The organism is Arthrobacter sp. Y3223151 (genome assembly GCF_059091125.1).
On record NZ_JBNHGI010000005.1, the window covers coordinates 113,523 to 169,738 of the forward strand.

Sequence of the window (56,216 nt, forward strand, 5' to 3'; positions counted from 1 at the left end):
CGACGGCAAACCCGGTCAGGGCGATCGACTTTTCCCGGACCGCCGCCAGCCCGACCTCGTCGATGAGGGCGACCATGTCCTGGAGCGCGGTCATGCCGATGATCGGCGGAGTCCCGGACGTGAACCGGCGGATCCCGCCGGCCGGCTGGTACCCCTGACCCATCTCGAAGGGTTTGGCGCTGCCCAGCCAGCCTTGGATCGGCTGGCTCAGGTGCTGGTGCTCGGTCCGCACGTAGGCCCAGGCCGGGGCGCCCGGCCCGCCGTTGAGGTACTTGTAGCTGCAGCCGGCGGCCAGGTCGACGCCCCAGGCGTCCAGTTCGACGGGCAGCACCCCGGCGGAATGGCACAGGTCCCACAAAACCAGGGCACCGGCGTCGTGCGCGGCGGCGGTGATGGCCGGAATGTCCGCAACATAGCCGGAGCGGTAGGCCACGTGGCTGAGCAGCACGAGCGCGGTGTCGGGGCCCACGGCGGCCCGGACCGCTTCTGCCGTCACTCCCCCGGCGTGCGGGGGCTCGAGCCAGTCCAGCTCCAGGCCGCACTCGGCGGCGATGCCTTCCACGATGAAGCGGTCGGACGGAAAATTGTCGCGGTCCACCAGGATGCGCCGGCGCCCCGGGCGCGCGTCGATTGCGGCGCGGGCCAGCTTGTACAGCAGCACCGTGGTGGAGTCGGCCACCACGCATTGGCCCGGCGCGGCTCCCAGCACGACCCGGCCCAGCTCGTCGCCGATCCGCTCCGGCAGCTGGAGCCAGACCTCGTCCCAGGCCCGGATCAGCCGGCCGCCCCACTGCTGCGCCATGACGTCCCGGACGCGCTCGATGCTGGCGGCCAGCGGCCGGCCCAGCGAATTGCCGTCGAGGTAGGCCACGACGGCGTCGTCGTCGTGGCCCGCGAACCGGGTCCGGTATCCGGCCAGCGGGTCTGCGGCGTCAAGCATCCGGGCGCGGTCACGCAACTGATCGTCGTTGGTCATACGGCAAGCATAGAGGCGGCCGCCACGGGGCCGCCGAACCGCGGCGCGAAGATTCCGAAAAAAATATCCCGGGGCTGTCGATATCCACGGCCCCCGTTCGACGGCATAGTAGAAGGCGCATGCCCGCGTCCTCGTTCCGAGAAGGAGAGAGCCATGAAGTACATGTTCATCATGCGGTCCACGGATGAAGCCCTTGAGGCGTCCAAATCCATGCCGTTCGAAGAAATGATCAACAAGATGGGCGCCTACAACGAGGCGATGATCAACGCCGGCGTGATGCTGGCGGGAGAAGGCCTGGCGGATCTTTCCGACGGCAGCGGATTCGTCGTGGACTTCTCGGAGGAACCGCCGATGGTGACCGACGGCCCGTACGGCGAAACGCACGAACTGTTCAACGGTTTCTGGATCGTCCAGGTGGCGTCCAAGGAGGAAGCCGCGGAGTGGGCCAGCCGCTGCCCGCTGGGACCGGGCTCCAAGCTGGAGGTCCGCCGCGTGACCGAGGCCGCCGACTTCGCGGACTTTGCGGACAACGAGTACATCCGGAAGGAAGAAGGATGGCGCGAGGAAGAGGCGAGGCTCCGCTCGGAGAACGCCTGACCACCGGAACCGGGCCCCGGGAGCCCGGGGCGGCGCAGGCCGAGGCCCCGGCGGCGATCCGGCGCCGGATCGATGCGTTGTGGCGGATCGAGGGCGCCCGGATTGTCGCCGCCCTGGCCCGTGCCACCGGGGATGTCGGTTTCGCCGAGGACGTCGCGCAGGAAGCCGTGGCCGATGCGCTGGTCCAGTGGCCGCACACCGGGATCCCCCGCAACCCGGCGGCGTGGCTGACCACCGTGGCCAGGCGCCGGGCCATTGACGCCTGGCGGCGGGCCGAACGCCTGGAGGATCGTTACCAGGTGCTGGCCCGCGGGCTGCGCGACGAGGAAGACCTGGCCTGGGACCCCGTACCCGACGACGTGCTCCGGCTCGTCTTCACCGCCTGCCACCCGGTGCTCTCGCGGGAAGCGCAGGTATGCCTGACGCTGCGGGTGGTCGCCGGCCTGTCCGCCGAGGAGATCGGCCGGCTCTTCGTGATTCCGGTCGCCACCGTGCAGCAGCGCATCGTCCGGGCCAAGAAGACCCTGGCCGCGGCGAAGGTGCCCTTCGAAGTCCCCGAACCGAACGACTGGGGCCCGCGGCTGGGCGCCGTCCTGCGCGTGGTCTACCTCCTGTTCACGGAAGGGTACGCGGCGACCTCGGGGAACCGTTGGATCCGGTCCGACCTGGCCGGCGAAGCCCTGCGGATCGGACGCGTCCTGGTGTCACTGGTGCCCCGGGAGCCCGAAGCGCACGCACTGGTGGCCCTGATGGAGTTCCAGGCGTCGCGTTTCGGCGCCCGCACCCGGCCCGACGGCAGCCCGGTCCTGCTCGCCGACCAGGACCGGATGCGTTGGGACCGGGCCCAGATCGAGCGCGGCCGCGCGGCCCTGGCCAGGGCCGACGCGCTGGGCCGCGGCCGGGGCAGCTATGCCCTGCAGGCAGCCATCGCCGAATGCCATGCGGCCGCCCCCAGCGTCGCCGGCACCGACTGGGCGCAGATCGTGCTGCTCTACGAGGCGCTTGGCCGGGTGGCGCCGAGCCCGGTGGTGGAGCTGAACCGCGCCGTGGCAGTGTCCATGGCCACCGGCCCCGCCACCGCCCTGGCCATCGTGGACCGGCTGGCCTCGGAGGGCGCACTGAGCGGCTCCCACCTGCTCCCCAGCGTCCGCGGCGAGCTGCTGGCCCGGCTCGGCCGGGCGGAGGAGGCCCGCTCCGAGTTCGCCGCCGCCGCCGCCCTGGCGAAGAATGAGCGCGAACGGGAGGTCCTCGAACGCCGGGCCGCTTCCGGCTGACCCGGTCCGGCCACGCCGCTCAGGGCTGAGGCGGTGCCCGCCGGTGACCCGGTCCGGCCGGCCGCCGGTCAGCCGGCGAGCGTGTGGACGCTGCCGGTGAAGTGCAGCCGGTGGCTGCGCTCCCCCCAGCCGGTGAATTCGGAAGCTTCCCAGGACCCGTCGCGTTCCGTGTCATGGATCCTGACGGCCACCGTGGCGGGCAGGAAGACCGGAGCGGCGAAGTCGATGCGCCAGCTGAAGGGTTCGCTGGCCGTGGCTTCCACACTGGTCAGGACCCGGGAGGCCAGGTACATCCCGTGGGCGATGGACCTCTTGAGCCCCAGCATCTTCGCGGACACCGCGCTCAGGTGGATCGGGTTAAAGTCGCCGGAGACCCCGGCGTACTCGCGGCCGGCCTCCGGCCCGAGCCGCCAGCGGGCCGTCGGCTGCGGCGGCGTGAAATCGGCGCGGTCCGGGCGGACTGCCTTGTCCAGGCCGGGCAGGTAGACCGCCTTGGCCAGGTAGTCCGAGACACCTTCCCACACGGCCTCGCCGCCGGCGTCGATCCGGGTGTGCAGTTCGACCTGCGTGCCCGCGTGGTGGCCGCGGAGGCCCTCGGCCCAGGCCGTCACGGTCAGGGGCTCGGCGAAGTGGACCGGCCGCAAGTGCCGCACCCGGTTGGCCAGGTGGACCATGCCGAGCAGCGGCAGCGGAAAGTCCGGCCGCGTCATCACGCTCATCGCCACGGGGAACGCGACCGAGTGCAGGAACACGGAGGGCAGGGTGTCCCGCACGGTGCCGTGGACCAGCTGCTGGAACCCGCTGATCCGCTCGGGGGTGATCTGCACCCCGTCCAGGGTGTGCCGCACCGCCGGGACCTGCTCGCTGTGCTGGCCCACGCCCAGCTTGTGCCGCGCGGCAGTCGACGCCGCCGTCAGGTAGAGGCGCGAGAGCGTGGGCATCTCCCCCAGGATGACCTCGTTCATGCGCCGACCATGCTTTGCCCGCAGACCCGCAGGGTTTGCCCGTTGATGCCGCCCGCAGCATCGCTGGCCAGGAAGGAGACGGCCTCGGCGACGTCGCGCGGCTGTCCGCCCTGTTGCAGCGAGGAGAGCCGGCGTGCCACTTCCCGGGTCAGGAACGGCATCCGGGCTGTCATGTCCGTCTCGATGAAGCCCGGTGCCACGGCGTTGATGCTGCCGCCGGCCTCGGCTAGCCCGGCAGCCGAGGCCCGGACCATCCCGATGATTCCAGCCTTGGATGCGGCGTAATTGGTCTGCCCGCGGTTGCCCGCAATGCCGCTGGTCGAGGCCAGCGAAACCACGCGCGGCCGCCCGCGGAACGCGCCCGAGGCCAGCAGCTGCCCATTCATCCTCAGCTGCGACGTCAGGTTAACGGCGATCACGGAGTCCCATTTGGCCTGGTCCATGTTGGCCAGCAGTTTGTCGCGGGTGATGCCGGCGTTGTGGATCACGATGTCCAGCCCGTGGTGCCGCTCCATGGCATGAGCGGCGATCTTCGCGCCGGCATCGGCCGCGGTGATGTCCAGCTGCAGGGCGGTGCCGCCCACCCGGTTCGCGACCTGCGCCAGCTGTTCCCCAGCCGCGGGGACATCGACGACGACGAGCTGCGCGCCGTCGCGGTGCAGGGTCTCCGCGATGGCAGCGCCAATGCCGCGCGCGGCCCCGGTGACGACGGCGACCTTGCCGGCCAACGGACGGTCCGGGTCCGCGGGGAGCGAGCCCTCGTCGGAGCCGACCAGCAGGAACTGGCCGTTGACGTAGGCGCTCCGGGCCGAGAGCAGGAAGCGCAGGGGGCCCAGGACGGCCGGCGCGCCGGCTTCCACGCCCTCGCCGAGCAGGATGCCGTTGGCGGTGGCACCGCCGCGCAACTCGTGCGCCAGTGACCGCAGCGACCCGTCCACTGCCTGGCGCGCGGCGGCCTGCGCGGGCCGGGCGGCGCCGTCGGCGGGCCGGGATACGGTGATGACGCGGCCGCCGGGGGCCAGGTCCCGGAGGCTGGCGCCGGCGCTGAGCATGGGCTCCGACAGGTCCTCGGGCGCTTCCAGCTCGTCGAGCACCAGCACGATGCCGCCGAGGCGTTCCTTTGGTGCCGCATGCCGGCGAACGTCGAGGTCCCACCCGAGCATTTCCTTGGCCACCGTGTCGGCGCCGGCGCCCGCGCCGAGCACCAGGACAGGTCCGGGCAGCAGCGGTGCGCCGGGCCGGTAGCGCCGCAGCACGGCGGGCTGCGGCAGCCCCAGCTTCTTGGCCAGGCTCTTCACCGGTCCGGCGTTGACCAATTCCACGTACCGGTCGGTCATCAGTTCGCCTCCAGGATGGCGACGACGCCCATGCCGCCCGCGGCGCAGACGGAAATCAGGCCACGTGTGGTGCGGGACTCGGCGTCGGCCTTCTCGCGCAGCATCTTGGCCAGGCTGGCCACCAGGCGTCCGCCGGTCGCCGCGAAGGGATGGCCGGTGGCCAGCGAGGAGCCGTTGATGTTGAGGCGGGTACGGTCGATGGCGCCCAGGGGCTTCTCGAGGCCCAGCTTGTTGCGGCAGAACTCCTCGCTTTCCCACGCCGCCAGGTGGCACAGCACGGTCCCGGCGAAGGCCTCGTGGATCTCGAAGAAGTCGAAGTCGGCGAAGGTCAGGGCCTGCCGGGCCAGCAGCCGGGGTACGGCATAGGCCGGCGCCATCAGCAGTCCTTCCTTGCCGTGCACAAAGTCAACGGCGGCGGCTTCGGAGTCCACGACCTCTGCCAGCACCGGCAGGTCATTGCTCCGGGCGTACTCTTCCGAACTCAGCAGCACGGTGGAGGCCCCGTCGGTCAGCGGCGTGGAGTTGCCGGCCGTCATGGTTGCCTCGGCGCCGAGGTTCTTGCCGAACACCGGCTGCAACTTGCCCAGCTTCTCCAGGGTGGTGTCGGCGCGCAGGTTGGAGTCCTTGGCCAGGCCGCGGTAGGGCGTCATGAGGTCATCGAAGAACCCGCGCTCGTAAGCTGCCGCGAGGTTGTGGTGGCTGGCCAGGGCGAGTTCGTCCTGCGCGTCGCGGCTGATGTTCCAGGCCGCGGTGGTCAGCGCCTGGTGCTCGCCCATCGACAGCCCGGTCCGCGGCTCGGCCGTGCCCGGCGCGTTGGGGGCCAGGTCCTTGGGGCGCAACTTGGCGATGGCAGTCAGCTTCTGCTGCATGCTCTTGGCGCGGTTCAGTTCCAGGAGCACGGCCCGGAGTCCCTCACTGACGGCGATCGGTGCGTCGGAGGCAGAGTCCACGCCGCCGGCGATGGCGGTGTCAATCTGCCCCAGCTTGATCTTGTTCGCCAGGCCCATCACGGTTTCCAACCCGGTGGCGCACGCCTGCTGCAGGTCGTACGCAGGCGTCTGAGGCGAAAGCGCCGAGCCGAGCACCGCCTCGCGGGTGAGGTTGAAGTCGCGCGAGTGCTTGAGGACAGCGCCGGCGGCCACCTCGCCGATGCGTTCGTCCTGCAGCCCGAACCGTGCCACCAGCCCGTCCAGGGCCGCGGTGAGCATGTCCTGGTTGCTCGCCTGGGTGTAGGCCCCGTTCGCGCGGGCAAAGGGGATGCGGTTGCCGCCGACGACTACTGCCCTGCGCAGTCCGTTGGCGGAGCGGGTGCCGGTGGCGTCAGGTGAAGTGGCCATGTGGGCTCTCCTCGGGAGTGGGTATGGAGCGGAACAAACGACAGTTACCGTAACCAAGCGTACCTGATACGCTGAGTTACGTGAACACCGCCACAGGCCGCCAGGCCGCCTCGAATCCGGCGACGCCCGCGGACGGCCGCTCGGCCCGCTGGGACCGTCACCGGACGGAACGCCGCCGGGAGCTGATCCGCGCGGCGCGGCACGCGGTGCACAGGCTTGGCCCCGACGCGTCCATGGAGGAGATCGCGGCCGCGGCAGGGACGTCCAAGCCCGTCTTCTACCGCTACTTCGGCGACAAAGCCGGCCTGCAGCGGGCCATGGGCGAGGTGGTGATCGGCCGGATGCAGGCCCGGCTCCAGGAGGCCGCCGCCACCGCGACTACGGCCCGGGAGGGCCTGCACGCCATGGTGTCGGTGTACCTGCAGATGGCCGAATCCTCGCCGCATGTGTACGCGTTCGTCACCCGCAACGCGCCGTCCGAGCCGCCGGCCGTTCCGCAACCCGGTGCGGACGATGCGCGGCCGGCAGCTGCCCCCGGGGACGGCAGTTCCGCCGTCCTGCACGACTTTTTCGCGAACGTCACCGCCATGATCGAGGCCCCGCTGCGCGGCCATCTGGCCGCGGCAGCGGGAAGTGCCGCGGAACTGGCGGCCGCTTCCTACTGGCCCCGGGCCGCCATCGGCATGGTGCGTGCGGCCGGGGAATGCTGGCTGGCGGCTCCCGACGATGGAACCAAGCCGAGCCGGGAAGTCATGACGGGCCTGCTCACCCAATGGCTGCTGGGCGGCGTCGCACCGGACGACGGCGCTCCCGCAGCGGGCTCCGGGCCACCCGGCCGGTCCCGCAACACCCCCGGCCAGGACTGAACCGGCCGCCCCGGCCGCCTGCCCCGGCCGCCTTCCCCGGCCCCACCCGACACACACCTGACGACCGAAGGAACATCCGATGACGAATACGCCCGCCCTGGAAACCCCGGAACCGGTTGAAGACAACGGCGCCGCCGTGGATGTGGCCGAACTCGGTCGGCTCCTGCTGGGCCGCTGGGCCGACATCCGCCAGACGGCACGCGACCTGGCCGGCCGACCGGAACTCCACCGTATCGACGGGCTGACGATGGAGGAGCACCGGCAGCGGGTCTCCGGACAGCTGAAGTACCTGGTGGACACAGGCGCCGTACACCGTGCCTTCCCCGCACGGCTCGGCGGCGAGGACAGTCACGGCGGCAACGTCGCCGGCTTCGAGGAACTCGTCACCGCCGACCCCTCGCTGCAGATCAAGGCCGGTGTGCAGTGGGGCCTGTTCGGCGCGGCGGTGCTGCACCTGGGCACCCGGGAACACCATGACCGGTGGCTGCCGGACATCATGAGCCTGAAGACGCCCGGCGCCTTCGCCATGACCGAAACCGGCCACGGATCCGACGTGGCCAGCATCGCCACCACCGCCACCTACGAGCCGGCCACGCAGGAATTCGTCATCCACACGCCCTTCCGGGCCGCGTGGAAGGACTACCTGGGAAACGCCGCCAACGACGGCCTGGCCGCGCTGGTGTTCGCGCATCTCATCACCCGGGGCGTCGACCACGGCGTTCACGCCTTCTACGTGCCCATCCGGGACGAACAGCGAAACTTCCTGCCCGGCATCGGCGGCGAAGACGACGGTTACAAGGGCGGACTCAACGGCATCGACAACGGCCGGCTGCACTTCGACCATGTCCGCATCCCGCGCACCAACCTGCTGAACCGGTACGGCGACGTGGCCGAGGACGGCACCTACACCTCCCCCATCGCCAGCCCGGGCCGCCGCTTCTTCACCATGCTGGGAACCCTGGTGCAGGGCCGCGTCTCGCTGGACGGCGCCGCCGTTGCCGCCAGCAAGGTGGCCCTGGCCATCGCGGTGCGTTACGGCACCGAGCGCCGGCAGTTCAACGCGTCCTCGGACACCTCCGAAGAGGTCTTGCTGGACTACCAGCGCCACCAGCGGCGCCTGTTGCCCCGGCTGGCCACCACCTACGCGGCGTCGTTCGCGCACGAACAACTGCTGGAGAAGTTCGACGACGTCTTCTCCGGCGCCCATGACACCGACGAGGACCGGCAGGATCTGGAAACCCTGGCCGCCGCCCTGAAGTCGCTCAGCACGTGGCACGCGCTGGACACGCTGCAGGAATGCCGGGAGGCCACCGGCGGGGCCGGATTCCTGGCCGAAAACCGCTTCGCGGCCTTGCGCGCCGACCTGGACATCTACGCCACCTTCGAAGGCGACAACACCGTGCTGCTCCAGCTGGTCGCCAAGCGGCTGCTGGCGGATTACGCCAAGGAGTTCCGCCACGCGGACTTCGGCGTGATGGCCCGCTGGGTTGCCCACCAGGCGGCCGACGCGACCTTCCACCGCACCGGCCTGCGCCAGGTGGCGCAGACGTTCGCGGACAGCGGTTCGGAGCGCAAGAGCGCCAACTACCTCAAGGATCCGGAGTCGCAGCGCCAGCTGCTCACCGACCGGGTCTCCACCATGGTCGCCGGCATCGGCGGTGCGCTCCGCAATGCCACCAGGCTGCCGCAGGCGGAGGCCGCGGCGCTGTTCAACGAACACCAGCATGAGCTGATCGAGGCCGCCCGCGCGCACGCGGAACTGCTGCAGTGGGAGGCCTTTACCGCAGCACTCGGGCAGGTCGACGACGACGGTACCCGCCAGGTGCTGACCTGGTTGCGGGACCTGTTCGGCCTGTCGCTGGTGGAGAAGAACCTGGGCTGGTACCTCATGTACGGGCGGCTCTCCGCCCAGCGCGCCCGCATCCTCGGGGGGTACATCAACCGCCTGCTGTCCCGGCTGCGTCCGCATGCCCGCGACCTGGTGGAAGCCTTCGGCTATGGGCCCGAGCATCTGCGCGCGAAGATTGCCACCGGCGCCGAGCAGGAACGCCAGGACGAGGCCATCGCCTATGCCCGCTCGCGGCGGGCCAGCGGCGATGCCCCGGTGGACGAGAAGGTGCTCGTCGCCCGCCGGAAGGCCGCCGAAAAGCTCGCCGCGAGACGTCAGAAGCTGCCGGCAAGCAGCTAGGCGAACGACGGCGGGGCCGGTGCCGGGGGCCGTGCGGTTCCCGGTGGCGGGCGCCGCCGTTGTCAGCAGGCATACCCCCGGGCGACACGGTCCACCCGTGGCGGGCCACCGCCGTCGTCAGCGCAGTTGGAGCGGCTAAGATTTTCTGGGCCCGCTTTTCCCTTCCGCGGGCGGAAAGCACAGCATGTCCTTCACCCAGAATGCCCTTGCCCGCTGGCAGGAGCTGCAGGCCTTGTCCGCGACGCCGGGCCTCAAGCTCGCCGCCGCCAGCCCCTGGGTGCCTGCGCTGTTCCGGACCGCTTTCACGCGCTCCCGGCCGCAGCTGCCGCTGGAGGAGTTCCACCGCAACACCGACGCGTTCCTGGCCGGGCTGCGGCGCGCCGGGGTGCCGCTGCGCGAGGATTGGTCCGCCCGTCAGTACGCCGACGATTGGGTGGCCCGCAGGTTCCTCTCCCGCCTGCGCGAGGGCGGGCGGTTCGTTTACGAGCCCACCGAAGCAACGGTGCGCTTCCTGGAGTATCTGGACGGCCTGACCGGGGCTTCCTCCTCCCTGAACAGCTCCCGCCTGGCCACGCTGCTCACCCGGGTCGAGGCCCTGGCCCATGAGACCGATCCCGATCCCGAGGCGCGCATCGCCGTGCTCCGTGCCGAAATCGCCGAGCGGCAGGAAAAGATCCGCGCGCTGGAAGCAGGCGACACGCCGGCGGCGGTGCCCGCAGCCGCGGCGGCGGAGGCGGCACGCGACATCCTGGCCTTGGCGGCCGGGTTGCCGGCCGACTTCAAGCGGATGCGCGACGGCTTGGAGCGCATGCTGCACACGCTGCGCGCCGAGATCGTCGAGTCGAATGCCACCAAGGGCATCACCATGGGCGAAGTGCTCGACGCCGACAAACGGCTGCGCGGCACCAGCGAAGGCCGGACGTACGAGAGCTTCACGGCGTTCCTGAACGACGAGGACCAGCAGCAGCGGTTCCGGCAGGCGATCGCCGACGTGCTCGAGCGGGACTTCGCCGACGGCCTGGAGCCGGAGGACCGGAGGGCCCTGCAGCAGCTCATGCCGCAGTTGCGGGCGCAGGCGGCCGAGATCCACCGCATCTACGGGCGGCTCTCCGAGAGCATGCACACCTTCGTGCAGTCGGACGACTACCGCGAATCGGTTCAGCTGCGCCAGGCGATCCGGGCGGCCGAGGCCGCCATCTTCAAGTCCCGGCACAGCCTGCCGGGCCGGCGCGCGGTGGTGCCGGCGCCGCAGCTGTACGGCTCCGGCTTCGAATCGGTGAGCATGATCCGGCTCTACGATCCGCAGGATCACCAGGCGCCGGCCAAGTTGCCGCCGCCGCCGGAGTTCACCGAAGCGGACATCCGCCGCGCGGTCCGCACGCCGCAGGCTGACGCCGCGGTGCTCTCCCGGGCGGTGCGCAGCGCCGTCGAGTCTCGGGGACCGGCGCCGTTGTCGGCGGTCTTCGACCGGCTGGAACCGGAACACCGGCACCTGAACAGCCTGCGCTGGCTGCTGCACCGGGCCTTGAATTCCGGCGGCGTGCTCGATCCGGACGCGACCGACAGCGTGACCCTGATCCAAATCGACGGCAGCGAACGCACAGCGGTGCTGCCCGCCGTTACCTTCACGAAAGCTGCAGATTCATGAACGAGTTAACCGAGGACGCGTTGGCCGAGGAGCACCCCGAACCGCCCGCAGGGCCCGACGAGGCTGCCGCGCCGGAGGCAGCGGGTCCCGCAGAGGCTGAGGACGTGACCTCACGCGACGAGATCGTGGACGGGCCCGAACTCTTCGACGGCGATACCGGCAAGCTGCCGCTGAAGCTGCGCCAGGCCCTGATCCGGCTGCTGCGCGGCCCCTACCTGCACGCCGGCTCCACGGACCGGGTCTACGACACCGTGGTGGAACACCGCCGCGTCCTCGCCTCCCGGCTCAGCGAGCTGTTCCTGCAACTGGTCATCGACGAAGACCGCAAGGTCGCCATGCTGCGGCCGGTTTCCATGGCCGAACCGCACACCAACGCCCTGCAGCGGCAGCGGGAGATGACGCGTGAAGAGACGCTGCTCCTGCTGCGGATGCGGCTCATCCAGGATCGCCACGCCGGCACCGGGACGGAGCCGCTGATCAGTCGGGCCGACGTGATCGACGTGCTGCAGGACTACGTGGACCCCGAACAGCACGACGCCAAACACGTCGAGGACCTGGCCGATGCCTCCATCCGCAAGCTGTCCAACGAGCGCCGGCTGCTGGAAGCCACCGAACTTCCGGACGTGTGGGTCATTTCCCCGGCCCTGCCGCTGGCCTTGCCCTTCGAGAACATCGGCGACATTCCGGCGGTGATCGGCTCGCTGGCCGGCACCAACCCGCCGGCCGGCGAGGCGCCGGAGGCGGACCAATTGGCTGTCGACGGCGAGGAGGCCTGACATGAGCATCGAGACGATCCTGCCCCTGGACGGGCTGCTCAATCCCGGCCAGCACCGCCTCAGCCGCGTGCAGCTGGTCAACTGGGGCACCTTCGACGGCTCCCACACCATCCGCGTGGACCGTGCCGGAACGTTGCTGACCGGCGGCTCCGGGGTGGGCAAGTCCACGATTTTCGACGGCATGCTCCAGGTGCTGGATGCCCGCCCGAAGATGAACGAGGCGGCCCAGACCAGCGCCGGCAGCGCCGCCGAGGAACGTCGCACCGCGTTCAGCTACATGCGCGGACGGTTGGGCGCCACGCCGGCGGACGGCGACGGTTCCCGGACCGCCACGTTCTACCAGCGTCCCGGTGCCACCTGGTCGGCGGTCTGCCTGACCTTCGACAACGCCCTGGGCCAGATCACCAGCCTGTCCGTGCTGCTGGACCTGCCGGCCAACGGGACCGAACACAATGTGGGCCGTTTCTATGTGCTGCACAACAAGGCTCTGGACATTCCCGCCCTCGAGGCCGGCATGCTCGGCCGGTTCAGCAAGACCTCGCTGGAGGCCCTGCTGCCGGGCAGCCAGGTCTTCGATTCGCACAAGGCGTTTGCGGAGCGTTTCCGGCAAGCGCTGGGCATCGACCAGGAAAAGGCCTTCGGCCTGCTGCGGACGCTGCAGACGGGCAGGGGCCTGGGCGGCACCGTGAACGACTTTTTCCGCAACCATGTGCTGGACACGCCCCGGACGCTGGCCGCCGCGGAGGAGGCGGTGGAAGACTTCAGCCATCTGAGCAGCATCAGGCGGCAGCTGGAACGCGCCCGGCAGCAGCGGGACCTGCTGGCCCCCGTTCCCGGACTGCACCGGGAGCTGCAGCAGGCGCAGGCCGGGCTGGAACGCAACCGCGTGTTGGCGGACGAAGCCCTGCCGCTCTACCGGCGACGCCTGGCCCTGGACTGCCACGGCCGGCAGATCGACCGGCTGGAAGGGGAAGCAACGGCGGCGACGGCCGCGCTGGCGGCGGCCGAAGCGGCACGCGACGGGCTCCGGGAGAAGGCGGCGTCGCTCAGGGCGCGCTACGGCAGCGAAGGAGGCTCCGCCGTCGCCACCCTGGAACGGGAGCTGGCCGCGGCCCAGGCCGAGCTGCGGGCCCGCCGGGCCGTCGAAGATGCCGTGCGGGGCGAGCTGGCGGCCGCGGGGATCGAGGCAGACTTCAGTCCCGCCGGCCTCGCCGCCGCGCGCAGCCGTGCCGGCGTGCTGGCCAAGGACCTGGCCAAGGAGGCCGAGTCGGCCCGCGAACGGAGCAACGACGCCCAGGGCGAGGCCTGGACCCTCAAGGGCCGGATCCGCGCGCTGGAGGAAGAAATCGAGTCCTTCCGCCGCCGCACCAGCAACATCCGTCCCGACAGCCTGGAGCGCCGCCGGCAGATCTGTGCAGCCACGGGCATCGCGGAAGAGGAACTCCCGTTTGCCGGCGAGCTGATCGACATGGCCGCCGCCGAGGCCCGCTGGCGCCCCGCCGCCGAACGCGCACTGCGGTCGCTGGCCGCCGCGATGCTGGTCCCGGGCGATCGGATGAAAGCCGTCACCCGGTACCTGAACGAGCACAACATCCGTGGCTTCCTGCGGATCATCGACGTCAGCGCCCCGCTGGACGGAAAGGCCGAAGCCGGCGACGATGACCTGGTCACCAAGCTGGTCACCAGGGACACCGCCATGGGGCACTGGGTCCGGCGCAAGATCACGGCGCATTACGACTACGTCTGCGTCGACGACCCGGACCAGCTGGCACAGGTCGCCCGCGGTGTCGCCCTGGGCGGCGCGGTAAAGCGCAACAGCAGCACCACGGAGAAGGACGACCGGCACACCGGGGCATCCGACTATCTGCTCGGCTTCGACAACCAGGACAAGATCTCCGCCCTCGCCGCCCGGTTGCTGGAACTGCGCGAGACGTACGGCACAGCTGACGCCGAGTCCGCCGAGCGCGCCCGCGAGCAGCAGGATCTGGGCCGCCGACTGGCCGCCGCCAAGGCCGTGGCGGCGGACACCCGCGACTGGGCGGAGGTGTCCGCGGAAGCACACGCCGCCGCCGTTGCCGCGGCGGCGGAACGGCTGGAGCAGGCCCGGGACGCCAACGCGGACTTGGAGCAGTTGCGGTTCGAGCTGGAGACGGCGGAACTGGACCTCACGGCCGCCACGGAGAAGATCGGTGTGCTCAAGGGCGACGCCGCCCGGCTGTCCGCCGAGCTCGACGCCGCGCGCGGGCGCCGGGACGCCCTGGCCGCCACCGGCGAGACCTCCGGGCAGCTGACCGACGAACTGGCCGCCGAGCTGGACGACCTCTTTGCCCCGTACGGGGAGATCACCGACTTGGCCTTCCTGGGGGACGTCTGCACCCGGGTGGAGCGCGCGCTGCTGGACTCCCGCGGCCTGCTGGAGCGGACCAGGCTGGAGGCCGGCAACCAGCTGGTGAAGATCTTCGAGTCCTACGGCAGGCAGTGGGGCTCAGACCACGGCACGTCGCTGGAGGCCGCCGCCGACTACGAGGCGCGCTACCACGACATCGTGGGCGAAGGGCTGCCGCAGCGGGAGGCTGAGTTCCGCGAGTACTTCAACAACCGCACCTACGAACGCTTCAGCGACCTGCTCCAGTTGCTGGACGAAGAACGCCGCAGCATCGCGTCCCGCCTGCAGCCGCTGAACCAGATCCTGCGGCGGGTGAAGTACCACGAGGACAGCCACCTGCAGATAGAGATCGCCAACGCGGTGCCCGACGCTTCGCACAAGTTCCGCACCGACCTGAAGAACGCGCTGCCGGTCATGGGCAGGCGGCAGACCGCCGAGGACATGGACGCCCGCTACCTCGCCCTGGAGCGGATTGTGGAGAGGCTGGCCTCCGAGGACGAGCGCCGCTGGCGCGCCGAGGTCCTGGACGTGCGGTCGCACGTGGACATCACCTGCACCAATCTGCTGGCGGACGGCCGCGCCTACACCAACCTGCAGGCCAGCCTGATGTCCGGCGGCGAGGGCCAGCGCTTCACCGCTTTCATCATGGCGTCGGCGCTGGCCTACCAACTGGGCATCGCCGCGCAGGGCTTCAGCACCTTCGGCACGGTGATGATGGACGAGGCCTTCGTGAAATCATCGCTGGCGTTCGCCGAGGCCAGCATCAACGCGCTGCACGAATTCGGTTTCCAGCTGCTGTTGGCCGCCCCCGAGGACAAGGTGGACTTGGCCCGCTTCCTCGGTTCGGTCACCGAAGTCCTGCGCGATGAATCCGCCAACCGGTCGGGCATCCTGGAACGCGGCCACTCCCTGGCGCGGCCGGTGGACATCGTGTTGCGCTGATTGCCCGTCCCCGGCTCACCTCGATGAACGCCTCCCGCCTGGCCTCCATCAACGCACTCCCCCGGGCGGACGGGCGTCGCGCCGCCGTATACTTTTGAGCATGCCGATCACGCACCTCAACCGTGGCCTCTACGTCCAGCAGTCCGCCGTCGAGCAACGCGGAGGCGATCTGTGAGCGGCGGTCTCGTCGCCCTGCTCGACGACGTCGCGGCCCTGGCCCGCATCGCGGCCGCCTCCGTGGACGACGTCGCGGCGGGCGCCGCCAAGGCCGGGGCCAAGGCCGCCGGCGTGGTGATCGACGATGCCGCCGTCACCCCGCAGTACGTGTCCGGGGCGGACCCTTCCCGCGAACTGCCGATGATCAAGCGCATCTTCTGGGGCTCGCTCCGGAACAAGCTGCTGATCATCCTGCCGGCGCTGCTGCTGGTCAGCGCCTTCATCCCGGGGGCGATCCCGTTCATCCTCATGCTGGGCGGCACCTACCTCTGCTACGAGGGTGCCGAGAAGGTCTGGCACAAGCTGCGCGGCCACCACGACGCCGACAAGGCGCCGGCGGTCGAGCGGGGTCCCGAGGCGGAGTCCAAGGTCGTCAAGGGCGCCATCACCACCGACTTCATCCTGTCCTGCGAGATCATGGTGATCTCGATGAACGAGGTGGGTGACGCCTCCCTGTGGGTCCGGGCGCTCATCCTGGTCGTCGTGGCGATTGCAATCACGGTGCTTGTGTACGGCGCCGTCGGGCTCATCGTCAAAATGGACGACATCGGCCTGCACCTGACCACCAAGGACTCGGCGGGCTCGCAGCGCTTCGGCGCGCTGCTCGTCAAGGGTATGCCCGCGGTGCTGGCAGCTATCACCTTCATCGGCACGATCGCCATGCTCTGGGTCGGCGGCCACATCATGCTCCAGGGGGCATACGACCTCGGCTGGCATGCTCCCTACGACCTGGTCCACGTCCTTGAGGGCCCGTTCGCCGGGATCCCGGCGGCCGGCGGCTTCCTGGCCTGGCTCGTGAACACCCTGTGCTCGGCCGTCCTCGGACTCGCCTGGGGCCTGGTCGTCATGGCTATCCTGCACCCGCTGCTCAAAGTGCTGCCCTTCGGCAAGAACAAGGGCGGGCATGAAGAGGGCGACGTCCGGGCCGCCACAGCCGGCCATCACCCGCCGGGACGCGACGCCGATCCGGCCCCCTAGTCTCCGCCCCCTCGGGTTCCTCGCCGAATCCGGCCTTGGCCCCGCTCAGTGGCTCTCCCAGAAGCGGTCCCTCGGGCGCTATGCCCCGGAGGGCCAAGTTCCACAGGATTTACTCGGGAGGGCCTCCCACGACTGGACGGTCATCGGGATCTCGTGGAGGAATCTAGCGGCCGGGGCCAAGATCACCTGATCCGACTCGTTCCCCCAGAAGATCGGTCAGGAGGCTCAAGTCGCGGGCGCCCTGCCCATAGTCGAGGACGGTGGTTCGCAGCCGCGGCCGGCAAGATGCGTAAACTCTGGTGCCTGCGCTTGTCTCATAGTTCTTGATTTCGATGACCTCGCCCCAGCTCCAAAAGTTGATCCGTGTATGGATGATCATTCCGCCGGGGACCGCCTTGATCCGTGAAAATCTCTTCTCGCTGCGCACTATGGAACGAAGTTCTTCGTGCAACGCCTGAAGCCCGATGGGCACCGTGAACTCTTTCGATGCCCTCACGCCTTCTACGTGGATTTCCTGGGACGCAGCAGTCGCCCTGGAACTCCGGCCGCGGACTGCAGCTGCCACGATCAGTACGACAGAAACGAGCAGCCACCCCGGAAGCAACCAGTCCGGAAGGCCAGAGCCTCCACTCAAAAAGGCCTCCACTACCGTGCAGTTATGCTGCTCCCGGCCTGGATTCTCTTAGCCGCGAACCGCGATGGGTTAGGTAGGGCAAAGCGTACTGTTTTCACGGCTGTGCGGGTAGCTTCGAAGTCCAGCCGGAAGGCCCATTCTCCATCTCTCCCACGGCCCCTATCATGAGCCCATGCAGACGGCTTTGATACTCATAAGCACTGGGGTCTGCTTGGCGTGCCCACGGCTGCATATATGCCTACAGAAATCCGGGGCGGAAAGGTGACCCCCTAGGCCCACAGCGGACAGGACTTCTCGGCGGCCGGAGGGAGGGCGGCACCATCTGGATCAGTTCCCGGTCTGGTGACCGCGGACGCAGTACTCGTTGCCTAGGCGGCGGAGGGTGCCTGTGCTAAAGCTAAGGCGCGTAGCGTGTCGAGGACAGCGAACCGACGTCGGCCGACCGGCCGCTCCTGCTAGTTTCAGTTCATGAGCGGGCTTCGAGAGATTGACGTCGACTACAACTTCTTCGATGACACTCCGGCGGGTAAGGACCCCGACAGTCACAGCCCCACACTTCGGCGATACCACCAACTCCTATGGAGCAAGCGGCTCCCTAACGGGCGGCCGTTCGAGCTTCGTGCTGGGCGCGCTCGGTCACCTTATCTTGTGTATGAAACAGACGGCACGAGAATTGTTCTCGGAAGCGACACGATTGCGACGCGGCATCGAAGGAAACTGAGCCACCTCTATGCGCAGCTTCCAGACGAGGTCAATGACGCGTTCCTGCGACGCTCGTACACGATCTGCGGTTTCGTGATCTTCCCAGTCTCGCAGGGCAGTCTCAACCAGATTCGAGGCACTCATCCGCGGATTCAAGACCGATGGGACTTGACCCTCGAGGCGATCCGGCGTTTTTACGAGGGTGGCACGAGTCCCTTGGCCACGACCATGGATCGCTATGCCAGCTTCTTCGCGCTATTCGGTTCCTTCAACGGGTACATCGATCATTTCCATCTCGGTGACTTCGTAGATGCAGTGGTGCAGTGTGCTTCTTGCTCCCCTTCGACAACTTCGAGTCGCCGGTGCTGCCCTCCGACCTGCCAACCTACGCGCGTTACCGCCTAAACAGTCTGGAATTATTTGAGGCACGCCGCCTGCGCATCCTGAACGCCATCAGGTAGCACAAGACTCCCCCATTCCAGATCGGTTCGCACGTCCGCCAGGGGCTATTCTCTCTGCCATGGGATCAGCGTGGGATCCTGGCCTGCCCGGTGTGCTGCGGCTGCCGTCGGGGAGACTGCTGCGCGGCCGGGCGCTGCGTGTTCCGTTGCCGCCGGGTCCCGCGCCGGAATTCGCCCTGTACCTGACTCACCGGGCGCCGGCTTCCACCCTGTGGGAGCAGCGGTGGGTGCGCTGGCGCGACCTCCGGCTGCCGGAGGACCTGTCGGAGGCCGAGGAGGCCTTCCGCGAAGCCTGGCTGCGCGCCGGCGACGAGCGGGTGGAGGTCGCCTGCCACGGAGGCCGGGGGCGGACCGGCACGGCGCTGGCCTGCATCGCGATTCTAGACGGCGTTCCCGCCGCCGAAGCCACCGGCTGGGTCCGGAAGCACTACCGCCCCGGAGCCGTCGAAACCCCGTGGCAGCGACGGTTTGTGCGCCGGTTCCCCCAACGCCCGTAGCAGTCCCCGCGTGCTGCGCCTCTTACGTCAACACGCTGCGGTAGACGCCCAGGGTCTTCTCGGCGATGGAGTCCCAGGAGAAGTGCTCCTCGGCGCGCCGGCGGCCCGCCTCGCCCTGGCGGCGGGCGGCGGCGGGGTCATCGAGCGTCTTGTTGAGCGCGGCGGCGAAGTCGCGGACGAACTGTTCCTCGTCCAGCGGGGTTCCCGTCCCGTCGCTCGCCTGTTCCAAGGGCACCAGGGTGCCGGTGACGCCGTCGTCGACGACCTCCGGAATGCCCCCGGTGGCGCTGGCCACCACCGGGGCGCCGCAGGCCATAGCCTCAAGGTTTACGATGCCCAGCGGTTCGTAGATCGACGGGCACGCGAAGACGGTGGCATGGCTGAGCACCTGGATCAGTTCCGGCCGCGGGAGCATCCGCTCGATCACCACGACGCCGTCGCGGGTCCCGCGCAGCCCGGCCACCAGGGCATTCACCGCGGACGCCAGTTCAGGGGTGTCGGCGGCGCCGGCACACAGCACCAGTTGTACTTCCGGCGGCAGCAACGCCGCGGCGCGCAGCAGGTACGGCACGCCCTTCTGCCGGGTAATCCGCCCCACGAAGACCACGCTGGGCCGGCCCGGATCGATCCCCAAGGCGCGCACCGCGTCGTCGTTGTGATCCGGTTTCCATTCCTGCACGTCCACGCCGTTGTGGACCACGTGGACCCGGTCCGGATCCACGTCGGGGTAGCTGCGCAGAATGTCCCTGCGCATCCCGGCGGACACGGCAACGACGGCGGCGGCCGCCTCGTAGGCGGTGCGCTCTGCCCAGGACGAGAGCCGGTAGCCCCCGCCCAGCTGCTCGGCCTTCCACGGCCGCAACGGCTCCAGCGAATGCGCGCTGAGCACGTGCGGCACATCGTGCAGCAGCGATCCCAAATGCCCGGCCATATTGGCATACCAGGTGTGGGAGTGAATGAGGTCCGCACCGGCGAAGCCGTCCAGCATCTCAAGGTCGACGCCGAGGGTCTGCACCGCGGCATTGGCTTCCCGCAATCCGGCGGGGACCCCGTAGCTGCGCACCGTTGCGCCATGGAAGTCAGATGGCCGGTCGGCCCCGAAGGCATGCACGTGCAGGTCCAGCCGTCCGGCCAGCACACGGCTGAGTTCGGCAACATGCACACCGGCCCCGCCGTAGATCTCCGGTGGGAATTCTTTTGTCACAATATCTACGCGCACGAAACCTAACGTAGTGCACGCCGGGGGCTTCCTCTACTGTGTGTTGACAAGGGGGACGTGTGTCGGTCCGGCACTGGACCGCGAATGCGATGGGATGGACGATGCCACAGAAGAAGGTTTTGGCCGTTGTGCTTGCCGGCGGCGAGGGAAAGCGCCTGATGCCGCTCACAGCCGACCGGGCCAAACCGGCCGTGCCGTTTGCGGGCAGCTACCGGCTGATCGATTTCGCGTTGTCCAACCTGGTCAATTCCGGGTACCGGGAGATCGTGGTGTTGACGCAGTACAAATCGCACAGCCTGGACCGGCACATTTCCGAAACCTGGCGTATGGCCGCGCAGCTGGGCAACTACGTTGCCTCGGTACCGGCGCAGCAACGGCGGGGCAAGAGCTGGTTCCTGGGCAGCGCCAATGCCATTTACCAGTCCCTGAACCTGATCCATGACGCCCGTCCGGACATCGTGGTGGTGGTCGGCGCCGACCACGTCTACCGGATGGACTTCTCCCAGATGGTGGAGGAGCACATAGCGTCCGGCGCCGCCGCCAGTGTGGCCGCGGTGCGCCAGCCGCTCTCGCTGGCCAATCAGTTCGGCGTGATCGAGTCCGAGCCCGACGCCCCCACCAAGATCCGCGCCTTCGTGGAGAAGCCCGCGACCACTCCCGGCCTGGCGGATGACCCGGACAGTTTCCTGGCGTCCATGGGAAACTACGTCTTCAACACGGACGCGCTGCTGCAGGCCCTGGAAGCGGACGCCGAGCGGTTGGACACCAACCACGACATGGGCGGGGACATCATCCCCTACTTCGTGGAACGCGGCGAGGCGGCCGTCTACGATTTCACCGCGAACGACATTCCCGGCTCCACCGGGGCCGACCAACAGTACTGGCGCGACGTCGGCACGCTGGATTCCTACTACGAGGCCCACATGGACCTGATCAGCCCGCTGCCCGCCTTCAACCTCTACAACCTGCGCTGGCCGATCTACACGCGCCAGTCGGTGTCTCCCCCGGCCAAGCTGGTGCGCGGAGTCAGCGGCACCGCGGGCACCGCGCACGACTCCCTGCTGTCCCAGGGCGTGGTGGTTTCGGGAGCAGAAGTCACCGAGTCGGTGCTCTCCACCGACGTCTTCGTCGCCGAGGGCGCCCAAATCCACGGGAGCGTGCTGTTGGACAAGGTGACGGTGGGCGAGGGAGCCGTGGTCCGGAGGGCCATCGTGGACAAGAATGTCCACATCCCTGCCGGCGCCACCATCGGCGTCGATCCCGAATTGGACCGCGCGCGGGGCTTCACGGTCACGGAATCCGGGCTGACCGTCCTGAGCAAGGACCAGAAGGTCATCCTCGGCCCCACGGCGAGCGCTCAGCACAAGGCCGCTTCATTGTAGCAGCGGGCACAAGGTGTTGGCTTTGTCCCCCGGCCCACCCTTTCTGCTGAAGCGAGGGTGCCGATTGCGCCCGGACCGCGCGCTGCAGGCGGTACGGTAGCGAAGTGCCTCAACCTCAGTCACCGGAGCCCCGCCCCACCCGGAACGGACAGCCCGCGGGGCCGCAGGGTCCGGGGCCGGGCGCCATGCCCTGGCTGCGCCGCGTCGGACCGGGGCTGCTCTTTGCAGCGGCCGCCGTAGTTGCCGCCCACGGCCTGCACTGGCTCGCGCCGGCCGTCCCGGTGATGAGCTTCGCCGTGGTCCTGGGCATCCTCGCGGCGAATCTGCCGCCTGCTGCTTCGTGGACGGGCGGAGCGGCGCTTCCCGGGCTGGCCTTCTGCGGACGGACGCTGATGCGGGCCGGGATTGTGCTGTTGGGCGCCCGGCTGGCGCTCTCGGACCTGGCCGAGCTGGGCTGGTTCGCCCTGGTGCTGGTGGTTCTGGTGCTGCTGCTGGCGTTCGCCGGAACCTACCTGTTGGCGCGTTGGCACCGTTTGCCCGGCGACCAGCCCGTGCTGCTGGCCGCCGGATTCTCCATCTGCGGGGCCTCGGCCATCGGCGCCGTCGCCGCTGCCCGGGGCAGCCGGAGTCAGGACACCCTGATGCCCGTCGCCTTGGTGACGCTGTGCGGCACGCTGGCCATCGGCGTCCTGCCGGCCGTGATGGCGGCCACCGGCATGACCCCGGAAGTGTTCGGCTTCTGGACCGGAGCTTCGGTACACGACGTCGGACAGGTCGTCGCCACCGCGCAGAGCGCCGGCACGGCGGCCCTGACCATCGCCGTCGTCGTCAAGCTCGCCCGCGTGCTGATGCTGGCTCCCGTGACGGCCGCCGCGGCCCTGCACAGCCGTCGGAAGGCAAATTCGGGAGCCGCACGCGGACACGCAACCGGAAGGCCCGGCAAGCAGCCGCCGCTGGTGCCGCTCTTCGTGCTCGGTTTCCTCGCCCTGATGATGCTGCGCAGCACGGGATGGTTGCCGCAGCCGGTTCTGGACGGCACGGCGTTCGTGCAGGAACTCCTGCTGGCCGCGGCACTGTTCGGGCTGGGCTCGGCCGTCCGCCTGCGGGAACTGCTCCGGTCCTCGCTGCCGGCTATCTCCACGGCCCTGCTTTCCTGGCTGCTGATCGCCGGACTGGGGATCGTCGCAGCCTGGCTGGCGATGGGCGGACGCTGAGGGGCCGCAACCGGACCCGCTCATGGTTAAATGGGCCGGATGACGAACCAGAACCTCAGCCGCGACGAAGCGGCCGCACGGTCAAGCATCCTGCAGGTGGAGAGCTATGAGGTCTCGCTGGACCTGCGCAACGCCGAGGACCCCGACGCGCCGGGTTTCGTCTCCAGCACCGTCATCACGTTCAGCTGCAGCGAACCGGGCGCCACGGTGTTTGCCGACTTCATCCACGGCGGTGTCCACTCCGTCACGCTCAACGGCCGGCCCCTGGACCTCGACGACGTCGTGGACGGTTCCCGGATCACGCTGCCCGGCCTCGAGGCCGAGAACCAGGCCACGATCACGGGCACCGCGCTGTACAGCAGCAGCGGCGAAGGGCTCCACCGGTTCGTCGATCCGGTGGACGCGCGAACGTACCTCTACACGCAGTACGAACCGGCCGACGCGCGCCGCGTCTTCGCCAACTTCGAGCAGCCGGACCTGAAGGCCAGCTTCAGCTTCCACGTTGCCGCCCCCGACCACTGGCTGGTGGCCTCGAACGCCGCGGTGGCCGTGACCGAGCCAATGGGCTCCACGCCCGGCTACTCCGTCCGCCGCTTCGAGCCGACGCCGCGCATCTCCACCTACATCACCACCGTCCTGGCCGGGCCCTACCACGCGGTAAGGGACAACTGGCAGGGCACCCTGCCCGACGGAGGACAACTCAGTGTGCCGCTTGGCGCCTACTGCCGCGCCTCGCTGGCCGATTCCTTCGATCCGGAGCAGATCTTCGCCGTCACCAAGGCCGGCCTGGACTTCTTCCACGAACTCTTCGACTACCCCTACCCGTTCGGCAAGTACGAGCAGGCGTTCGTGCCCGAATACAACCTGGGCGCCATGGAGAACCCAGGACTGGTCACCTTCACCGAGGCCTACGTGTTCTCTTCCCGGGCCACCGACGCCCAGTACCAGGCCCGCGCCAACACCATCCTGCACGAAATGGCGCACATGTGGTTCGGCGACCTGGTCACCATGAAATGGTGGGACGACCTCTGGCTGAAGGAATCGTTCGCCGACTACATGGGGTCCTTGGCGTCCGCCGAGGCCACGCAATGGACCAACGCCTGGATCACCTTCGCCAACCGGCGCAAGGGGTGGGCGTACGTGCAGGACCAACTGCCCACCACCCACCCCATCGTCGCCGACATCCCGGACCTGGAAGCGGCCAAGCAGAACTTCGACGGCATCACGTATGCCAAGGGCGCCTCGGTGCTCAAACAGCTGGTGGCCTATGCCGGTTTCGACTCCTTCATCGGTGCCTCGCGCCGGTATTTCCGCGAACATGCCTACGCCAACACATCGCTGGCCGATTTCCTCACCGCCCTCAGCGCGGCTTCCGGCCGGGACATGGAGCAGTGGGCGCGGCAGTGGCTGCAGACCGCCGGCATCTCCACGCTGGGCGTGGACCTCGAGTACGACGGCGGTGCGATCGCCTCCGCGGCCATCGTCCAGGAGGCGGTGGATCCGGTCACGCACGAAGCGTCCTTCCGGACGCACCGGTTGCGGCTGGGGCTGTACAACCCGGATGCCACCGGCCGGCTGGTCCGCACGGACCAGCTGGAGCTGGACGTGGCGGGCCCGCGGACCGAGGTTCCGGAACTGGCGGGCCGGGACCTTCCCGCCCTGCTGCTGCTCAACGATGAGGACTTGAGCTACGCCAAGGTCGTCTTCGACGCCCGCTCCCTGCGGACGGTGCTTTCCGCCCTGGACAAGGTCACCGACCCGCTGGCCCGCGCCCTGTGCTGGTCCACCCTCTGGGACATGGCCCGCGACGGGCGCCTCCCCGCCGCCGACTACGTGGAGGCGGTGCAGCGCTTCGCCCCGGCGGAAACCGAGAACAGCGTGCTGCAGGTGGTCCTGGACTGCGCCAAGGCCGCGATGGACCGCTACGCACCGTCGGCCCTCCGGACGGGCCTGCGGGAAGCCTTCCTGGCCGCCGCGCGCCGGGAGATGGAAGCGGCGGAACCGGGCAGCGACCGGCAGCTGACCTGGGCGCGGTCACTGGCGGCGGTCGGCCGCGCCGATGACGGCCAGGCGCGGTACCTGCGCGGCCTGCTGGACAAGACCACCCTGCTTGAGGGGCTGAAGCTGGACACGGACCTGCGCTGGCGTTTCTGGCAGGCGCTGGCGGCCACCGGCCACGCTTCGGCGGCGGAGCTGGATGCGGCACTGGAAGCCGACCGCAACGCGGCGGCGCGTGCCGGCCATCTGGCCGCCATGACGGCGCGGCCCGCTCCGGAGGTGAAGGCCGAGGCCTGGCACACCGCAGTGCATACCGATTCGCTGTCCAACGAGCTGCTGGACGCCACCATCGATGGTTTCTGCCAGGGCCCGCCTGAGCTTCACGCCGGGTATGTGGAACCGTACTTTGAGGAACTCGATCGGATCTGGTCGGTGAAGAGCATCGAGATAGCGGGCAGGCTGGTTCGGGGGCTCTACCCCATCGCCCAGGACCTGGTCTCCGGACAGGCACCCGCGGAACACCCCGTCGTCGTACGCACCGACGCCTGGCTCGACAGCCACGCGGAGGCGCCGGCCGCGCTTCGCCGCATCGTCATTGAACAGCGCGACCATCTGCTCCGGGCACTCCGCGCGCAGCAGGCCGGCACCCGGGGCTGAGCGCACACAGCGGCCGAGCGAACGACGGCTGACGACGGCGGACGAGCGGCTGCAGTGCATCGGCGGCCGTTGGCGGGCCGATAGCCGCCGTACGGTTCCCTGCGCAGCCTCCGTGGAATAGGCTGTCGTCTTCCAAGGACCCGGACCCCGGACGCCGGGGGTCAGGAGCAGGAGGAATCGTGCCGAGACTGCGAGTGCACAATTTTTCCGTCTCGCTCGACGGCTATGCAGCCGGCCCGCGCCAGAGTGTGGAGGACCCGCTGGGAGTGGGCGGCGAACAGCTGCACGAGTGGGTGTTCCGGACCGCGGCCGGCAAGCGCATGGGCGGCGAGGGCGGGGGTTCCACCGGGGTGGACAACGACTTCGTCGAGGCCGGGCAGGAGGGCATCGGTGCCACCATCATGGGCCGGAACATGTTCGGGCCGGTGCGCGGGGAGTGGCCCGCCGTGGAGTGGCGGGGCTGGTGGGGCGAAGACCCGCCGTTCCATCATCCGGTCTTCGTGCTGACGAACTACCCGCGGCCGCCCATCACCATGGCCGGCGGGACCGTCTTCCACTTCGTCGACGAGGGGATCGAGTCCGCCCTGCGGCAGGCCTTCGACGCCGCCGCCGGGCAGGACGTCCGGCTCGGCGGCGGCGCATCCGCCGTCCGGCAATACCTGCGGGCGCGGCTCGTGGACGAACTGCACCTGGCCATGGTGCCCGTTCTGCTGGGCTCCGGCGAGCGCGTGTTCGACAACCTGGACGCCGCCGCTCTCGGCTATGAGTGTGTCGAATTCGCCGCTTCGCCTGCCGCGGCACACGCCCGCCTGGTCAGAAGCACTGACCGGTAGCCCGGCCGAGCGGCTCCCGACGCTCACCCTACGGTACGCGGTGCAGCCATTCTTCCGTGCCGAACTTGGTCTCCACGAGTTCCCGGGCCATGGCCAGCTCTTCGTCGGAGAAACCGCTGTCCTCGGCCGCATAGCGGTCCTTGAAGGTCCGGATCATCACCTCGATGATTTCCTCGCGGGTCAGGCCGGTCTGCCGGCGCAGCGGGTCCACGCGCTTCTTGGCGCTGGAGATGCCCTTGTCGGAGATCTTTTCCTTGCCGATCCGAAGGACGTCGGTCATCTTGTCCGCGTCGATGTCGTAGGACATGGTCACGTGGTGCAGCATCCCGCCATTGGCCAGCCGCTTCTGCGCCGCGCCGCCGATCTTGCCCTCCGGCGTGGCGATGTCGTTGAGCGGCTGGTAGAACGCCTTGATGCCGACCTTCTCGAGTGACGCCATGACCCAGGCGTCGAGGTACGCGTAGGACGCCTCGAAGCTCTGCCCGTCCACCAGGGTCTGCGGCAGGTACAGCGAGTAGGTGATCGCGTTGCCTCGTTCCATGAACATCGCGCCGCCGCCGCTGATCCGGCGCACCACCGTGATGCCGTGGCGTTCCACCCCGTCCGGGTCCACTTCGTTGCGTACCGACTGGAAGCTGCCGATCACCACCGACGGTGCCTCCCACTCCCAGAACCTTAGTGTCGGCGGCCGCTTCCCGGCCCCCACCTGACGGGTCAGGACCTCGTCCATCGCTACGTGCAGGTGCGTCGGCAGCGGGGTGGGCGGAATAACCTGCCAGTGATGGTCAAGCCAACCGGTGGCCTTGTTGAGGGCGCGGCGCACGGCTACGGCAACCGCATCGGCCGAGAAGCCGAACATTTGCGCGTCCGGCCGCAACGCAGCGTTAATCGCGCCGGCATAGTGGCCGTGGGTGCTTTCGATGCTCATCCCGTCAAGCGCGGCGTTGATGTCCGCCAGTGCTTCATCCGGTTCCAAAAAGAAGTCGCCGCTGACGGATGGCCGGATAATCTGTCCGTCCGCCACCTCGAAGTCCACGACCACGAGCTTGCCGCCCTGGACCTTGTACTCTCCATGGCGGTGGTCGGTCATGTGCGCTCCTTGGCTGTCTTCGGGCTATCGTGGCGGGGACGGTTGCGGCCGCCAGGCGGCTGCGGTGGACGGTTTTCCCAGTCTAATCAAGGCCCGTGGGCAGCCCGTCCGCGCGGGACTCAGGTTCCTCCCAGCTGCTGCCGGGGCTGTGCCCAGAACCCCCTCGTAGTGTCATAGACACCTCATCACGGTGCGAGTGAAAGAGGGGCCGGACGTGCCCGGTCCAAGCGCCGGTGGGTATTGGAGTAACTCCCCCAACCTCTCCACTACCCGCCGGCGCTTTTTCATGCCTTCTTTCCGTCTCCCGTGTCGGCAAGCTTCAGCCCGATCACGCAGCCGATGATCCCGGCAACGAAGAGCAGTTTGAGCACGCTCGCGGGTTCTCCACCGAACAGCATGGCGTAGCCGACGGTCAATGCCGCCCCCGCGCCGGTCCACACCGCATACGCCGTGCCAATGGGGATGCCGCGCATGGCGTAGCCCAGGCCCACCATGCTGAGGGTCAGCGCCACGAAGAACACCACGGCGGGCCCCGTGCGGCTTAGTCCGTCCGACATCCCCAGGGCTGTTGCCCACACAGCTTCCAAGACGGCACTGATCAGCAAAACAGTCCAATGCATGGCAGCCCCCTAACCGATCGCCTTGAGGCCGACGACACAGCCGATGATGCCCAGCAGGAGGAGTACGCGTATCAGCGTCGCTTTCTCGGCGCCGGTGATCATGGCCACGGCCGCGGTCAACACCGCACCGATGCCGACCCACACCGCGTAGGCGGTCCCCACCGGTATGGCCGTCATGGCGTAGGCCAAACCGGCCATGCTCAGGACCATGGATACCACGAAAATGAGGGTAGGCCAGAGCCGGCGGAAGTTCTTCGATGCGCCCAGGGCGGTGGCCCACACGGCTTCCAACACACCGGACAAAACAAGTATCAGCCATTCCATGAATGATTCCTTTGGCCAGTCTTGTCGCACACCGGGTACTGAACCGTCGTCCGGAGACCTCAGGAAACAGGTCTTGAACTAGAAAATAGCAAAGCACGACGCCGGTGCGCAGCTTTGGTGGCCAACCTCACCGCCCTGGGTTAGGCCTCGGTAGTTGATGGCCCTCCCGATTGTTTTGCACTTTCCTGCGCACCAATCCCCTACCAGCATCGAACCTGGGGAGCCGCATTGCTACCGTCGTGCGCAAGCGGGTGCAACGGCGCGAGAACGTGGGCGGTGCGGTCGAAGACCTGGCTGCCGCGAAGGGCTCTCTGTTGACCCCGTCACTCTAAAGGAAGAGGAGGAGGCAGCCGGTGAACGAGGAGATCTATCACCAGGGCAATCCCGAGCCGCCGATCGCCGGCGACGAGACGGCTACCCTGCTGGGCTTTCTGGAGCGGCAGCGCGCAACCTTCGCGTGGAAGACCGGCGGGCTGGACGCGTCCGGCCTGCAACAGAAGCTCAACCCCTCATCGATGACGCTGGGCGGCATGCTCAAGCACCTGGCCCGCTTCGAGGACGACATGTCCACCGAGTGGCTGAATGGCCACGCCCAACTCCCACCGTGGAACGCCGTGGACTGGGACAGCGACCCCGACTGGGACTGGCGTTCCGCCCACGATGACTCCCCCGAGCAGCTGTATGGACAGTGGCGCGACGCCGTAGCGCGCTCCCGTGCCTTGTTTGCCGAGGCGCTGAGGGACGGCGGCATGGGACGACGGGGCAAAGTCGTCTCCGACCCCGACGTTGAACTACCGAATCTGCGCTACATCCTGCTCAACATGATCGAGGAGTACGCCCGCCATAACGGCCATGCCGACCTCATTCGGGAGTCGGTGGATGGGCTCGTCGGCCAGGACCCGCCGGGTTAAGAACGGCGTGCCGTGCCCAGCGGGAGATCCTGCGCGGCAGGGGCTATCCGGCTCGCCGTTGCGCCAGGCGCCACGCAGCTTGAAGGCCCGATATCAAGGCAACCAGGAAGCCGAGCGCGCCTAGCCCGAGGAAAACCAGAACGAAACCGATCCTGAGAGGGGAAGGAGGCAGTCCTTGATCGGCCTCGCTGATTCCCCCGAAACCAATCCAGGTAAACAAGGCCAACACCAGTCCAAGGAACATCATGGAGATGCCGGATGCGAAGGCTACCGCAACGGGAATTTTTTTCATGAACTGCCGGCCCCTTTCACTGCGTTACGGTGCTTGCTGTGGACTCCTTGGGACACTGAACGGACGGCCACTCCTCAAACTATCGAATGATACGCCCTGTCGGGATACCCTGATCAGAAAAGTCTGGGCGCTAAAAGGCCGAAACTGGAAGAGGGCAATGCGTAGAACATTCAAGATCGCGGTTGCCTCAGTGTTCGGCATGATCCTGGTCATTGCCGGGTTGTTCTTCTTTGGACGTCCGGAATGGGGAGGATATGCGATCGAGGGTTTGATGCTTTTCGCCGTGATTGTATTTGTAGCCAGGCTTGCATGGGGCGGTAAAAAGAGCATCTCTAATCCGATGTCGGAACCCGGAGAGGACCTCAACGATCTATACCTAGGCGCCACCTACACAGGCCCAAGACTCGTCGCCCCTCCTCAGGGAAAGCATGCAGAGTTGGTCATCGATGACGATGAGCGACTGAAGTTCCTCGAGGCCCTCAAGGAGGCAGACGCACGCTCACACCGCGACGCCTCTGAGGAACGGCACCGCCCTTAATTTCCAACCTTCGATCCTCCAAGCGAAAGCATTCCCGTGACTCGCCCTGCCCGGTTCTCGGATTAATTGCCCTTCATTCCCCTTGGGCGCCATTAGCTGATTGGCTCATGTTAAGGATCTGCGTTCATCGAAATGACCTTCGCCATGCCGATCCGGGCATGAATGGAAAGGCGGACACGAAGGCCCGCAGCACAGGGGCAGGCCTTTTGTATGGCAGGATCTTTCTCAGGCAATCGCACTGAATCCGTGCGTGACTGTTACCGGACATATTGGGGGAATACTTGCGCAAGAATCCGGGCCGAATGTTGGCCTCCATCCTTACCGCCGGAGCCCTGCTGCTTGGCGGGTTCACGGCCGCAGCCCCGGCTGAGGCCCTCGGGCCGAAAGCCACAGGGCCGAGCGCCTCCTCGGTGCTGAACACCCTGCCGGTCAAGGGCAAGGCCGCCAAGACCGGCTATTCCCGGGACAAGTTCGGACCCTCATGGAAGGACCCCGATCGCAACGGCTGTGATACCCGGAACGATATCCTCAAGCGCGACCTCACCAAGGACAGGTTTAAGCCCGGCACGAATAACTGCGTTATCGCTTCCGGGACCTTGAAGGATCCCTATACCGGCAAGACCATCAGCTACGTCCGCGGCGGCAACAAGGTCGACATCGACCACGTCGTGGCTCTGGGCCAGGCCTGGGTGTCCGGTGCCCAGAAGCTCTCCACCGCCCAGCGCACAGCCCTGGCCAACGACCCGCTGAACCTGCTGGCCGTGGATGCCTCCGCGAATCGGGCCAAGGGCGACCGCGAGGCCAGTGCGTGGCTGCCCAAGAACAAGTCCTTCCGTTGTCCCCTCGTCGCCACCCAAATCGCGGTCAAGAAGAAGTACGCCCTGTCGGTCACTCCCGCAGAGAAGGCCGCCATGAAGCGGGTCCTCACCTCCTGCCCCGGGCAGAAGACGGTGAAGGTCACCGCCATCAAGCCGGCCAGCAAGGCAACGCCGACGAAGGCCGCCAAGCCCTCCACTGCATTGAAGGTCTCCCCCGGTGCTTTCTGCGCCTCGTCCATGAAGGGCAAGAAGGGCGTCGGCAAAACCAATGGCAAGACCTACACCTGCAAGGCGTCCTCCACGGACAGCCGCCTCCGCTGGCGCACCTGACCGGGGTTCAGGAGGAAAGGACGCGCACCACACGTGCGGGTGCACCCACAACGATGGAATTATCGGGGACGTCCTTCGTGACTACGGAAGCGGCCGCCACAACGGCATTTTCCCCAATGGTCACGCGGGGCAGAATGGTGGCGCTCTCACCAATCACCAGGCGGCGACGATGATCGTATGCAGAACAGGGGTGACTGGCTCCTCGAGGGATCGCAGGGCGACGTCTTTGCCTAGAACTGGCGAAGGTAGTCAGTCCGGACCTCCGAACGGCCGGATCCAGGCTGGCATACGAACTGGATTCTGGAAAGGCTCGTCAACTGTCCTGCTGAGCGCCGGACAACGTCCAACTAAGCGAGCAGCCAGCACTCATTCGGCGCTGGACACCCGATATATGCGCACAGAACCGTTGTCGTACACCTTTTCTGAATCTTCCCCCACCCGTATCTGCTGTTCAAACTCAGGCAGCATGTCCGCCGCGATCAGGCCATGTGTCTCTGCGAGTCGCTGCTGGATATCTGAAAACACAAGATATGCGCCGTCCGCATCATGAACCTCGCTCGCGAACCGTCCTACGTCCACGACCGACATCGATCCCGAAGTGTATGCCAGGAAATCTGTAAGGGAAGCTACGGATCCATGGCTGAGGTAGTGAGGATAACTGGGACCGATGAGTAAAGGAAAATAGTGGTTGGTCTCGAGTACGAAGTCATTCTGCCCTACGCGTGTATCAAGCCACATGCTGGCAGCAACATCCTCTTGCGCCACCCGATAGAACGCTTCGGGACGAAAATACACGGCCGTGAAAAGAACGGCCATAATGGTAAGACTGCCAACTGCGCCGATGATTGTTTTTCGCGTCCTCACGCGTTCCGACCAGAACAGCCAAGCTACTCCGATAGCTAACCAAGGTAAAGAGAAGAGATATACCCTAAAGCGCGCCTCGCCTCCGTACGACACAACGAAGAGGCTGATTGCCGGAGCCACGGCCATCCATCCTACGACCAAAGTGATGCGGATGTCGCCGAGGCGAAACCTTCTGATGCACCCTGCAATCCCCAATAAACCGGTCAAGGCGGTCAACACTATTGCACCGTGTGCTATCCATCGTCCGGCGTCAGTCACAGGTGTCATTGGTGGAACGTTGCTTGCGTTCGACAAGATGTCGAAGCCTGAAAAGAATCCGTAGTGGTTCTGGACATATTCACCGTGTGGAATCAGATAAAGGACGGCGATAAGAAGGAGAAGGATTCCTAGCCGTCTCGGTCGGAAATACCCCACCGCGAACAGAGGCAGTAGTCCAAGGATGGCGAGATAGGGAGTTAGTTGATGACTAGCGACGATAACGACCTGAAGAAGCACGACCGAAATCATCGCAGGAAAGTTCCCGACGTCGTTGTGCTTTTCCGATGAGCGGTCAACAATCCGACCCTCACGTGCCCCGAAGCGATTCTCAAGACGCATTGTCCATGACGTAGGATTTCCGCGCAAACTTCTTAGCAAAATCAGGCACATTGTCAAGTGCAGTGTGAAAGACAGCGCCTGCGGGGAATAATAGTTCTGATTCACCCAGTTGGTCAAGGTGAAGACCAGAGCGGCAGTCCACGAGACGCGAGGATTTCCGGAAACTGTTTTGGCAATGGCATAGACAATGGCTATATTGACGAGTGCGAAGACGATTTCTGCCAATAATGCGTAAGAGATTGCGTCTTTGTATCCGATGATTTCCCCAACATAGGCGCTGATGGAAAAGAAGCCGGGCCATCGATTGTAAATATCGATTGATGGGTCAACGTGGCCCGCGGCGCCGATGAGATTAGTAACGGCGATGTGCTTGTAGGTCCACAGCAGGCGGGGGACTTCGGCAAGAAGGCTAGCAGAGGCGTAGAGCATTATGGCGAGGCTCGTAGTGGACGCAGTCACCAGCCATTTTGAAAGTGCGTCGCGAGTTACAATCGCCCATATACATAAGGCTAAGTTGACGCCAACCGCCACGTACCAGCCGAGCGGAAACGCAGTGAGCAACCCCAAGTCACCCAACGCTTCAGTATCCGTTTTCATTAGGGCAAAAGCCCACAGCAAGACTGCACATGCAAGCACCAGCCATGGCGCCAGAGGGATGTGACGGAAACTACGCCTTTTGGGTGTCATATGTGAGGGGCTGAGGGCGGATTTAATGTTTCCACGTTCAAACAGGATGAGGAACGATGCGCCAAGCAAAACAACCACGGCGGCGGGCTTGGGATGCCAATGGCCCGTCCACGCCATCGGCAGAGCGACCAGGGCTGTCACTAAAGTACTCGCAACGGCCACGTAGATCGTCCGTGCTGCCGGGTCCGCTATGCGGAAGCGGCGCAATATCGCCCAGCCGGGCAGTATCATCCATACGACTGTCTTGAAGGCGGCTGACGCGGGACCCACCACATTCAACAGAATCAACGTTACGGCTGTGAACCCACTCATCGCCAAGACGATGTCCCACAGCGTGCTTCCAAAAGGCGTAGCTGGCTTGAAGTTAAGGCGAGTATTTCGCAGGGGTAGGCTCATCTGTCGCAGCTTCCTTTAACTGGATTGTTGTGGTCTAGCCGGACAGGTCCGGCGTGTAGCACCCGCAGAACCGATGACTGGAAACCGATCTATGGATTTACGGGCTTTCTGGAGCGTTGATACGAACCAGGGCAAGCAGCAGAGCGCCAGTCCTAATCGCGCGAGGTTCCACTCAAGCGTCTGGGGCAAGACTGTGATCGTTACACCACCTGTCGCTACAACCGCGACGGCAGTAAGCACCAATCCCCAAGGCGGTCTGCGCCATGCTCGTGACCTCGGCAGGGCTGCCCGCTGCAAGACAGCTAACGCCGTGTAAGCGGCGAGGCTGGTCAAAGCTGCGCCGTAGATACCCCATAGAGATACGCAAACCACATTGAGCACAATGCTGATAACCCCGGCGACGACCGCCATGCTGGCAATTGCTTTGCCCTTGCGTTGTGTCAAAAGCAGTTGGTGGGAGACCATACCCGCAGCCACTGGGAAAGCTGACAGCGCGATGATGAAAACCGCCAGCGCAAGAGACTCAGGCTGGAACGTCGGTGGCACTACGATGTGTAAAGCAGCTGGGGCAGCGAGGGTTAGCCCGAGAGTCACTGGCATCAGCAATCGGTAGAGCGCATCCCGGGACGAGGCAGCCATGGCCCACCTGATGGCGGGATCGGAAACGGCAGCGAACCGCGGAGTCCATGCAGTTCCCGTGAAAGTAATGAGGAGAATGACAATCGAACCGATGACCCACGCCACCTGATACCTGCCGACTTCAACCGTCCCGAGGAGCATTTGCACGATGATTCGGTCACCTGCGCTTAGTTGAAAGTAGGCCAGTCCCGCCAGGGTCAGGGCCAGACCGAGCTTTAGAGCACGCTTAGTGACTGTAAAGTTGGCGAAGCCTCGCAGCGAGGGCCGTGTTAGGGCGAGACCCAACAACATGGCCGAGAGGTGACTGCCTCCGACTGCCATCAGGTACGTGGTGGCGTCGTTCCGCACGGCGAAAAGAAGGATTAGGCCGACTGCTTGTCCTCCGACCGCCGCCAGTCCACTAACAAGCGCGTATGCAGGAAAACGGTCCTCTGCCAGCAAGAGCGCGAGGATAAGTTGAACACAAGCAGCAGGAGCCGTCCACACGAGTACGGCAAAGATTAAGTCTGAATATTCACCGAATGCGATCGCAACTCCCCAGAGCGGAGCGGTCACGCTAAAGCTCAGAATAACGAGGAACACTAAGGCGGTTCCAACAGCGATAAGTCCACGGGCATTTGAGCCAGAGCTGTCCTCGGAACGTTGCAGGATGATTGCGCGATCGAGTCCCACTAGGGCGACCACCATTATCACCTGGTGTAGCGCGATCCCCGTTGCCAAGGCACCAAACTCTCCCGGTGGCAGCCGATGTGCCAGCACGGGAGAGACGACGATGCCGGCAAGCAACTGGAAGGATGAAGCGATGACATAGAGCAACCCCCGCGTGAAGAGGCCGGACGCAGAACCTGCAGGGCGTTCGGACCGAGTCATCCTCCTTCGCCCTTTCAACCGATGCGCTGAAGGAGGTACATGAAGGGGCCGCGTAAAACAGAGACAAGCTCCAGTCGCTGGACCCCTTCAATCTGCGGACCCCATTGCTCGTAGTCCAGGGGGCCGTCCGCTGCTGTCCTCCTTTCAGGTCTCCGCTTTCTGGCGTTTCTGATTAGGTTCCATACCGCGCGGTGACTCCGTGCCAAGGCGGGCAGAGCGGTCCGGCGGCTTAGCATGATTTTCGTTAGCCAAGCGCCAAGTCCGGTGCCGTATCCCCGGGCCTGCACGCGCAAGGATTCCAGATCATCTCGATGCCGATGCCAGACGATGGCAGACGGCTGGACGATCAAGGAATGGCCGGACAGGATGACCCGCGTGAACATGTCGATGTCTTCACCGCCCCCGGTCCGAGTTCCCACGCCCAAGGCAGTGTCGAAACCTCCAAGGCTTAGTGCGCCCTCCCTGCGCAGTGAGAAATTTGCTCCTGTCCCATATGCGCCGATGCAGAAAGGAAAGGTAGGCAAGTCGGCGGGGGGAACGGCCAAGGAAAATACCCTTGGTGTTATGTTTCTCGACCACGTGACCCGGCGATCAAAGTAGCCTTGGATGCGCGATCGCAACTCGCCGGCTGGCACCAGCCCTGTAACGCACCAGGTATCGGGCGCCCGCTCAAATCCAGCCGCCACACCCCGCAGCCAGCCGGAGTCGACAATGACGTCGTCGTCTGTGAAAGACGCGATGTCTCCCAGCGCGTGACGGAGGCCGGTATTTCTGGCATAGGACAGTCCCGGGGTGGGTTCGGCGACTAGCGTGATGCGAGGATCTCTGAACTCCCGGCGCACCATGTCTTGTGTCTCGGTGGTCTTAGACGCGTTGTCTACGACCACGACGTCAAAGTTCGGGTAATCAAGTCGGAGAATTGCCGGTAGGGCCGCGCGGAGCAGGTGCGCCCGGTCTCTAGTGCAAACGATCACGGTGACTGAAGGCGTGGCCGTGGCAGCCGGTACCGGTGCAACTGGAGGGAGTGAAGCCACGGCAGCTTCGAGCACCTCGCGGTCGACGATTGCATTGGGGGCGGCCAGGTCGGCAAAGCCCCGGACCGCCGAACGTTCACGCACGAGAAACCTCGCACGCTTGTATCCATCGAAGTTGCGCAGCCTGAGGTGTTCGTGATCACCGAGTAACTCCATGTCGACAACGCCAATCCATCTGGCCCCAACCCAGTCCTCCGGAGGACGAGTGGACATCGCGGGACTGATGTTCAAAGCCGTGGAATCGGAAGCCGGTAGCCGCTGGCTTGAGCTCTCACTCATGTTTGCCTTCCATGGTCGTTGCAGGGGTACTCGAACGACTCCAGAACGGGGGGGAGATGGGTCCCCAAGCTGGTGTTCCCCTTTCTTTAGGAGCTAACTCGGGTGCCCCGTCGAGAACCCTAGTCGGCCGGCGCATAGGCGTACTGCACAACCCAATCGACTTCGAGGTGTCCGGATGTTTCTGGGTCAGTGGGGCGCGCGCCCGCTCCTAGTTCCGTTTCGGCTTGGAGCGTCCAACGGAGGTTCGTGTCAGGAACACCTCCGGGAACGGTTGTATGCCCCACTAGTTCGTCATCCCAGAACCACTTGACCTTCCCCGGGGTCCATTCCGTCGAGGCAACGTGCCAATCAGAGGAATCGGTAGGGGAAGAAACCTGTTTGGGAGGATCGAATTGCATGCGGCCATTTGCGTAAGAGCCCTTGATGGCCGAGGCGGGATGCATTCTGCCGTTGAGGTTCCCTTCGGGCCAATCAATTTCTCCTTCGTTCCAGGAATCGCTGCAGGGCCAAAGCAGAAAGGCTATCTTGTATCCCGGCAGGTAGTCGGACCTAAACCTAACCGCGTAGCGACCATAGGTCTGACCTACATAACCAAATGGGACGGGGGACGCCACCTGCGGTTCTCCGCCTTCGCTGTGAAGGAAATAATCAAGCTTGCCTTCCGCGACGGATAGCACCGTATCCGGACTGTAGGTGCCGTTGCCCGACGTGTCGCTGAGGCCGGAGTAGCCTCGCATATCTGCGCCATAGATTGCCCCGACATCACCGAAGGGCGCTGGTTGATCGAAGTCCTGCGCGAACGTTTGCTTCCAGCCTGGCAGGTCCCCCTCGGGAATCCTGCCGGCGGATGGGTCACCCGGTGCCCCGGTGGGTAGTAACCTTGCTGGGATTGCCGGAATAATGGATCTCGGCTGTAAGCGACCCAACCTGTGACAAGCCAAAACGTCTCCTAAGGTGCCAGCTCCGCTGCTGTCATCACTTTCTTCCGCACTGCACATTCAGGCCCGTCATCGTGCAGCGCTAGTCCCTGCGATAAAATAGCCTTGCCTACGGTTCCGGGTACGGGAGAAGGGCAGGATTTTTATGACAGGGCGCAATTTCTTCTCCAGGGCAAGGCCGGTGAGTTTGAACGCGTACCCAGCCATTGTGAAGGCTAAGACAACAAGGATAGTTACGGCTTTACCGAACCCGTCGGGGTCCTTTCGCCGGAACCACCGAGATAGAGCAGTCCACACTCCCAACGGCAGGACGATGCGGGTATAACGTCGTTCGGTTGCAAGAGCGCCTTTTGCGCCCACCAACATGACCACTTGCGCCTTCGAGACTCCCTCTGCCCAAGAACGCGCGAGCATATAACGGATACTTCCACGCGCGGCGGAAACGTGATGCCGGACAACGGCAGCGGGCTCATACACGATCCGCGTGCCGGGATCGCTCGATATCGCACGGAGGCAGAGCTCCGTCTCTTCACAGCCAAAAGGCCTCGATCCTTGCCGACCCAGTACTGGATTGAAGCCGCCAACACTGGTGAGAACTTCTCGTCGAAAGGACATGTTGGCTCCAATGACGTTTCGCACTTCTGTCGCTACTGTTGGCATTCCTTTGTAGGTGCATCCGACGATCCAATTGAGCTCCTCCGGAAAAAAGCGGGGAGGATGGGGTTCCCATACCGGCGTTACCAGACCGCCGACGCCGACAACATCCGGATCGTCGTAGGGGCCGGTCAAGTACTCGAGCCAATCCTCTGCGGCCTCCGCGTCGTCGTCCAAAAACGCCACAATGTCGGACGTTGCCACTGAGACACCCACATTCCTGGCTTCGGACAGTCCTTTTGGTCCTCTGCTCTCGACTATCAGCACCTGTTCCAAAGAGGCGACGAGACGCTTATAAAGATCCTCGTTACGATCAACTACGACCACTACTTCCCGGGGTGCACGGGACTGGGCGCAGATTGACTTGATGGCCCGCATCAGGTCGCTCCAACGTTCCTCCGAGTAGCAACAGACGACGACGGAAACCGAGGAACGTGTTGACTCGTCAGCCATCATCGCCTCCCTGGTTCACCGGGAGCAGGCTGCGGGGATCCGTAGGTGTTCGTGGCACCCTGCTGCTGGGATACCTATAGCCAACGCGACGCAACGCTTCCGGCCGTGCCCCCGCGGTTGGCGCTTGCCAGCTGGCACACTCCCGCGCCAAAGTTTTCAAAACCCTCCACCCGTCACGGAACGTGTGCAGTTTCGATGACCCGGAGATGCGAACCAGTTCTACGCTCGGCACTTCAGCGACGCGAAGGCCGGCCTTGGCAGCCCGTACGACGAGCTCGGTTTCAATTTCAAAGCCATCTGATTCCAGCTGGAGGATATCCAAGCATTCTCTGCGCATGGCTATGAAGCCGTAGCACAGGTCGGAGTAGTTGCTGTTAAGCGCCGCGTTCGCCAGCTTCGTCAATATCCGGTTACCGGCTTTTCGCAGCCGGGTTATGTCGTCCGACCTGCCCCCTGTGACGTATCTCGACCCCTTCACGAAGTCGTAATCGTGCTGGAGCGGCGCGAGAAACCAACCAATCTCCTGCGGATCCATGCTGCCGTCCGCGTCGAGCATGACGATAATATCCCCCGATGCCGCTGCAAAGCCGGATCGTATGGCTATCCCTTTCCCCTTTCTCTCCTCCATTAGAACCACGACATCGAGCCGCAGCGCCTTGGCGACCTTGACAGTCGAATCGCTCGATTGTCCATCCACCAAAACGACCTCGTCCACGTACGAAGGCATACGTCGAAGGACCCACGGCAGGTTCGGAGCTTCATTAAACGTTGGTATAACGACAGTTACAGAGGGGCGCGGATTTGACGTCGCGGGATTCTCGAAAAAGTGCGGAAACGCCACATGAATCACTCTTTCGGATTAGAAACATCAAAGAAGTTGAAGAAGATCCACTGCTGGACGCACAAATAGCGCTAAATTCACAGAGAAAGAAAAAAGTCTCGGTTTGACTTTGACGTCTGCTCTTAGAACGCTCTCGGAACGACCGAGCCGGGAAGTGCGCATACCCCCTAGACATCTTGGGGCTGGTGCGGAGCTGCGCCCGCAGGTGCATCAGTCGTACATCAGAGCGCAGTGCTCTCGCGTGCCCGCAAGTGAAGTGGCGAGATCCGGTTTGTCCGTTGCCGTTCTACCACGTTAGTGGGCTTTTGAGGCGCAGGCATACCCCTAGAATTGGGCATTGCAATCAACCCAGCAGTCCTGCGCATAAAAAAGCTCTGGTTGTTTAAAGCATATATTCAAAGCGCCTGTGGCGATAGAACGATTGCCGGCCGCGTCGGTCCGCGAGTACATTCTCCAGTGGAAACACGGCTCTGACGTTGCTGAAATGAATAAACTCAAGCCTAGTCAACTTGCGAGCATAATGAGGGGAAACGGCGGATTGCCCCGCTGGTGACCGGGCATTATTGCCCGAGGGTTGCCTGCAGCTCGAGCACACCCCCTGTTCGCCCCTTGACTCGCCGGTTCGGGCTCGGACCCCCGCATGGGATCGCGGGCAAACAACTCGGCTCGGGAATCTACCCGTCGGCGGCGCAGAACAGCTGCAGTTCGGCTTCTCCGTCGCGGATGTAGTGCAGACCTGTGAACCCGTGTCCCCCGGCGAAGCGGGACTGCAGGGAGGCGCCGTCCTCCAGCTGGTACAGCATGTTCGCCAGCGCGTTGCCGACCCCGTCGGTGATGGCCAGCGAGACGGCGCGGCCGTCCGGGGCATCCCCCGTGTAGCTTCCGGACAGCCGGAACGAGCCGGCCATCAGCAACTCCCGGTCCGCCGTCGGGCCGTCGACCCTGGGCAGGACCAACTCGCCGGCCTCCTGTCCGAGGCTGCTGCCGAAGTCCGGACGGTACTGCGTGGTGCAGGTGATCTCGGGCGGCAGCTGCTGGGGCCCCGCGGCACATCCCGTGAGCAGGAGGGCGGAAACGGCCAGCGCGACCGGAGTCCATACCAACAGCGGGCGGCGATGGTCCCGGTGCCGCCCCGTGCGGACCGCTTGATGGTATGGAGTTGGTGCCATGTCAGCAGCCTAACGCCGCGGCCGCCGCGGGGACCTCAAGTACCGACGCGCCGGCTCCCTCCCGCCGGATCCAATACGCCGGCGCGTTAAACGGCGAAGCCCGCACCATATGGTGCGGGCTTCGCTGAAGGCTTGCGGGGCGAAGTGGTTACTTCTTGCCGCCGAAGCCCTTGAAGCGTGCGTTGAAGCGCTCCACGCGGCCGGCGCTGTCCATGATGCGCTGCTTGCCGGTGTAGAACGGGTGGGACTCCGAGGAGATTTCAACCTCGATCAGCGGGTAGCTGTTGCCGTCTTCCCACTCCACCGTCCGCTTGGAGGTCGCGGTGGACTTGGTCAGGAAGGAAACGCCGGAGGCCAGGTCGCGGAACACAACCGGGGCGTATGCCGGGTGGATATCAGACTTCATAGTTGTACCTTTTCTACACGCCCCTGGATTTTGCCAGCGGCTAGAAGGATGGAAAGATGGCAGCCCTATCAGGGCCAGCACACAACTCTACCGCATTCGACGGGCTCACGTCGAAGTGACACGGCAGGCCCAGAATGCCACGGCGCTGGCGGCCGCAACATTCAGGGAGTCCACTCCGGCGCGCATGGGGATCATCACGGTGAGGTCGACCCGGTCGAGCGTTTGCTCCTTCACGCCGGCGCCCTCCGTCCCCAGCACCAGTGCCAGCTTGTCGTAGCTGCGCCGTTCCAGCTCATCCAGGGTGATGGCGTCGTCGGCCAGCTCCAACGCCGCCGTCGTGAACCCGGCGTCGCGGAGCACGCCAACATCCTCCGGCCACTCCGGCAGCCGGGCCCACGGAATCTGGAAGACCGTGCCCATGGAGACCCGGATGCTGCGCCGGTACAGCGGGTCGGCGCACTGTGGGCTGAGCAGCACCGCGTCCATGCCCATGGCGGCAGCGGACCGGAAGATCGCGCCCACGTTGGTGTGGTCCACGATGTCCTCCAGCACGGCCACCCGGCGGGCACCGGCCAGCACGTCCTCGATGGGCAGCGGCGCGGGCCGGTGCATGGCGGCCATCGCCCCGCGGTGCAGGTGGAATCCGGTGATCGCCTCCAGCACCTCGGGCGTCCCGACGAACACGGGCACCTCGGGGAACCGGTCGATGACGTCGCGCAGGTCGTCCAGCCACTTGTCGGTCAGGAAGAAGGACCGCGGGGTGTGGCCGGCGGCGATGGCGCGGCGCAGCACCTTGGAGCTTTCCGCGATGTACATCCCCTCGGCGGGCTCGCGGCGGCGGCGCAGCGCGGTGTCCGTCAGCTGCGCGTAGTCGGCCACCCGCGGGTCGGCGGCGGAGTCCAGGCGCACCAGGTTCATGCGAAGAGGTTCCTGACCAGCACGAACAGCGCCACCAGGCCAAGGGTGACAATGATGCCGCGCAGCACCACCGGCTTCAGCCGGCGTCCCACGGCGGATCCGATCAGCGCGCCGACCAGCGAGCTGATGGCGATGACCAGCACCACCGGCCAGTCGATCCGGTCGAACGCGAAGAGCATGTAGGAGATGGCCGCGATGATGTTCACGCCCAGCACCAGCACGTTCTTCACCGCGTTGGCCTGCTGCAGGGTGCCGTGCAGGAAGACCCCGAGGATTCCCACCAGCAGAACGCCCTGCGCGGCCACGAAGTAGCCGCCGTAGACGCCGGCGAAATAGACCAGCCCCAGCAGCAGCCACGGCCGCGGCCGGGTCCGGGCCTGCGCGGCCTGGCGGTCACGCACCCAGGCCTGGAGCTTCGGTTGGAACACCACGAACAGCAGGGCCACCACGATCAGGAACGGGGCCGCCACGCCGAAGACTTCCTCCGGCAGGTGCAGCAGCAGCCAGGCGCCGGTGATCCCGCCCAGCAGTGAGGCCGGAAGCAGGATGGCCAGGGTGCGGCGCAGCCCGGCCAGTTCCCTCCGGTAGCCGTAGACGCCGCCCACATTGCCGGCGATCAGGCCCATCGCGTTCGAAATGGTCGCGGTCACCGGCGCATAGCCCAGCGCCACGAGAATGGGGAACGTGACCAGCGTGCCGGAGCCGACAATGCTGTTGATGGTGCCGGCCCACAGCCCGCCCAGCCCGATCAGGGCAGCGTTCAGCACATCCATGAGGCGGGCGCCGCTAGGCGCGCTTGGCTACGGCAGTGTAGCGGCCGCCGTCGTGCTTGACGCTCAGCGGCATGTCGAAGGCGGTGCTCAGGTTCTCTTCGGTCAACACGTCCGCGATGGGCCCCTGGGCCACCACCCCGCCCTCGCGCAGCAGCATGGCGTGCGTGAAGCCCGGCGGCACTTCCTCCAGGTGGTGGGTGACCAGCACGAGCGCCGGCGCGTCCTCGTCCCGGGCCAGCTCGCTCAGCCGCTGCACCAGATCCTCGCGGCCGGCCAGGTCCAGGCCGGCACCCGGCTCGTCCAGCAGCAGCAGTTCGGGATCGGACATCAGGGCCCGGGCAATCTGCACGCGCTTGCGTTCGCCCTCGCTCAGGGTGGCGAAGGTGCGGTTCATGAACGTGGACATGCCCCAGGCGTCCAGCAGCCGGAAGGCCCGGCGCTCGTCCATCTTGTCGTACTGTTCGCGCCAGCGGCCGGTCACCCCGTAGGCGGCGGTGACCACCACATTGAGCACCTGCTCGTGCTCGGGGATCTGGCTCGCCAGCGCCGTGGAGGCCAGGCCGATCCGCGGCCGCAGCTCGAACACGTCGACCTTGCCCATGGTCTCGTCCAGGATCCCGGCGATCCCGCGGGTGGGGTGCAGGCGTGCGCCGGCGATCTGCAGCAGCGTGGTCTTGCCCGCCCCGTTGGGGCCGAGCACTACCCAGCGCTCCCCCTCCTTGACCTGCCAGTCAATGCCGTCGAGCAGGGTTTTCCGCCCGCGGACAACAGTGACCCCGGCAAATTCAAGTACATCGCTCATATCAGTAGACAGTAGGCTAAAACGCGTAGTATTCGCCAAACGCGGCGCCGGAGCCTGCCATGATGGATCCGGCCCTCCCTCAAGCTTTGCGTAGAACGGAATCACCATGCCCTCGCTCCTCCGTGTCGTCTCCTACGGCCGGGAACTCCCCGACGCCTACCTCGCTGCCGTGCAGGCAGCGGTCACCGGAGCCGGCGGGAGCATCAGCGAGCTGGAGAACGCGGCCAACGACCGTTTCCAGGTCACCGTCCTGACCGTGGAGTACGACGGCGGAGCCTCCGACGGCGTCGCAGCCTTGCGGGCGGCGCTGGCCCCCGTCCTCACCGACGACCTGGGCACGGCCGTGATGGACGCGTCGCTGGCCGGGCCGCAGCGCAAGCTGCTGCTCATGGACGTGGACTCCACGCTCATCCAGCAGGAGGTCATCGAACTGCTGGCCGAGCATGCGGGCAAGCGCGAGGAGGTGGCCGCCGTGACCGAGGCTGCGATGCGCGGCGAATTGGACTTCGCCCAGAGCCTGCACGCCCGGGTGGCCACCCTGAAGGACCTCCCACTCGACGTGATCGACCGTGTCCGTGCCGCGGTGCGGCTGACGGACGGCGCCCGGGAACTCGTGGAGGCCTTCCTGGCCGCCGGCCACGCGGTGGCCGTGGTCTCCGGCGGCTTCAGCCAAATCCTGGACCCGCTGGCCGCCGAGCTGAAGCTGACCTACCACCGCGCCAACCTGCTGGGCATGGACGCGGAGCTGCTGACCGGCACGGTGGACGGCGACGTGGTGGACCGCGCGGTGAAGGAGGCAGCGCTGCGCGAATGGGCCGCCGCGGAGGCCATCGACCTGGCGCAAACCATTGCCATCGGCGATGGCGCCAACGACCTGGACATGCTCGCGGCCGCCGGCCTGGGCGTTGCGTTCAACGCCAAGCCTGCCGTCCGGGCCGCCGCCGACGCCGCCATCAACATCCCCTACCTGGATGTGGCTCGCTACTTCGCCGGCGTCTGACCCCGCCCGCGACGGCCGGACCCGCAATCCCGTGCCGGCCGGACCGGCAACCCGTGCCGGCCGGACCCGCGACCCGTGCCGGCCGGTTTCCGCTTGCCGATTTCCGCCGGACGCGGCCCCTACCGCAGGGCCACGGGCCGGAGTAGGGTCGGTTGAACCTCCCCGGACCGCGCCCCGGCTGCCGGACTCCGGGCAGGGGTTCCCGGAACCTGCCGTGAAGGAGAACCAGCGATGGGCACGCACTCCACACCAACCGCCACCCTGGATCCGGACGCGGCCGAGACGTGCCGGCGCCTGGCGGCGCAGCTGCGGGTCGACTCCATCCGGGCCACCACCCGCGCCGGCTCCGGCCACGCCACCTCGTCGCTCTCGGCGGCCGACCTCATGGCGGTGCTCTTGGCGAACCACCTGCGCTATGACTGGCAGCGGCCGGAGCTCGCCGCGAACGACCATCTGGTGTTCTCCAAGGGGCATGCCTCGCCGCTGCTCTATGCCATGTTCCGTGCCGCCGGAGTGATCGACGAAACGGAACTGCTCGATACCTACCGGCAGTTCGGCGGCCGGCTGCAGGGACATCCCACGCCGGCCCTGCCCTGGGTGGATGTGGCAACCGGATCGCTCGGCCAGGGGCTGCCCGTGGCCGTCGGCATCGCCATGGCCGGCAAGTACCTGGATCGGCTCCCCTACCGGACGTGGGTCCTCTGCGGGGACAGCGAGATGACCGAAGGATCCATGTGGGAGGCGCTGGACAAGGCCGCCTACTACCGGCTGGGAAACCTGACGGCGATCGTGGACGTGAACCGGCTGGGCCAGAACGGGCCGACCGCACTCGGCTGGGACCTGGACCGGTACTCCGCAAGGATCAGGGCTTTCGGCGCGCAGCCGCTGCCGATCGACGGCCATGACCTGGCCGCCATCAACGAAGCCTTCGCCACGGCGCGTGACACCACCGACCGGCCCAGCGTCATCCTGGCCCGCACGGTCAAGGGCAAGGGCGTTCCCGCGGTGGAGGACAGGGACGGCTGGCACGGCAAGGCACTGCCGGAGGACGTCGCCGGGGCCGCCATCGAGGCACTGGGCGGCCCGACCCGGCTGCGGATCGCCCCGCTGGCACCGGAACCCGGCGACCCGGCCATCACGCCCAACCCCGCGGCCGCCGTCGCGCTGCCCGCCTACACGGAGGGCGATTCCGTCGCCACCCGGACCGCCTTCGGCGAGGCTCTGGCCGCTCTCGCCGCCCGGCCCGAGGTGGTGGTCCTGGACGGCGAGGTGGGCAACTCCACCAAGGCCGGGGAGTTCAGCAAGGCCGCGCCCGAGCGTTTCTTCGAGATGTTCATCTCCGAACAGCAGATGGTGGCGGCGGCGGCCGGGCTCTCCGTGCGCGGGTACGTGCCGTTTGCCGCCAGCTTCGCGGCGTTCCTCGTCTCCCGCGGTTACGACTTCATCCGGATGGCCGGGGTATCCGAGGTGGACATCCGCCTGGTCGGCACCCATGCCGGCGTCGAAATCGGCCAGGACGGGCCGTCGCAGATGGCGCTGGAGGACCTGGCCGCGATGCGGGCGATCCACACCTCGACCGTCCTCTACCCCGCCGACGCGCCCTCGACCGCCGGTTTGGTCCGCGCCATGGCAGACACTTCCGGCATCTGCTACCTCCGGGCCACGCGGGGCGACTACTCCGTGCTGTACGGGGAGGGAGAAGAATTCCCCATCGGCGGGGCGAAGGTGCACCGGGCCACGGACCACGACGACGTCACCCTCGTCGGAGCGGGCGTCACCCTGCACGAGTGCCTGGCCGCGGCCGCCCAGCTTGCCGACGACGGCATCGGCGCGCGGGTGGTCGATCTCTATTCGATCAAGCCCATCGACCACCAGACGCTGCTGGCCGCGTGCCGGGCCACGGGCGGCCGGATCATCACGGTGGAGGACCACTATCCCGAAGGCGGGCTCGGTTCGGCCGTTGCCGATGCCCTGACCCAGGCGCGGGTACCGGACCTCAGACTGGTCCGGCTGGCCGTGGAAGGCTTGCCGACGTCCGGCGCGCCACGGGACCTGCTGGACGCGGCGGGCATCTCGGCGCGGCACATAGCCGCGGCCGCGCGCCAACTAATCCGGGAGTAGTCCGGCTCCGCGGGCCCTTAGTCCTGCGCCTGGAGGAAGGACTCGGCTCCGCCCACGTATTCCGTGTGCCCGGAGGGGACGTCGGCGGTGACCATCTTGGCCACTTCCGCGGCGAATTCTTCCACCGAGTAGAGCTTGCCGGCCTCTGCGCGGCGGGCCTCGATCGCGCCGGGGCGGGCACGGTCCAGCAGGGTCGCGGTCACGGTGCCTTCGATCATGTCGCCGGACACAACCACCAGCGAGATGCCCTTGGCGTCCAGTTCCGGCAGCAGTTCGCGCAGCGCGTCTTCGCCGGCGCGCTTGCTCAGGGCCACCGGCTCATACTCCGGCATGGTCGGCACGGTACGGATGAAGTGGGCCTGGTGGCTGGTGACGAACACGACCCGGGAGCCGGCCGGCATCGCCTCGGCCGCGGCCGTGAGCATGTTCACCTGCGCGTCGCGGTTCAGGCGCAGGGCATAGTCCTCGCCCATGCTGGACTCCATGCCGCCCGACGCGTTGAGCACCAGAACATCGACGCCGCCGAAGTTCTGCCGGGCGGCCTCGACCAGTGCGTCCGCGCCCTCCGCCGCGGTGAGGTCGGCGGCAACGGCGACGGCGCGGCCGCCGGCTTCTTCGATCTGCGCCACAACCTTGTTCGCGCGGGGTGCCTTCTGGCGGTAGTTGACCACCACCGACGCTCCCTCGGCGGCCAGGAGCTTGGCCACCTCGGCGCCGATACCGCGCGATGATCCCGTTACGATTGCTGCTTTGCCGTCCAGTGCGCCCATGGCTGCTCCTCGAGGTTCTCAGTGGTGGTCCGGCCGGGCGCGTTGTAGGAAACGCCCAACCGGAAAAGGCTTCGGGTTCCATCTTGCCAGTCCCCGAAGCCTTATCCGTTGTCGAGAGCCGACAAAACGCAGGCCGAACACCTGCCTGAGCTGCCTAGTGGCCCATTCCCAATCCGCCGTCCACCGGGATGACCGCGCCGGAGATGTAGGCGGCTTCGTCGCTGGCAATCCAGCGGACCACCTTCGCGACTTCTTCGGGTTCGGCGAAGCGGCCGGCCGGGATGGACGCCAGGTAGTTCTTCTGCGTGTCCTCCGGCAGCACGGCCGTCATTTCCGTGTTGACGAAGCCCGGGGCCACCACGTTGGCGGTGATGTTGCGCGATCCGAGCTCGCGGGTCAGCGAACGGGCGATGCCCACCAGGCCGGCCTTGGACGCGGCATAGTTGATCTGGCCGGGCGACCCGTAGAGGCCCACCACCGAGGAGATCAGCACCACGCGGCCCTTCCGCAGCCGGATCATGCCCTTGGAGGCCCGCTTGATCACCCTGAACGCGCCGGAAAGGTTGGTATCCACCACGCTGGTGAAGTCTTCTTCGCTCATCCGCAGCAGCAGCATGTCGCGGGTAACGCCGGCGTTGGCGACCAGGACCTCCACGGGACCGTGGGCAGCTTCGACCTCGGTGAAGGCAGCGTCAACGGACGCGGCATCGGTCACATCGGCCTTCACGCCCAGGAGTCCGTCGGGAACCACGCCGCTGCGGTAGGTGATCGCCACCCTGTCCCCGTTCGCTTCGAAGGCCCGGGCAATCGCCAGCCCGATTCCCCTGTTGCCGCCGGTGACCAGCACGCTGCGGCCGGACTGCTCGTCGTTGCTCACTCTTACCTCCATCAAGCTGCTGTTTTCCTATGGAATCCTAGCCCGGGATATCCGCCGGCCGGTCATCGTCGCGCGGCTTTAGACATTCCGGCCATCGTGGGAGAATTGATACAGCCCTGATGGAGTGTGATGACCAAGCAGCCTGACGAGAAGCCGGAAGTCCTGAGCATTACGGACGTCCCCGAAAGCCATACCGATGAAATGCACCGGCGCATGGTCCAGTACACCCTCGCCATGGGTATCCGGCTGGCCTGTTTGCTGCTCTTCTTCTTCATCGACAGCTGGTTCCGCTGGTTCTTCGTCGGCGGCGCCGTCTTCCTGCCGTGGATCGCCGTGATCATCGCGAACGGCGGCAGCGACAAATCGAACCTGCAGCACAGCACCGCCCTGCTGGACCAGGCGCCGCAACCGGAGCTGGAGGCCCCCTCCACCCGGACGGGAGACGCAGGGGCCGACCCGGACGAAGTCCTCACCGGGGAACTTATCGACGACGCCGGGCCGGGACCGGACGGCGGCGCCGGCCCGTCTTCCCCGCCCGCGCATCCCGCCTCCGCCGGGGACGGATCCGAGCCTGAACCGCGCCCGGCCCGGGCAGCGGCCGACGGGCCCGCCGCCGCTGACGCTGCCGCGCAGGAGGATCCCCGCGCCGACGACCGGCCGGCCGAATTCACCGGAAACCTGAGCCCCGCCACCAAGCGGCGCCGGCGGAGGGCGGCCGCGTGAACCTTTTGGACCAGCTCGGCGGCGGGGTGGCGGCCGACTCCCCCGTCTGTTCGCGGAAGGGCTGCCGCCAGGCCGCGCAGTGGCAGCTGCTGTGGAACAACCCGAAAATCCATGCCCCCGAGCGCCGCAAAATCTGGCTGGCGTGCGGCGGACACCGGGAGTGGCTGCAGGACTATCTGATCCAGCGCAGCCTCTGGCGCGAAACGCTCCCCTTGGAAGGTGCCTGAATGTCCTACCGATTCCTGCTCAGCGGCAAGTGGCTGGGCTGGCTGCTGATCGTTGCCCTGCTGGCCGCGGTGTGCGTGCTGCTGGGCAACTGGCAGATGGACCGCCGGGACCAGGCCCGCGACGTCATCGCAGCGGTGGAGAACAATTACGACGCCGATCCGGTGCCGTTCAGCGAGGTGCCGGACATTTTCGCCAGCGCCGATGACGCGGTGGAATGGACGCCGGTGGTCCTCTCCGGCGAGTACGACGAGGCCGGGCAGCGGATCGTGCGCAACCGCCCGCTGAACGGCCGGCCGGGCTACGAGGTACTTGTCCCGCTGCGCCTCGAGGACGGCAGCGCCGTGGTGATCAACCGGGGCTGGCTCCCGATCGGCAACAACCAGGCCGGCCATCCGGACACCATTCCCGCCGCCCCGGAAGGCGACGTCACCGTCGTCGCGCGCGTCAAGCCGGGCGAAGGCCCGGTCAGCCGCGGGGCCCCGGACGGCCAGCTCGCGTCCATACACCTGGACGCCTATGCCGCGGAGCTGGGCTACCCGGTGCATACGGGCAGCTACGGCCTGATGGCGGCGGAATCCCCCGCCGCGGCAGTGCAGCCCGTGCAGATCCCCAAACCGGCCATCGACGAAGGACCGCACCTGTCGTACTCCATGCAGTGGTACGCCTTCGGTGTGCTGCTGTTTGTCGGCTACGGCTATGCCGCCCGCCAGCAGGCGCACCAAAGCCGGTACGCGGAGGAAGAGGAGGCGCTGAGCGGATACCACCAGGCCAATCCGGCGCCGCGCGCCGCTGCCCCGAAACGCCGGAGCAAGCGGGCGACGGCCGAAGAAGAGGAAGACGCCCTGCTGGACGCCCAGGGGTTCCGCACCGACGGCACCCTGCTCAGCCGCGACGATTGAACTGGAGCGCCGTCTATAACCGAAATTGAACGGCGCTTAGCGGTCGCAGCTACCCGGCCTTCGCAAGCTCAGACCGGGTCCCTCGCTGCTCCCTTGCGCTCGTTCCTCGCTCGGCGATGCGCGCCTTGGCAATTCCGATTGCGACGGCGCTGCGCCCGGAATCAGGCCAGGGTGACCAGGTCCAGGTAGTCCTCGTTCCAGAGGTCTTCGACGCCGTCCGGCAGCAGCACGACGCGCTCCGGGTTCAGGGCCGCCACCGCCCCTTCGTCGTGGCTCACCATGACGACGGCGCCGCTGTAGTTGCGCAGTGCGCCCAGGATTTCGGCGCGGCTGGCGGGGTCCAGGTTGTTGGTCGGCTCATCCAGCAGCAGCACATTGGCCGAGGACGCGACGATGGTGGCCAGGGCGAGCCGGGTCTTTTCGCCACCTGACAGTACGCCCGCGGGCTTGTTCACGTCGTCCCCGGAGAACAGGAAGGAACCGAGGATGTTCCGCACCTCGGCATCCTGCAGGTCGGGGGCGGCCGTGCGCATGTTCTCCAGCACGGTCCGGTCCACGTCCAGGGTTTCGTGTTCCTGGGCGTAGTAGCCGATCTTCAGTCCGTGGCCGGGCAGCACATCGCCGGTGTCGGGGGTGTCCACCCCGGCCAGCATGCGCAGCAGCGTGGTTTTGCCGGCGCCGTTCAGGCCCAGGATCACCACGCGGGAGCCCCGGTCGATGGCCAGGTCCACATCCGTGAAGATCTCCAACGAGCCGTAGGACTTGCTCAGGCCTTCGGCGGTGAGCGGAGTCTTGCCGCAGGGGGCGGGATCGGGGAAGCGCAGCGCCGCCACCTTGTCCTGTGCGCGCACCTCGTCCAGGCCGCTGAGCAGGCGTTCGGCGCGCTTGGCCATGTTCTGGGCCGCTACCGCCTTGGTGGCCTTGGCGCGCATCTTGTTCGCCTGGTCCATGAGGACCTGGGCCTTCTTTTCGGCGTTGGCGCGCTCACGTTTACGGGCCCGCTCGTCGGTTTCGCGCTGGGACAGGTAGCGCTTCCAGTTCATGTTGTAGATGTCGATGGTGGCGCGGTTGGCGTCCAGGTGGAAGACCTTGTTGACGGTCGCTTCCAGCAGCCCGGTGTCGTGGCTGATCACGATCAGCCCGCCCTGGTGGTTTTTCAGGAACTCGCGCAGCCAGCTGATCGAGTCGGCGTCGAGGTGGTTGGTCGGCTCGTCGAGGAGCATGGTGTCGGCACCGGAGTACAGGATCCGGGCGAGCTCGACGCGGCGGCGCTGGCCGCCGGACAGCGTCCGCAGGGGCTGGTTCAGGATCCGCTCCGGCAGGGCCAGGTTGGAGGAGATGGCCGCTGCCTCGGCCTCGGCGGCATAACCGCCGCCGGAGATGAACTCGGCCTCCAGCCGGTCGTAGCGGCGCATCGCCTTGGCCTGGACGTCGGCGTCGGTGCTGGCCATCTCCGACTGCGCTTCCCGCAGCTTGCGGGTCACCACGTCGAGGCCCCGCACCGAGAGGATCCGGTCGCGGGCCAGCTGCTCCATGTCGGGGGTCCGCGGGTCCTGGGGCAGATAACCGATCTCACCGGTGCGCACCACGGTCCCGGCGGCAGGCATGCCTTCTCCGGCGAGGACGCGGGTCAGCGTGGTCTTGCCGGCGCCGTTGCGGCCCACCAGCCCCACCTTGTCGCCCTTGTCCACACGGAAGGACACCGCCTCCATGAGCAGACGGGCCCCGGCACGCAGCTCAAGATCGTTGACGGTAATCACAGTGGAAGCCTTTCGAAGGGGTGCGGGAGGGATGCCCGGGCGCCGTCCAGACGGGACGGGCGGAAATCAACCTTTCCAGTCTACCGGCAACCCACACCGTCCCCACCCCTCCGCCCCGCTCTGATCGGACGGTTATCCTTGGCGAATGAGTTTCTCCCGCGGCTCCCGGTTGGATGCGTCACAGGTTCAGGACCGTCGCGGCGGCCTGGGCGGCAAGATCGCCATCGGCGGCGGCGGCCTTTTGGTCCTCATTGCCAGCCTCCTGGGCGTTCCGCCCGAAGTGCTGGAAGGGTTCGGCCTGGGCGCCGGCCAGGAACAGCAGCAGCCGGGTGGTCCGGCCCTGCAGGAAGAGTGCCGCACCGGCGCCGACGCCAACGAGCGCACCGACTGCCGCATCGTGGGGACCGTCAACAGCCTCAACGATTTCTGGGCCGGCTACCTCCCCCGCTACAACATGCAGTACCCGGCCCCGCAGACCGTCCTGTTCGACGGCGGCGTCAGCACCGGCTGCGGCAGGGCCAGCAGCGCGGTGGGCCCGTTTTACTGTCCATCCGACCAGACCGCGTACTTTGACACCACCTTCTTCACCGAGCTGACCACCCGCTTTGGCGCCAGCGGCGGCCCGCTGGCCGAGGAGTATGTGGTGGCGCACGAGTTCGGGCACCACATCCAGAACCTCACCGGGGCCATCGGCTACGCCCGGCAGGATCCCCAGGGACCCGAATCCGGTGCAGTCCGGGTGGAGCTGCAGGCGGACTGCTATGCCGGGGTGTGGGCCGGCAACGCCACCGAGCAGATCGACGAAAGGACGGGGGAACCCTTCATGCAGCCGCTGACCCAGCGGGACCTGCAGGACGCCCTCTCCGCCGCGGCCGCTGTCGGCGACGACCGCATCCAGCAAGCTGCCGCGGGGCAGGTCAACCCCCACACCTGGACGCACGGCTCCAGCGAGCAGCGGCAGCGCTGGTTCCTGCACGGCTACCAAACCGGCGACGCCGGCCGGTGCGACACGTTCTCGGCCCCGGACCTCGACCGCCCCGCCTGACGCGGGTGCGAAGGCTCCAGGTCCCGGGCCCGGCCCGCGAAAGCTACAGGTCGCGTGGGTCCACGGGGTCGGCCTCCCGGATGCCCGCGGCAAACGGCGGTGCACCCCGGGAGGTCCCGGCCCTGCCGTCGCCGGGATCCCCGGGGCCGAATCCCGGAAGATAACCGTCGGGCTCGCGCCCCATCGTCGTGTCCAGCAACAGGAAGACCATGCCCGCCCCCAGCCAGACCAGGATCAGGCCGATGCCCGTCATCAGCAGCTCCCCCGGCCCCGCCGTCCCGGGGCCGTACGGCAGCCAGCCCGTCACGGCACCCCTGATGCCCGTCCAGAGCAGCCAGAAACCCGGGAAGGCCAGGCCGACCGTCACGGCGCCGGCGCCGATGCGGGGCCGCGGACCGAAGATGAGCCAGCCGGTCAGGACGACGACGGGCAGCACGTAATGCAGGAGCCGGTCCGCCATCACCCCGGCCGCGGACAGCCCGGCGGCTTCGGGAAAGCCTCGGAACGGGGTGAACTGGGCCAGGAAGACCAGCAGCATGGCCGCCAGGGTGGCGGTCCGGGCTGCCCGCCAGAGCCGTCCCCCGGCCATGGTCGAATCCATCAGCAGCGTCAGGCTCACCACAAAGACGAGCAGCGCGGCCTGCACCCCCGGCGCACTGGCGTAGTTCCACCAGGCATGCGCGGCGGCGACGGCATAGCCGGGCGCCGTCGGCACGGCCGTGATGCCGACGGCGAGGCCCACAACGGCCAGCAGCGCGGTCAAACCGTGGTAGGCGGCGGCGACGTGGACCTCGTCATAGCGTCCCCGCCGCCGCCTTGATGCCGCACTCGACGCGCTCATGACCCGATCCTAGCCCCCGGGACGGTGTCAAGACAGGAGCGGACCGGCCACCCGAAGGTGACCGGTCCGCCGTCGATTCGTCGAATCAGATATTGAAGCCGAGGGCGCGCATCTGGTCGCGGCCGTCGTCGGTGATCCGTTCCGGACCCCACGGCGGCATCCATACCCAGTTGAGGCGCCACTCGTCCACCACGCCGTCCAGCGCCTGGCCGGTCTGCTCCTCGAGGACGTCGGTGAGCGGACAGGCGGCGGTGGTCAGCGTCATGTCGATGAGCAGGGCACCGTCGTCGGCGTACTTCAGCCCGTACAGCAGGCCGAGGTCCACGATGTTGACGCCCAGCTCAGGGTCGATGACGTCCTTGAGCGCTTCCTCGACGTCCTCCAGGGACGTCTGCGGGGCTTTGGCTTCGGTCATGATCAGGCCTTCGCTGCTGTCAGGTAGCGGTCGTAGCCCTCTTCTTCGAGACGGTCGGCCAGCTCGGGGCCGCCCTCTTCGGCGATGTGGCCATCCACGAAGACGTGCACGAAGTCGGGCTTGATGTAGCGCAGGATGCGCGTGTAGTGGGTGATGAGCAGGGTGCCCATCGCGCCGCCGGCATGCACGCGGTTGTGGCCTTCGGAGACCACCTTGAGCGCATCCACGTCCAGGCCGGAGTCGGTTTCGTCCATGATGGCGAACGTGGGCTTGAAGAGTTCGAGCTGGAGGATCTCCACGCGCTTCTTCTCGCCGCCGGAGAAGCCCTCGTTCACGTTGCGCTGGGCGAAGTCGGCGTCGATGCGCAGCTGGCTCATCGCTTCCTTGACGTCCTTGGTCCAGGTACGCAGCTTCGGGGCCTCGCCGTCGAGGGCGGTCTTGGCGGTGCGCAGGAAGTTGGTCATGGTCACGCCGGGCACCTCGACCGGGTACTGCATGGCCAGGAACAGGCCGGCGCGGGCGCGCTCGTCCACGCTCATGGCCAGCACGTCTTCGCCGTCCATGGTGATGGAGCCGGAGTCGACGTTGTAGCGCGGGTGGCCGGCGATGGTGGCCGCCAGGGTGGACTTGCCGGAACCGTTCGGGCCCATGATGGCGTGGATTTCGCCGGTGTTGATCGTCAGGGACACGCCCTTGAGGATCTGCTTGCTGCCCTGCTCGGTGTCAATGCTGACGTGCAGGTCCTTGATTTCAAGAGTAGACATCTGTCTGCTTTCTCCTTTGCGCCCGGTGCGGGCGGGCGCCGTTCACGTGATGGAAGTTTTTTAGTTGAGGTCCGGGGCAGGCGCCCCGTTGAGGACGGTCGTGACGTCCACGTAGACGCTGTCGCCGTCGAGCGCCAGCGCGAACACCGGGACGGGTTCGAACGCCGGCAGGCTCAGCGGCTCGCCGGTGCGCAGGTCGAACTGGGAACCGTGGCCCCAGCATTCGATCGCGCAGCCTTCGACGTCGCCTTCGGAGAGGGAAACGTCCGCGTGCGAACAGGTGTCTCCGATGGCGTGCAGTTCGCCCTCGGAGTCCCTGACGATGGCTACCGGGTAGTCATCGATCAGGATGCGCACCGCCTGATTGACCTGGATGTCAGAGGCCTGGCACACCAGTTCGCCGCGCGGAGTCCCGCTCATCAGAGGTTGCCCGCCTCGAGTTCCCGCTCGAGCGCCGCGTTGAGGCGCTCTTCGAGGGCGGGCACCCGGATCTGCTGAATGACCTCGTTGAGGAACCCGCGGACCACCAGGCGGCGGGCGACGTCCTGCGGGATGCCGCGTGCCATCAGGTAGAACAGGTGCTCGTCGTCGAAGCGGCCGGTGGTGCTGGCGTGGCCGGCACCTTCGATCAGACCGGTCTCGATTTCGAGGTTCGGCACCGAGTCGGCGCGCGCGCCGTCGGTCAGCACCAGGTTCCGGTTTGCCTCGTAGCTGTCGGTGCCCTCGGCTTCCTTGCGGATCAGCACGTCGCCCACCCAGACGGTGTGCGCGTTCTTGCCCTGCAGGGCGCCCTTGTACAGCACCCGCGACTTGCAGTTCGGCACCGCGTGGTCCACGAAGAGGCGGTGCTCAAGGTGCTGTCCGGCGTCGGCGAAGTAGAGGCCGTACATTTCCACGTCGCCGCCGGTGGCGGTGAACCGGGTGGACGGGGTGACGCGGACCAGGTCGCCGCCGAGGCTGACGGTCACGTGCTTGAACTTCGCGTCGCGGCCCACGCGGGCCTGCTGCGAGGAGGCGTGAACGGCGTCGTCGGCCCATTCCTGCACCGAGACCACGGTGAGGTCGGCGCCGTCCTGCACGTCGATCTCCACGTTCTGCGAGACCGTGGCGCTGCCCTTGTGGTCCAGCACGACGACGGCCTTGGAGAACTTTTCGGCCACGATGACCAGGTGCTGTGCGGACAGCTCGGTGCTGTTGCCTTCCACCACCACGGCGACGCCGGAGTCCAGCTGGACCTCGGCCGGGATGGTCACCACTGTCGCTTCGCTGAAGGCCTCCCAGGCCGCGGCCGAGACGCGGTCCTCGGGGATGCCGGCGACGCCGATGCGGGCATCGGCGCGGCCCACGGTCTCGACCAGGACGCCGGCCGGCAGCTCGGCGCCTTCGGGACCGGTGACGGTGACCGCCGGGGCGGTACCGGTCAGCGCGTCGCTCTGCAGGCCGCGCA

The 56,216-nt window shown here is 66.9% G+C and carries 51 protein-coding genes, 2 pseudogenes and 1 riboswitch (2 of these 54 cut by a window edge); of the genes and pseudogenes, 23 read left to right on the forward strand and 30 right to left on the reverse strand.

The window, feature by feature from the left end; translation table 11 throughout:
* Positions 1–976, reverse strand: the 5' portion of a protein-coding gene (locus AC5RUP_RS09510) for a kynureninase (protein ID WP_494154840.1). It extends 254 nt beyond the left edge of the window; 976 of the gene's 1,230 nt are visible here — the first part of the coding sequence; its start codon is at positions 974–976; the stop codon falls past the left edge of the window.
* A gap of 153 nt (positions 977–1,129) precedes the next feature.
* Here AC5RUP_RS09510 and AC5RUP_RS09515 point away from each other — a divergent pair, with 153 nt between their 5' ends.
* Positions 1,130–1,573 (forward strand): YciI family protein, encoded by a 444-nt coding sequence (locus tag AC5RUP_RS09515; protein WP_494067811.1) that lies wholly within the window; start codon positions 1,130–1,132, stop codon positions 1,571–1,573.
* Complete coding sequence (locus tag AC5RUP_RS09520; RefSeq protein WP_494158491.1) at positions 1,531–2,847, forward strand: RNA polymerase sigma factor; 1,317 nt, start codon at positions 1,531–1,533, stop codon at positions 2,845–2,847. Before AC5RUP_RS09515 ends, AC5RUP_RS09520 begins: the two co-directional genes overlap by 43 nt.
* A 68-nt stretch (positions 2,848–2,915) precedes the next feature.
* Here AC5RUP_RS09520 and AC5RUP_RS09525 read toward each other — a convergent pair whose 3' ends face one another.
* The 3 genes from AC5RUP_RS09525 to AC5RUP_RS09535 are packed head-to-tail and all read right to left on the reverse strand — an operon-like array spanning position 2,916 to position 6,486.
* Positions 2,916–3,812 (reverse strand): MaoC family dehydratase, encoded by an 897-nt coding sequence (locus tag AC5RUP_RS09525; protein ID WP_494149170.1) that lies wholly within the window; start codon positions 3,810–3,812, stop codon positions 2,916–2,918.
* Positions 3,809–5,149, reverse strand: a complete 1,341-nt coding sequence (locus AC5RUP_RS09530) for a 3-oxoacyl-ACP reductase (protein WP_494158492.1) — start codon at positions 5,147–5,149, stop codon at positions 3,809–3,811. Before AC5RUP_RS09530 ends, AC5RUP_RS09525 begins: the two co-directional genes overlap by 4 nt.
* Positions 5,149–6,486, reverse strand: a complete 1,338-nt coding sequence (locus AC5RUP_RS09535; protein WP_494155116.1) for an acetyl-CoA C-acetyltransferase — start codon at positions 6,484–6,486, stop codon at positions 5,149–5,151. Before AC5RUP_RS09535 ends, AC5RUP_RS09530 begins: the two co-directional genes overlap by 1 nt.
* Positions 6,487–6,566: 80 nt before the next feature.
* Here AC5RUP_RS09535 and AC5RUP_RS09540 point away from each other — a divergent pair, with 80 nt between their 5' ends.
* From AC5RUP_RS09540 to AC5RUP_RS09565, 6 genes are all read left to right on the forward strand, one after another.
* Positions 6,567–7,352: a TetR/AcrR family transcriptional regulator gene (locus AC5RUP_RS09540; protein WP_494158493.1), complete on the forward strand. Its 786-nt coding sequence runs from the start codon at positions 6,567–6,569 to the stop codon at positions 7,350–7,352.
* Positions 7,353–7,431: 79 nt separating this feature from the next.
* Complete coding sequence (locus tag AC5RUP_RS09545) at positions 7,432–9,540, forward strand: acyl-CoA dehydrogenase family protein (RefSeq protein WP_494154546.1); 2,109 nt, start codon at positions 7,432–7,434, stop codon at positions 9,538–9,540.
* Between the two features lie 184 nt (positions 9,541–9,724).
* Positions 9,725–11,188, forward strand: coding sequence for a DUF3375 domain-containing protein (locus tag AC5RUP_RS09550; RefSeq protein ID WP_494154547.1), 1,464 nt, complete (start codon positions 9,725–9,727; stop codon positions 11,186–11,188).
* Complete coding sequence (locus AC5RUP_RS09555) at positions 11,185–11,964, forward strand: DUF4194 domain-containing protein (protein ID WP_494154548.1); 780 nt, start codon at positions 11,185–11,187, stop codon at positions 11,962–11,964. The genes AC5RUP_RS09550 and AC5RUP_RS09555 overlap by 4 nt, the downstream gene beginning before the upstream one ends.
* A 1-nt stretch (position 11,965) precedes the next feature.
* Positions 11,966–15,292 (forward strand): ATP-binding protein, encoded by a 3,327-nt coding sequence (locus AC5RUP_RS09560; RefSeq protein WP_494158494.1) that lies wholly within the window; start codon positions 11,966–11,968, stop codon positions 15,290–15,292.
* 171 nt (positions 15,293–15,463) lie between these two features.
* Positions 15,464–16,486 (forward strand): DUF808 domain-containing protein, encoded by a 1,023-nt coding sequence (locus AC5RUP_RS09565; RefSeq protein WP_494154002.1) that lies wholly within the window; start codon positions 15,464–15,466, stop codon positions 16,484–16,486.
* 163 nt (positions 16,487–16,649) lie between these two features.
* Here AC5RUP_RS09565 and AC5RUP_RS09570 read toward each other — a convergent pair whose 3' ends face one another.
* Positions 16,650–16,982 carry a hypothetical protein gene (locus AC5RUP_RS09570; protein ID WP_494092287.1) on the reverse strand — a complete coding sequence of 111 codons (333 nt, stop codon included), beginning with the start codon at positions 16,980–16,982 and terminating at the stop codon, positions 16,650–16,652.
* A gap of 606 nt (positions 16,983–17,588) precedes the next feature.
* Between AC5RUP_RS09570 and AC5RUP_RS09575 the strand changes: the two are divergent.
* Positions 17,589–18,283, forward strand: a pseudogene (locus AC5RUP_RS09575) (DUF6994 family protein).
* Between the two features lie 59 nt (positions 18,284–18,342).
* Complete coding sequence (locus AC5RUP_RS09580) at positions 18,343–18,780, forward strand: protein-tyrosine phosphatase family protein (protein ID WP_494154001.1); 438 nt, start codon at positions 18,343–18,345, stop codon at positions 18,778–18,780.
* Between the two features lie 22 nt (positions 18,781–18,802).
* Here the strand turns inward: AC5RUP_RS09580 and glgA are convergent, their stop codons facing one another.
* On the reverse strand, positions 18,803–19,999 hold the full coding sequence (glgA, locus tag AC5RUP_RS09585; protein ID WP_494154000.1) for a glycogen synthase: 1,197 nt from the start codon (positions 19,997–19,999) through the stop codon (positions 18,803–18,805).
* An 89-nt stretch (positions 20,000–20,088) separates the two neighbouring features.
* On the opposite strand from glgA, the gene glgC reads away from it, so the two are divergent.
* The 4 genes from glgC to AC5RUP_RS09605 all read left to right on the forward strand — a co-directional run bounded on the left by glgC (position 20,089) and on the right by AC5RUP_RS09605 (position 26,083).
* Positions 20,089–21,381: a glucose-1-phosphate adenylyltransferase gene (glgC, locus tag AC5RUP_RS09590; protein ID WP_494153999.1), complete on the forward strand. Its 1,293-nt coding sequence runs from the start codon at positions 20,089–20,091 to the stop codon at positions 21,379–21,381.
* 185 nt (positions 21,382–21,566) lie between these two features.
* Positions 21,567–22,595, forward strand: a complete 1,029-nt coding sequence (locus tag AC5RUP_RS09595) for a YeiH family protein (protein ID WP_494153998.1) — start codon at positions 21,567–21,569, stop codon at positions 22,593–22,595.
* A gap of 39 nt (positions 22,596–22,634) precedes the next feature.
* The gene (gene pepN, locus AC5RUP_RS09600) at positions 22,635–25,250 is read left to right on the forward strand and encodes an aminopeptidase N (protein WP_494158495.1); all 2,616 of its coding nucleotides are present in this window, start codon (positions 22,635–22,637) and stop codon (positions 25,248–25,250) included.
* A gap of 179 nt (positions 25,251–25,429) precedes the next feature.
* Positions 25,430–26,083: a dihydrofolate reductase family protein gene (locus AC5RUP_RS09605; protein ID WP_494153543.1), complete on the forward strand. Its 654-nt coding sequence runs from the start codon at positions 25,430–25,432 to the stop codon at positions 26,081–26,083.
* Between the two features lie 28 nt (positions 26,084–26,111).
* Here the strand turns inward: AC5RUP_RS09605 and lplAB are convergent, their stop codons facing one another.
* From lplAB to AC5RUP_RS09620, 3 genes are all read right to left on the reverse strand, one after another.
* Positions 26,112–27,173, reverse strand: a complete 1,062-nt coding sequence (lplAB, locus tag AC5RUP_RS09610; protein ID WP_494153542.1) for a lipoate-protein ligase LplAB — start codon at positions 27,171–27,173, stop codon at positions 26,112–26,114.
* Positions 27,174–27,457: 284 nt separating this feature from the next.
* Complete coding sequence (locus AC5RUP_RS09615) at positions 27,458–27,793, reverse strand: DMT family transporter (protein WP_493999679.1); 336 nt, start codon at positions 27,791–27,793, stop codon at positions 27,458–27,460.
* A gap of 9 nt (positions 27,794–27,802) precedes the next feature.
* Positions 27,803–28,117 carry a DMT family transporter gene (locus AC5RUP_RS09620; RefSeq protein WP_494149186.1) on the reverse strand — a complete coding sequence of 105 codons (315 nt, stop codon included), beginning with the start codon at positions 28,115–28,117 and terminating at the stop codon, positions 27,803–27,805.
* 10 nt (positions 28,118–28,127) lie between these two features.
* Positions 28,128–28,195, reverse strand: a riboswitch (guanidine-III (ykkC-III) riboswitch).
* Between the two features lie 275 nt (positions 28,196–28,470).
* Here AC5RUP_RS09620 and AC5RUP_RS09625 point away from each other — a divergent pair.
* Positions 28,471–29,028: a mycothiol transferase gene (locus AC5RUP_RS09625; RefSeq protein WP_494153541.1), complete on the forward strand. Its 558-nt coding sequence runs from the start codon at positions 28,471–28,473 to the stop codon at positions 29,026–29,028.
* 43 nt (positions 29,029–29,071) lie between these two features.
* Here AC5RUP_RS09625 and AC5RUP_RS09630 read toward each other — a convergent pair whose 3' ends face one another.
* Positions 29,072–29,320, reverse strand: a complete 249-nt coding sequence (locus AC5RUP_RS09630) for a hypothetical protein (RefSeq protein WP_494153540.1) — start codon at positions 29,318–29,320, stop codon at positions 29,072–29,074.
* A 157-nt stretch (positions 29,321–29,477) separates the two neighbouring features.
* On the opposite strand from AC5RUP_RS09630, the gene AC5RUP_RS09635 reads away from it, so the two are divergent.
* Together AC5RUP_RS09635 and AC5RUP_RS09640 are read left to right on the forward strand one after the other, a co-directional pair.
* Entirely contained in the window at positions 29,478–29,858 is a 381-nt protein-coding gene (locus AC5RUP_RS09635) for a hypothetical protein (protein WP_494153539.1), read from the forward strand.
* Between the two features lie 302 nt (positions 29,859–30,160).
* On the forward strand, positions 30,161–31,006 hold the full coding sequence (locus AC5RUP_RS09640; RefSeq protein WP_494153538.1) for an HNH endonuclease family protein: 846 nt from the start codon (positions 30,161–30,163) through the stop codon (positions 31,004–31,006).
* Between the two features lie 7 nt (positions 31,007–31,013).
* Here the strand turns inward: AC5RUP_RS09640 and AC5RUP_RS09645 are convergent.
* The 12 genes and pseudogenes from AC5RUP_RS09645 to AC5RUP_RS09700 form a co-directional block, all read right to left on the reverse strand.
* Positions 31,014–31,160 (reverse strand): annotated as a pseudogene (locus AC5RUP_RS09645) (sugar O-acetyltransferase); the annotation flags it as partial.
* Between the two features lie 212 nt (positions 31,161–31,372).
* Complete coding sequence (locus AC5RUP_RS09650; RefSeq protein WP_494153537.1) at positions 31,373–33,550, reverse strand: hypothetical protein; 2,178 nt, start codon at positions 33,548–33,550, stop codon at positions 31,373–31,375.
* 15 nt (positions 33,551–33,565) lie between these two features.
* The gene (locus AC5RUP_RS09655) at positions 33,566–35,059 is read right to left on the reverse strand and encodes a lipopolysaccharide biosynthesis protein (protein ID WP_494153536.1); all 1,494 of its coding nucleotides are present in this window, start codon (positions 35,057–35,059) and stop codon (positions 33,566–33,568) included.
* A 14-nt stretch (positions 35,060–35,073) separates the two neighbouring features.
* Complete coding sequence (locus AC5RUP_RS09660; protein ID WP_494153535.1) at positions 35,074–36,372, reverse strand: glycosyltransferase family 2 protein; 1,299 nt, start codon at positions 36,370–36,372, stop codon at positions 35,074–35,076.
* A 119-nt stretch (positions 36,373–36,491) separates the two neighbouring features.
* Entirely contained in the window at positions 36,492–37,109 is a 618-nt protein-coding gene (locus AC5RUP_RS09665) for a glycoside hydrolase family 16 protein (protein ID WP_494153534.1), read from the reverse strand.
* 270 nt (positions 37,110–37,379) lie between these two features.
* Positions 37,380–38,417, reverse strand: coding sequence for a glycosyltransferase family 2 protein (locus tag AC5RUP_RS09670; protein WP_494153533.1), 1,038 nt, complete (start codon positions 38,415–38,417; stop codon positions 37,380–37,382).
* Complete coding sequence (locus AC5RUP_RS09675; RefSeq protein WP_494158496.1) at positions 38,410–39,267, reverse strand: glycosyltransferase family 2 protein; 858 nt, start codon at positions 39,265–39,267, stop codon at positions 38,410–38,412. Before AC5RUP_RS09675 ends, AC5RUP_RS09670 begins: the two co-directional genes overlap by 8 nt.
* Positions 39,268–39,932: 665 nt before the next feature.
* On the reverse strand, positions 39,933–40,427 hold the full coding sequence (locus tag AC5RUP_RS09680; RefSeq protein WP_494153531.1) for a hypothetical protein: 495 nt from the start codon (positions 40,425–40,427) through the stop codon (positions 39,933–39,935).
* Between the two features lie 148 nt (positions 40,428–40,575).
* Positions 40,576–40,833 (reverse strand): type B 50S ribosomal protein L31, encoded by a 258-nt coding sequence (locus tag AC5RUP_RS09685; protein WP_493978504.1) that lies wholly within the window; start codon positions 40,831–40,833, stop codon positions 40,576–40,578.
* Between the two features lie 105 nt (positions 40,834–40,938).
* The gene (locus AC5RUP_RS09690) at positions 40,939–41,751 is read right to left on the reverse strand and encodes a TrmH family RNA methyltransferase (RefSeq protein ID WP_494153530.1); all 813 of its coding nucleotides are present in this window, start codon (positions 41,749–41,751) and stop codon (positions 40,939–40,941) included.
* Positions 41,748–42,524: a sulfite exporter TauE/SafE family protein gene (locus AC5RUP_RS09695; protein WP_494067783.1), complete on the reverse strand. Its 777-nt coding sequence runs from the start codon at positions 42,522–42,524 to the stop codon at positions 41,748–41,750. The genes AC5RUP_RS09690 and AC5RUP_RS09695 overlap by 4 nt, the downstream gene beginning before the upstream one ends.
* A gap of 13 nt (positions 42,525–42,537) precedes the next feature.
* A complete protein-coding gene (locus tag AC5RUP_RS09700; protein ID WP_494067782.1) occupies positions 42,538–43,326 on the reverse strand; it encodes an ABC transporter ATP-binding protein in 789 nt (262 codons plus the stop codon).
* Between the two features lie 106 nt (positions 43,327–43,432).
* Here AC5RUP_RS09700 and serB point away from each other — a divergent pair, with 106 nt between their 5' ends.
* Both serB and AC5RUP_RS09710 read left to right on the forward strand, forming a co-directional pair.
* The gene (gene serB / locus AC5RUP_RS09705; RefSeq protein ID WP_494153529.1) at positions 43,433–44,326 is read left to right on the forward strand and encodes a phosphoserine phosphatase SerB; all 894 of its coding nucleotides are present in this window, start codon (positions 43,433–43,435) and stop codon (positions 44,324–44,326) included.
* Positions 44,327–44,557: 231 nt separating this feature from the next.
* Positions 44,558–46,447 (forward strand): transketolase, encoded by a 1,890-nt coding sequence (locus AC5RUP_RS09710; RefSeq protein ID WP_494158497.1) that lies wholly within the window; start codon positions 44,558–44,560, stop codon positions 46,445–46,447.
* A gap of 17 nt (positions 46,448–46,464) precedes the next feature.
* Here the strand turns inward: AC5RUP_RS09710 and AC5RUP_RS09715 are convergent, their stop codons facing one another.
* Together AC5RUP_RS09715 and fabG are read right to left on the reverse strand one after the other, a co-directional pair.
* The gene (locus AC5RUP_RS09715; protein WP_494154865.1) at positions 46,465–47,217 is read right to left on the reverse strand and encodes an SDR family oxidoreductase; all 753 of its coding nucleotides are present in this window, start codon (positions 47,215–47,217) and stop codon (positions 46,465–46,467) included.
* A gap of 154 nt (positions 47,218–47,371) precedes the next feature.
* Positions 47,372–48,094, reverse strand: a complete 723-nt coding sequence (gene fabG / locus AC5RUP_RS09720) for a 3-oxoacyl-ACP reductase FabG (protein WP_494158498.1) — start codon at positions 48,092–48,094, stop codon at positions 47,372–47,374.
* 129 nt (positions 48,095–48,223) lie between these two features.
* On the opposite strand from fabG, the gene AC5RUP_RS09725 reads away from it, so the two are divergent.
* The 3 genes from AC5RUP_RS09725 to AC5RUP_RS09735 are packed head-to-tail and all read left to right on the forward strand — an operon-like array spanning position 48,224 to position 49,944.
* Positions 48,224–48,817, forward strand: a complete 594-nt coding sequence (locus AC5RUP_RS09725) for a DUF3099 domain-containing protein (RefSeq protein WP_494158499.1) — start codon at positions 48,224–48,226, stop codon at positions 48,815–48,817.
* On the forward strand, positions 48,814–49,044 hold the full coding sequence (locus AC5RUP_RS09730) for a hypothetical protein (protein ID WP_494154293.1): 231 nt from the start codon (positions 48,814–48,816) through the stop codon (positions 49,042–49,044). The genes AC5RUP_RS09725 and AC5RUP_RS09730 overlap by 4 nt, the downstream gene beginning before the upstream one ends.
* Complete coding sequence (locus tag AC5RUP_RS09735; RefSeq protein ID WP_494154294.1) at positions 49,045–49,944, forward strand: SURF1 family cytochrome oxidase biogenesis protein; 900 nt, start codon at positions 49,045–49,047, stop codon at positions 49,942–49,944. It begins immediately after the preceding gene.
* A gap of 161 nt (positions 49,945–50,105) precedes the next feature.
* Here AC5RUP_RS09735 and abc-f read toward each other — a convergent pair whose 3' ends face one another.
* The gene (abc-f, locus tag AC5RUP_RS09740; protein ID WP_494067775.1) at positions 50,106–51,704 is read right to left on the reverse strand and encodes a ribosomal protection-like ABC-F family protein; all 1,599 of its coding nucleotides are present in this window, start codon (positions 51,702–51,704) and stop codon (positions 50,106–50,108) included.
* 145 nt (positions 51,705–51,849) lie between these two features.
* Here abc-f and ypfJ point away from each other — a divergent pair, with 145 nt between their 5' ends.
* On the forward strand, positions 51,850–52,749 hold the full coding sequence (ypfJ, locus tag AC5RUP_RS09745; protein WP_494154295.1) for a KPN_02809 family neutral zinc metallopeptidase: 900 nt from the start codon (positions 51,850–51,852) through the stop codon (positions 52,747–52,749).
* A gap of 43 nt (positions 52,750–52,792) precedes the next feature.
* On the opposite strand, the gene AC5RUP_RS09750 is transcribed toward ypfJ, so the two are convergent.
* The 5 genes from AC5RUP_RS09750 to sufD all read right to left on the reverse strand — a co-directional run.
* On the reverse strand, positions 52,793–53,590 hold the full coding sequence (locus tag AC5RUP_RS09750) for a Pr6Pr family membrane protein (RefSeq protein ID WP_494154296.1): 798 nt from the start codon (positions 53,588–53,590) through the stop codon (positions 52,793–52,795).
* A gap of 85 nt (positions 53,591–53,675) precedes the next feature.
* Entirely contained in the window at positions 53,676–54,005 is a 330-nt protein-coding gene (locus tag AC5RUP_RS09755; RefSeq protein WP_493978517.1) for a metal-sulfur cluster assembly factor, read from the reverse strand.
* 2 nt (positions 54,006–54,007) lie between these two features.
* Positions 54,008–54,769, reverse strand: a complete 762-nt coding sequence (sufC, locus tag AC5RUP_RS09760; RefSeq protein WP_494067772.1) for a Fe-S cluster assembly ATPase SufC — start codon at positions 54,767–54,769, stop codon at positions 54,008–54,010.
* 60 nt (positions 54,770–54,829) lie between these two features.
* The gene (locus AC5RUP_RS09765) at positions 54,830–55,189 is read right to left on the reverse strand and encodes a non-heme iron oxygenase ferredoxin subunit (RefSeq protein ID WP_494067771.1); all 360 of its coding nucleotides are present in this window, start codon (positions 55,187–55,189) and stop codon (positions 54,830–54,832) included.
* Positions 55,189–56,216: the 3' portion of a Fe-S cluster assembly protein SufD gene (sufD, locus tag AC5RUP_RS09770; RefSeq protein WP_494158500.1), read on the reverse strand. The gene runs 256 nt beyond the window's last position; only the last 1,028 of its 1,284 coding nucleotides appear in the window; its start codon lies off the right edge, out of view — the gene reads right to left on this strand; the stop codon is at positions 55,189–55,191. The genes AC5RUP_RS09765 and sufD overlap by 1 nt, the downstream gene beginning before the upstream one ends.

What these genes read in the sequence shown, in the direction of transcription:
- AC5RUP_RS09515 (WP_494067811.1), top strand. Translation starts at nt 1,130, where the DNA reads ATGAAGTACATGTTCATCATGCGGTCCACGGATGAAGCCCTTGAGGCG.
- AC5RUP_RS09520 (WP_494158491.1), top strand. Translation starts at nt 1,531, where the DNA reads ATGGCGCGAGGAAGAGGCGAGGCTCCGCTCGGAGAACGCCTGACCACC.
- AC5RUP_RS09525 (WP_494149170.1), bottom strand. Translation starts at nt 3,812, where the DNA reads ATGAACGAGGTCATCCTGGGGGAGATGCCCACGCTCTCGCGCCTCTAC.
- AC5RUP_RS09530 (WP_494158492.1), bottom strand. Translation starts at nt 5,149, where the DNA reads ATGACCGACCGGTACGTGGAATTGGTCAACGCCGGACCGGTGAAGAGC.
- AC5RUP_RS09535 (WP_494155116.1), bottom strand. Translation starts at nt 6,486, where the DNA reads ATGGCCACTTCACCTGACGCCACCGGCACCCGCTCCGCCAACGGACTG.
- AC5RUP_RS09545 (WP_494154546.1), top strand. Translation starts at nt 7,432, where the DNA reads ATGACGAATACGCCCGCCCTGGAAACCCCGGAACCGGTTGAAGACAAC.
- AC5RUP_RS09550 (WP_494154547.1), top strand. Translation starts at nt 9,725, where the DNA reads ATGTCCTTCACCCAGAATGCCCTTGCCCGCTGGCAGGAGCTGCAGGCC.
- AC5RUP_RS09555 (WP_494154548.1), top strand. Translation starts at nt 11,185, where the DNA reads ATGAACGAGTTAACCGAGGACGCGTTGGCCGAGGAGCACCCCGAACCG.
- AC5RUP_RS09560 (WP_494158494.1), top strand. Translation starts at nt 11,966, where the DNA reads ATGAGCATCGAGACGATCCTGCCCCTGGACGGGCTGCTCAATCCCGGC.
- AC5RUP_RS09580 (WP_494154001.1), top strand. Translation starts at nt 18,343, where the DNA reads ATGGGATCAGCGTGGGATCCTGGCCTGCCCGGTGTGCTGCGGCTGCCG.
- glgC (WP_494153999.1), top strand. Translation starts at nt 20,089, where the DNA reads ATGGGATGGACGATGCCACAGAAGAAGGTTTTGGCCGTTGTGCTTGCC.
- AC5RUP_RS09595 (WP_494153998.1), top strand. Translation starts at nt 21,567, where the DNA reads ATGCCCTGGCTGCGCCGCGTCGGACCGGGGCTGCTCTTTGCAGCGGCC.
- pepN (WP_494158495.1), top strand. Translation starts at nt 22,635, where the DNA reads ATGACGAACCAGAACCTCAGCCGCGACGAAGCGGCCGCACGGTCAAGC.
- lplAB (WP_494153542.1), bottom strand. Translation starts at nt 27,173, where the DNA reads ATGACCGACCACCGCCATGGAGAGTACAAGGTCCAGGGCGGCAAGCTC.
- AC5RUP_RS09615 (WP_493999679.1), bottom strand. Translation starts at nt 27,793, where the DNA reads ATGCATTGGACTGTTTTGCTGATCAGTGCCGTCTTGGAAGCTGTGTGG.
- AC5RUP_RS09620 (WP_494149186.1), bottom strand. Translation starts at nt 28,117, where the DNA reads ATGGAATGGCTGATACTTGTTTTGTCCGGTGTGTTGGAAGCCGTGTGG.
- AC5RUP_RS09630 (WP_494153540.1), bottom strand. Translation starts at nt 29,320, where the DNA reads ATGAAAAAAATTCCCGTTGCGGTAGCCTTCGCATCCGGCATCTCCATG.
- AC5RUP_RS09635 (WP_494153539.1), top strand. Translation starts at nt 29,478, where the DNA reads ATGCGTAGAACATTCAAGATCGCGGTTGCCTCAGTGTTCGGCATGATC.
- AC5RUP_RS09640 (WP_494153538.1), top strand. Translation starts at nt 30,161, where the DNA reads ATGTTGGCCTCCATCCTTACCGCCGGAGCCCTGCTGCTTGGCGGGTTC.
- AC5RUP_RS09650 (WP_494153537.1), bottom strand. Translation starts at nt 33,550, where the DNA reads ATGAGCCTACCCCTGCGAAATACTCGCCTTAACTTCAAGCCAGCTACG.
- AC5RUP_RS09655 (WP_494153536.1), bottom strand. Translation starts at nt 35,059, where the DNA reads ATGACTCGGTCCGAACGCCCTGCAGGTTCTGCGTCCGGCCTCTTCACG.
- AC5RUP_RS09660 (WP_494153535.1), bottom strand. Translation starts at nt 36,372, where the DNA reads ATGAGTGAGAGCTCAAGCCAGCGGCTACCGGCTTCCGATTCCACGGCT.
- AC5RUP_RS09665 (WP_494153534.1), bottom strand. Translation starts at nt 37,109, where the DNA reads ATGCGAGGCTACTCCGGCCTCAGCGACACGTCGGGCAACGGCACCTAC.
- AC5RUP_RS09670 (WP_494153533.1), bottom strand. Translation starts at nt 38,417, where the DNA reads ATGGCTGACGAGTCAACACGTTCCTCGGTTTCCGTCGTCGTCTGTTGC.
- AC5RUP_RS09680 (WP_494153531.1), bottom strand. Translation starts at nt 40,427, where the DNA reads ATGGCACCAACTCCATACCATCAAGCGGTCCGCACGGGGCGGCACCGG.
- AC5RUP_RS09685 (WP_493978504.1), bottom strand. Translation starts at nt 40,833, where the DNA reads ATGAAGTCTGATATCCACCCGGCATACGCCCCGGTTGTGTTCCGCGAC.
- AC5RUP_RS09690 (WP_494153530.1), bottom strand. Translation starts at nt 41,751, where the DNA reads ATGAACCTGGTGCGCCTGGACTCCGCCGCCGACCCGCGGGTGGCCGAC.
- AC5RUP_RS09695 (WP_494067783.1), bottom strand. Translation starts at nt 42,524, where the DNA reads ATGGATGTGCTGAACGCTGCCCTGATCGGGCTGGGCGGGCTGTGGGCC.
- AC5RUP_RS09700 (WP_494067782.1), bottom strand. Translation starts at nt 43,326, where the DNA reads ATGAGCGATGTACTTGAATTTGCCGGGGTCACTGTTGTCCGCGGGCGG.
- serB (WP_494153529.1), top strand. Translation starts at nt 43,433, where the DNA reads ATGCCCTCGCTCCTCCGTGTCGTCTCCTACGGCCGGGAACTCCCCGAC.
- AC5RUP_RS09710 (WP_494158497.1), top strand. Translation starts at nt 44,558, where the DNA reads ATGGGCACGCACTCCACACCAACCGCCACCCTGGATCCGGACGCGGCC.
- AC5RUP_RS09715 (WP_494154865.1), bottom strand. Translation starts at nt 47,217, where the DNA reads ATGGGCGCACTGGACGGCAAAGCAGCAATCGTAACGGGATCATCGCGC.
- AC5RUP_RS09725 (WP_494158499.1), top strand. Translation starts at nt 48,224, where the DNA reads ATGACCAAGCAGCCTGACGAGAAGCCGGAAGTCCTGAGCATTACGGAC.
- AC5RUP_RS09735 (WP_494154294.1), top strand. Translation starts at nt 49,045, where the DNA reads ATGTCCTACCGATTCCTGCTCAGCGGCAAGTGGCTGGGCTGGCTGCTG.
- ypfJ (WP_494154295.1), top strand. Translation starts at nt 51,850, where the DNA reads ATGAGTTTCTCCCGCGGCTCCCGGTTGGATGCGTCACAGGTTCAGGAC.
- AC5RUP_RS09750 (WP_494154296.1), bottom strand. Translation starts at nt 53,590, where the DNA reads ATGAGCGCGTCGAGTGCGGCATCAAGGCGGCGGCGGGGACGCTATGAC.
- AC5RUP_RS09755 (WP_493978517.1), bottom strand. Translation starts at nt 54,005, where the DNA reads ATGACCGAAGCCAAAGCCCCGCAGACGTCCCTGGAGGACGTCGAGGAA.
- sufC (WP_494067772.1), bottom strand. Translation starts at nt 54,769, where the DNA reads ATGTCTACTCTTGAAATCAAGGACCTGCACGTCAGCATTGACACCGAG.
- AC5RUP_RS09765 (WP_494067771.1), bottom strand. Translation starts at nt 55,189, where the DNA reads ATGAGCGGGACTCCGCGCGGCGAACTGGTGTGCCAGGCCTCTGACATC.